This window comes from Streptomyces sp. V4I2 (assembly GCF_030817655.1).
GTDB classification, from domain to species: Bacteria; Actinomycetota; Actinomycetes; order Streptomycetales; family Streptomycetaceae; genus Streptomyces; species Streptomyces plumbiresistens.
This window is the reverse complement of the sequence record NZ_JAUSZM010000003.1, coordinates 3,946,225-4,003,895: the sequence shown is the minus strand read 5'-3', so window position 1 is coordinate 4,003,895 and position 57,671 is coordinate 3,946,225. Positions and strand designations below refer to the sequence as shown.

The window sequence follows — 57,671 nt, the reverse complement described above, 5'->3', positions numbered from 1 at the left end:
AGGGACTCGCCCGGATGCTCGCCCCGCTCAGGCTGTCCGCCGAGTCGATGGTCGACGCCCCGCTCACCGGCCCGGTCGACTTCGCCGAACTGCTCGGCATCGACGACGTCGCGGGCCTCGACCTGAACCAGATGTGGGCGCCGCGCGGCGAACGCGCCTTCCTGCGCGTGCCCATCGGCATCAGCGACTCCCACGAGCCCGTACTGCTCGACCTGAAGGAGTCCTCCGAGCTGGGCATGGGCCCGCACGGCCTGTGTGTCGGCGCCACCGGGTCGGGCAAGTCGGAGCTGCTGCGCACCCTGGTCCTCGCCCTGGTCGCCACCCACCCGCCGGAGGACCTCTCCCTGGTCCTCGTCGACTACAAGGGCGGCGCCACCTTCGCCCCCTTCGCGGACCTCCCGCACGTCGCCGGCGTCATCACCAACCTGGAGAACCAGGCCGGCCTGGTCGAACGCGTCCACGCCTCGCTCGCCGGCGAGGTCAAGCGCCGCCAGCAGGTCCTCAAGAACGCGGGCAACGTCGCCGACATCGGTCACTACGCCGCCCTGCGCGCCGAGAAGCGCCCCGACCTGGATCCGCTGCCGCACTTGTTCGTGGTGATCGACGAGTTCGGCGAACTCCTCACCGCCAAGCCGGACTTCATCGACCTGTTCCTGTCGATCGGCCGCATCGGCCGCTCCATCGGCGTCCACCTGCTGCTGTCCAGCCAGCGCATCGAGGGCGGCAAGCTCAAGGGCCTGGACACCTACCTGTCGTACCGGCTCGGCCTGCGCACCTTCTCCGCCGACGAGTCCCGTACGGTCCTGGACACCACGGACGCCTTCCACCTGCCCCCGCTGCCCGGCTTCGGCTACCTCAAGGTCGACACCAGCCACTACGAGCGGTTCAAGGCCAGCTATGTCTCCGGCGCCTACAGCGGGCCCGTGCAGCGCGACGAGGAGGACACCGGTCCGCTGGCCCTGAAGTACGAGGCGTACAACACCCTCGGCGAGGACGGAAACAGCGCGTCCGAGGAGCCGAAGATGCGGCGCCGGGAGACCGGTCCCACCCAACTCGGCGTGCTCATCGACCAGTTGGAGAACGCCGGAGCCCGCCCGGTACGCCAGATCTGGCTGCCGCCGCTGCCCGCCGCCGTCCCCCTCGACAAGGTCGCGGGGCCCGTCGAAGTGGGCGCCCGCGGCATGCAGCTCGCCAAGCGACGCGGCCCCCTCCAGGTGCCGCTCGGCATCATCGACGACCCGACCAAGCAGCAGCAGGGCCAGTGGTACCTGGACCTCACGCTGTCCGGCGGCCACGCGGCGGTCATCGGCGGCCCGCAGTCCGGCAAGACCACCCTGCTGCGCTCCCTGGCCCTCTCCCTGGCCCTGACGCACACCCCGCAGGAAGTCGGCATCTACGGCCTCGACCTCGTCGGCGGCGGCCTCCAGGCCCTGTCCGGGCTGCCGCACGTCGGCGGGGTCGCCGGCCGCGCCGACCGCGAGCGCGCCGCCCGCACCATCGACTCCGTACGCGCCATGCTCGACCAGCGCGAGGAGCTCTTCCGCATCCACAACATCGACTCGCTGGAGCAGCTGCGCACCCTGCGCGCGGCCGGCCAGGTGCCCGAGCTGGCCTCCACCGAGATCGTGCTGCTCATCGACGGCTTCGGCGCCCTGCGCGACGACTTCGAGAACCTCGACGACGCCGTCATCGACATCCTCAAGCGCGGCGGCGGCTACGGCATCCACGTCGTCGCCGGCATGCTCCGCTGGAACGACGTGCGCATCGCCACCCAGTCGCAGTTCGGCACCCGCGTCGAGCTGCGCCTGAACGACCCGAGCGAGTCCAGCATCGAGCGCAAACTCGCCCAGACCCTCTCCCCGGAGGAGAAGGGCCGCGTCCTCACCGACGGCAAGCTGTTCGCCCAGGTCGCCCTGCCCCGTACCGACGGCCTCGCCGACACCGCCGATCTCGGCGCGGTCCTGGAGCGCACCGCCCGCCAGCTCCGCGCCACCTGGACCGGCGAGGTCGCCCAGCCGGTGCGCGTGCTGCCGCACGTCCTGGAGCCGGAGCTGCTGCCCGGCCCGCAGACCGAGCCGCGCCGCGTCCCGATCGGCCTCGACCAGACGCAGCTCGCGCCCGTCCTGCTCGACCTGTTCGAGCACGACCAGCACCTGATGATCATGGGCGACAGCGAGTGCGGCAAGACCAACCTGCTCAAGGCGATCAGCCAGGGCCTGATCGAGCGCTACGGCGACGACGAACTCGTCTTCGGCGTCTTCGACCCGCGGCGCGGCCTGCGCGGAGCCATCCCCGAGGAGTACCGCGGCGGCTACGCCTACAACGCCAAGCTCGCCGCCGGCCTCGCCGCGGGCATCGCCGGCGAACTGGAGAAGCGGCTGCCCGACGAGAGCGCCGACAGCGAGGACCTGGAACCGGGCAGCTTCTCCGGCCCCCGGATCGTGATCCTCGTCGACGACTACGACGTCCTCAGCACCGCCGGCCAGCAGCCGCTCGCGCCCTTCGTGCCGTACATCCCCTCGGCCGTCGACATCGGCCTGCACTTCATCCTCACCCGACGGGTCGCGGGCGCCTCCCGCGGCCTGTACGAGCCGATGCTGCAGGGCCTGCGCGAGTCCGGTTCCTCGGCGCTGGTGATGTCGGGCGACCGCAGCGAGGGCCAGCTCTTCCCCGGCGTGTACGCCAGCGCGCAGCCGCCCGGCCGTGGGGTGCTGGTCCGCAGGGGACAGCCGAGCCGGCTGATCCAGACCGTCTACACGGGGACCAGGTGAATCCATGACGAAGGACGTCGTCACCCTGACGAAGAAGATGCCCGACCCGCTGAGCGTGATCGCCGGGCTCCTCTCCGGAGGCCCGGACCAACTGGTGGGCACCGAGGGCGAGGGCGCGGTGGTGCAGCTCTGCGACCAGCAGGGCCGCCCGCTGGTCTCCGTGGAGGCGCCGCTGCTGGTGCAGGTCAGGGGCGAGGCCGAGCGGCTGCTCGGGGCGAGTGCGCCCGAGGTGCCGTACTGGTGGACCGAGGCCCGCGCCACCACCGGCGTCAAGGAGGCCGAGCAGCTCGCCGGCACCTTCGCCGCCCGGCTCGCCACCCTGGTCGGCGGCACCGCCTGGCCGCCCGAGGTCGCCTGGTCGCTGGCCGTGGTCAACACGGAGGGGATGAGCGCGGCGCCGGTCCCGGCCGCCGCCCAGCCCGCCGTGGACGTCCTCACCGACAAGGTCGCGGTCATCATCCAGGACCGCCCGGTGGTCGCGATGACCGCCTGGCTCTCGGACGCCTTCCGCGCCGCCGCGAACGCCGAGCTCGGCCTCCAGATCGTCACCCCCGCCGGCACCCGCCTCTCCCCGGCGGTCCGCGGCAGTCTGCCGGGCTGGCCCTCGCGCTGGGTGGTGCAGGACGAGCGGGATGGCTACTACGACGGCCTGTCCGGAGCCGTCCTGGAGTGGAACAACGGCTTGTTCGCCACCGTCGTGCCCCCGGACGCGACCCGGGAGGACCCGCGCACCCCGGTCGCCGCCACCTTCAAGGAGGGCCTCGCCGCGAAGGGCGACACCGGCGAACGCCAGCTGGCCATCTCCTTCCGCACGGTCCACCCGGCCGACGACCGCCTCGTCCTCGGTGGCGCCGCGGAAGCCGTATGGCGGGAGATCACCGGTGAACCACCGGCCGGCTGGGGCACCGAGGAACCCGCCAACCTCCCGTGGTCCCTGCGGCAGTTGACCGACGTGGCGTACGAACGCTCGCCCGCGCCGACCTGGCTGGTGGTCGTCGGCACCCCGGAGCGCCCGGGTATCGCGACCGTCCGCATCAGCCGCACCAAGGGCGGTGTGGAGGAGGACGTCACCATGGCGTTCGGCTACGGCCCCGGCGAGCAGCTGCCGACGGACGCCGTACAGGCCGCGGCCGAGGCCCTCGCCACCCGGCACGACCTGCAGTCCATGCTGGTCCAGATCCGCCGCGCCCGCCGGGACCTGTCCGTCCCGCCGCACTTCGAGGGCCCCGGCGTGCCGTTCGCGTTCGTCCTGGGCGCCGAGGAGGTCCGCCAGATGCCGGGCGACCGGGCCCGCCGCACGCCCCTCGCCGAGTCCCCGCGCGAACTGGGTCCGAAGACCCGCCCGGCCCTGTACTACCCGCTGCCGGGCGACCCGTCGGACCTGTCCGGCTGGCAGGACTTCGAGCGCCTGATGAGGCACCTGAAGGGCAGCTAGAACAGCCCGGAAACGACCGGGTCCCCGCTGCTCAGCAGTCGGGGACCCGGTCGTTTGTCGTCTCAGTCTCAGTCTCAGCCGGCCGAGACCTTCTCCTTCTCCTTCTCCTTCTCCTGTACGGGGGTCTGCTCGCGCTGCTCGCGGCCGCGGGCCACCTCGGCGGCGTCCCGCTTGAAGGCCCAGTCCATCGTCGGCTCCATCGCGAACCGGAAGACGCGGCGCACCGGCGCGGTGCACAGCAGCGTGACCGCGACGCCCGCGCAGACGCTCACGAAGATCTCACCGAGCGGCCGGTGCAGCCAGGCGTGGTCGAACCAGCCCCCGTAGTCGCCGCCCTTGACCAGGAAGCCGTGCAGCAGATAGCCGAACAGCGTGCCCGCGCCGAGCGAGGTGAACCACATCGTGCGGCCCGGCACCCAGGAGAAGAAGCAGGCGGTCAGCAGCAGCGAGCAGCCGAACAGGGCGAGGACCATGACCGGTCCGGTCCACCACGGCGCGCCCAACTGCTGTGCGGAGTCACGGTGGTAGAACCACCCGGTGTTCATGCGCGGCACCGACCACCAGGCGACGACCACCGCACAGGCGAACACCGGCACCGACAGGATCCGCACCGAGCGCCGCCGCACCAGCCGGAAGTGTTCGGGCTTCATCAGCAGGCCGAGCACGAAGAACGGCAGGAACTGCAGCACCCGCTGGAGGTCCAGGTCGTTGCCGATCTCCGGGGTGACGGACGCCAGCATGGCGATGCCGAGCGCCAGCGGCAGCGGCCACCGCACCAGCTTCCAGATCGGCGTGGTCAGCCGCCAGACGAACAACGCGACCAGGAACCAGGTCAGATACCAGGGATCCAGCAGGCTGATCGCCTGGTCCGGCTCACCGCCGGCATAGCGGTTGAAGAGGGTGTAGGCGGTCTCGAAGAGGACGTACGGCACGACGACGCCGGTGACCAGCCGCTGCAGCCGGTCGGCGCGCATGTCGAAACTGCGGGAGAAGAAGCCGGAGATGATGATGAACGCCGGCATGTGGAAGGCGTACACGAACGTGTACAGGCCCTCCAGGATCCGGCTGTCGCCCTTGATCGGCTCCCAGGAGTGGCCGATCGCCACCAGCACGATCGCCAGGAACTTGGCGTTGTCGAAGAACGCGTCGCGCTGTTTGCCGGGTTTGTCGCCGGACGGGGCAGGCTGGTTGCCCGCGGCGGCTCGGGAGTTCTGCGGCGAACGCGGACTCGGCACTCCGTCCGTCGACGGGTGTGCCGGGGGGAGAGGCGCGCGGTTCTGGCCGTGCGGGCGCAGCGACCTCGCTGCGCTTGCGGGGGACGAGGCGGCGTGGAACATCTGAGGCACCCTAGCCTCGGCTGTGGGTATTCGTAAAACCCTCCACGTCATTCCTGGTTAATTGCTGCGAGTACCCCGTTTTCCGGGAGTTGACCTCGTCGTCCACGTGATGACCAACACGCCGTCCGGGGATCAACGGTGTGCGCCACATGGGCCCTTCTTGTCGTAATTCATCCTGACTAAACAGGGCATAAGACGCCTTTGAGGGCCCACCTGGCAGGGCTGTTGGAGCGCGTGTGGCGGCAATTCGAATTACCTGCGAACACGTTGTGTGGACACGGAAACGAACTCGTTGAATTCCCTGTGTGGGTGCACGGTCGAATTACTGTGCGGACAGGCCGAGTCGGTCCGCCCGCACGCCCGGCCGCGGTCGGCCGCGGGCACGGAAGTAGCCAACGTTCAGTCACGCGCCGCATATGCGGGCCTCTTTGGTGGCACGATGGTTCTGGCGGGGGTGCGCGGGGTCGCGTCCCCGGGCCGGGAGAGCGGACCGACCAAGGGTGTGATCAGTTGTGGCCATTTCTCTGTCAGCGGTGCTGCTGTTGGCGATCATCCTGGTGGTGTTGATCCGGGGAGGTTCCCTGAAGGCCGGCCCAGCCGTCGTCGCGGTGCTCTTCGGCTTCTTCCTCGCCTCGACCGGCATGGCCGACGACATCCAGCGGTTCCTGAACTCGATAGCGGAGACCATCAACTCGATCCAGTTCTAGACCGCGCCCGCCCGGTCCGCCGCCGCCCGACCGCCGCAGACCTCACACGACACCCCCGGACGCACCCCCAGACAGCGCAAAGACCTCCGGCCCGATCCTCGAAGGACCGGGCCGGAGGCCTGTTGGAGCGGGCGACGGGAATCGAACCCGCGTAGCTAGTTTGGAAGACTAGTGCTCTACCATTGAGCTACGCCCGCACAGCACGAGCCGCAGGTCAGGTGACCGCGGCACTGAAGGCATCGTAGCGGGTCGTCCCCGTTCGTCGCACACCGCGTTTCCTGCCCGCCCCGGCGTCGCGGTCCGCTCGTGAAATGCGGCGGCCCCGCTGCCTGCGGGCATGTAGCCTACGTGTCGCACCAGACGGGGTGTGGCGCAGCTTGGTAGCGCGTCCGCTTTGGGAGCGGAAGGCCGTGGGTTCAAATCCCGCCACCCCGACCATGTACCGGCCCACCCGGTCACCGCGCGGTCACCTCGCGTGACCGCCTGACCTGATCGCCTTTGGGGCGTGTCGTCGCTGCCGTTACTATGCAAGCGCACGCCCGTGTGTCTCTCTCCTCTGATGAAGTCCTCCGGGCGGCGAATCCGCCGGAGCCGGTCTGGCTCCGGCAGAAACCAAGAAGTCAGCCCCCAAGGAGACCGAACCGTGAAGAGCGCCGTGGAGACCCTGAACCCGACTCGGGTTCGGCTCAGCATTGAGGTGCCCTTCGAGGAGCTCAAGGACAGCCTCGACGCGGCGTACAAGAAGATCAACCAGCAGGTCACGGTGAAGGGCTTCCGCAAGGGCAAGATCCCGGCCCGCGTCATCGACCAGCGGTTCGGCCGCGGTGCGGTCCTGGAGGAGGCGGTCAACGACGCGCTTCCGAAGTTCTACACCGAGGCGGTCAACGAGGCGGAGATCGACGTCCTCGGCCAGCCCGAGGTCGACATCACCGAGCTGAAGGACGGCGAGACGCTGAACTTCACCGCCGAGGTCGACGTCCGCCCGGCCATCGAGATCCCGGACTTCTCCGGCATCGAGGTCGAGGTCGACGCCGTCGAGGTCACCGAAGAGGACATCGACAAGTCGGTCGAGCAGCTCCGCGAGCGCTTCGCCTCGACGTCCCCCGTCGAGCGTGCCGCCGAGGACGGCGACGTCGTCACCATCGACCTCGAGGCCAAGGTCGACGGCGAGATCCTCGAGGACGGCGTCGCCAGCGGCGTCTCCTACACCATCGGCTCCGGCGAGCTGCTGGAAGGCATCGACGACGCCGTGAAGGGCCTGGAGGCCGGTGGCGAGGCCACCTTCACCTCCGAGCTCAAGGGCGGCTCGGCGGCCGGCAAGGCGGCCGAGGTCACCGTCAAGGTCACCCAGGTCGCGGCCCGCGAACTGCCCGAGCTGGACGACGACTTCGCGCAGCTCGCCTCCGAGTTCGACACCCTCGAAGAGCTCAAGGCCGACAGCCGCAAGCGCCTCGAGAACATGAAGCAGTACGACCAGGCCACGCAGGCCCAGGAGCGCGTCCTGGAGAAGCTGCTCGAGCTGGTCGAGGTCCCGGTCCCCGAGAAGCTGCTCGAGGACGAGATCAACACCCGCAAGCACAACCTCGAGCACCACCAGCTCGGCCAGATGGGTCTCGACCTCGAGAAGTACCTCGAGATCCAGGGCAAGACGGCCGAGGAGTTCGACGCCGAGACCAAGGAAGCCGCGGTCAAGGGCATCAAGACGCAGTTCGTCCTCGACGAGCTCGTCAAGCAGGAGAAGCTCAACGTCAACCAGGAGGAGCTCACCGAGCACCTCATGCGGCGCGCGGCCTCCTCCAACATGTCCCCCGACCAGTTCGCCCAGGCGGTCGTCGAGGGCGGCCAGGTTCCGCTCCTCGTCGGCGAGGTCGCCCGCGGCAAGGCCCTGGCCGTCGTGGTCGAGAAGGCCACGGTCAAGGACACCAACGGCGAGGTCATCGACCTGGACGACGAGGAGGAGGCCGACGAGGCCACCACCGAGACGCCCGAGGCGCAGGCCGAGGCCACCACCGAGGCCGAGACCGAGAAGACCGAGGGCTGACGCCCACGGCACGCTGCTGACGCCCGCACGACAGGCCCTGGGGAGCTTCACGCCCCCAGGGCCTGTTCGCGTACGGCTGGACATCGTCCCTCAGGGGCGCGGGGCTGTATCGATATGCGGCTCCGCCGCGCGGGCGCGAGCAACCACAGCGGACCCGCACCCGCCCACCGACCAGTGGCCCCACGGCGATGACCCGCCCCACCCAGCGGAGCGACATGCGCTGACAGCGAACAGTCTCTTCTCCGGGATTCTCCGGAGGGACCAGCGCGTTAGGGTCCATGAATACGAGGGCAGGGGAGTCCCCGAATCGGCTCCCGCCCCGCAGGGAAACGTGAGACGGCCCGGCGCCGTCGTAAGACGAGCAGGTGGATACGTGACGAATCTGATGCCCTCCGCCGCCGGCGACCCCTCCATCGGTGGTGGCCTCGGTGACCAGGTCTACAACCGGCTGCTCGGCGAGCGGATCATCTTCCTCGGCCAGGCGGTCGACGACGACATCGCCAACAAGATCACCGCACAGCTCCTGCTCCTTGCCGCTGACCCCGACAAGGACATCTACCTCTACATCAACAGCCCCGGCGGCTCGATCACGGCCGGCATGGCGATCTACGACACCATGCAGTACATCAAGAACGACGTGGTGACCATCGCCATGGGCCTCGCCGCCTCCATGGGCCAGTTCCTGCTCAGCGCGGGCACGCCCGGCAAGCGCTTCGCGCTGCCGAACGCCGAGATCCTGATCCACCAGCCGTCCGCCGGCCTCGCCGGTTCGGCGTCGGACATCAAGATCCACGCGGAGCGGCTTCTGCACACCAAGAAGCGCATGGCCGAGCTGACGTCCTTCCACACCGGCCAGACCATCGAGCAGATCACCCGCGACTCCGACCGGGACCGCTGGTTCGACGCCGCCGAGGCCAGGGACTACGGCCTCATCGACGAGGTCATCACCACGGCCGCCAACATGCCGGGCGGCGGCGGCACCGGGGCCTGAGGCCCTCCTGCAAGCCCCCAGCCGACCGCCACAGCCCCTAGGAGAGAGACAGTGAACGACTTCCCCGGCAGCGGCCTGTACGACCGCGCACGCGCCGAGAGCACGGTGCCCGTGGCCGAGTCCCGGTACGTGATCCCGCGCTTCGTCGAGCGCACCTCGCAGGGCATCCGCGAGTACGACCCGTACGCGAAGCTCTTCGAAGAGCGCGTGATCTTCCTCGGTGTCCAGATCGACGACGCCTCCGCCAACGACGTCATGGCGCAGCTGCTGTGCCTGGAGTCGATGGACCCCGACCGGGACATCTCGGTCTACATCAACAGCCCCGGCGGTTCCTTCACGGCGCTGACTGCGATCTACGACACCATGCAGTTCGTGAAGCCCGACGTCCAGACGGTCTGCATGGGCCAGGCCGCCTCGGCCGCCGCCATCCTGCTGGCCGCCGGTACGCCGGGCAAGCGCATGGCGCTCCCGAACGCCCGGGTGCTGATCCACCAGCCCTACAGCGAGACCGGCCGCGGCCAGGTGTCCGACCTGGAGATCGCCGCGAACGAGATCCTCCGGATGCGTGCCCAGCTGGAAGACCTGCTGGCCAAGCACTCCACCACGCCGATCGAGAAGATCCGCGAGGACATCGAGCGCGACAAGATCCTCACGGCCGAGGACGCCCTGGCGTACGGCCTGATCGACCAGATCATCTCCACCCGGAAGATGAACAACGCGAGCGTGCGCTGACGGCGGACGCTGTATCGTCTGCCGCTCCTTGGCACGGTTCAGGACGGTGCACGACAACGTGCACGTCAAAGTGAACCGTGCCAAGGGGGGCCCGAACGAGGGGCCCGGCAAGGTACCGTCGGACATAAGGCAGCACCAGGAGCCGCTGGACCTAGGCGTCTCCCAGGCGAAGGGGAAGCACACCGTGGCACGCATCGGTGACGGCGGCGATCTGCTCAAGTGCTCGTTCTGCGGCAAGAGCCAGAAGCAGGTCAAGAAGCTCATCGCAGGTCCCGGTGTATACATCTGCGACGAGTGCATCGATCTCTGCAACGAGATCATCGAGGAGGAGCTGGCCGAGACCAGCGAGGTCCGCTGGGAGGAGCTCCCCAAACCCCGCGAGATCTACGAGTTCCTCGAGGGGTACGTCGTCGGCCAGGAACCGGCCAAGAAAGCCCTCTCGGTCGCGGTGTACAACCACTACAAGCGGGTCCAGGCCGGTGAGAACGGCGGCGCCCAAGGCCGCGACGACGCCATCGAGTTGGCGAAGTCCAACATCCTCCTGCTGGGCCCCACGGGCTCCGGCAAGACCCTCCTCGCCCAGACCCTGGCCCGCATGCTGAACGTCCCGTTCGCCATCGCCGACGCGACTGCGCTGACGGAGGCCGGCTACGTCGGCGAGGACGTCGAGAACATCCTGCTCAAGCTGATCCAGGCGGCCGACTACGACGTCAAGAAGGCCGAGACCGGGATCATCTACATCGACGAGATCGACAAGGTCGCCCGTAAGAGCGAAAACCCGTCGATCACCCGCGATGTCAGCGGCGAGGGCGTGCAGCAGGCCCTGCTGAAGATCCTGGAGGGCACCACCGCCTCGGTCCCGCCCCAGGGCGGCCGCAAGCACCCCCACCAGGAGTTCATCCAGATCGACACGACGAACGTCCTGTTCATCGTGGGCGGCGCCTTCGCGGGCCTGGAGAAGCTCATCGAGTCCCGGGCCGGCGCCAAGGGCATCGGCTTCGGCGCGACGATCCGCTCCAAGCGCGAGCTGGAGGCCAAGGACCAGTTCGAGTCCGTCATGCCCGAGGACCTGGTCAAGTTCGGCATGATCCCCGAGTTCATCGGCCGGCTCCCGGTCATCACCTCGGTCCACAACCTCGACCGCGAGGCACTGCTCCAGATCCTGGTCGAGCCGCGCAACGCGCTCGTCAAGCAGTACGAGCGCCTCTTCGAACTCGACGGTGTGGAGCTGGACTTCGAGCGCGAGGCCCTGGAGGCCATCGCCGACCAGGCCATCCTCCGCCAGACCGGCGCCCGCGGCCTGCGCGCCATCATGGAGGAAGTCCTCCAGGGCGTGATGTACGAGATCCCGTCCCGCAAGGACGTGGCGAGGGTCGTCATCACGGCCGACGTCGTCCACTCGAACGTGAACCCGACGCTGATCCCGCGGGACGCGCGCGGCCGGGGACCGGGCGAGCAGAAGACGGCGTAGCGACACAGACGCACGTACCCGAAGGGGCCCCGGTCAACAGACCGGGGCCCCTTCGTAGTTGAGTCCTTGGCTTCGCAGTCGAGCCTCGGCGTCAGGCCTTGACGCGGATCTCCCCGCGGATCTTCTTCGTCAGGTCGATCGCCACGTCCTTGGTGGTGCTCTTGGTGTTGTCACCGGGAGAGACCATGGCGATCGTGCTGTAGTCGGACCAGACGCAGAACCAGTCGGTCGACTCCTTCTTGGTGAGGCTGTTGGTGCTCTTCGCCGACTGGCACTTCATGAGCGCCCCGTCGAGGTCGGCCTCCTCGGGCTGTCCGATCAGCTCGGCACCGCTGCCGGAGGAGCTGGCGGAGCTGTCCACGATCTGCTTCGTGATGGCGGCGAAGTACGTGTCCAGGGCCTTCTCGGGGTCCGCGATCTTGCCGTAACCGCCCACGACCGTGACGCCCTTGGCGACCAGCAGCTCGGACTGGGGCGGCAACGTGCTCGGGTCGTTCGGGTCGTAGCCGCTGAAGTCGGCCGTCGAGTACTGCACGACGACGGCCTTGCCGTCCTTCATGCCGCTGGTCTCGAGGTACTTGGTGGTCTTCGAGTCGCTGCTCTCGCCGCCGTCGCCGACTCGCTTGTACTCGCTTGCCACGGTCGCCGGAGTCTCCAGCTTGTGCGCGCCGTCGTCCTCCAGGCCGCCCCCGCCGCCGCCGATGACGAAGTACGCCCCCACGCCTATGGCGGCCACGACGGCCACCGCGCCGATGATGATGCCCGTCTTCTTCTTGCCGCCCCCGGCGGCCGGCGGCTGCGGCACCCCGTACGGCGCCTGGCCGTAGGGCGGCTGCTGACCGTACGGCGCCTGCTGCTGGCCGTAGGGGGCCTGCTGGCCGTACGGCTGCTGCTGGGGCGGGACGCCCTGCGGGGGCTGCGGCGGCTGGCCGTAGCCCGGCTGGGCGGGCGGGGTCTGCTGAGGGTACCCGTAGCCGGGCTGGGCGGGCGGGGTCTGCTGAGGGTACCCGTAGCCGGGCTGGGCGGGCGGGGCCTGCGGCGGCTGGCCGTAGGGACCCGGCTGGCCGTAGGGACCCTGCTGACCGTACGGTCCAGGCTGCTGGGGCTGACCGCCGTACGGGCCCGGCTGGTTGTGGCTCATTTCTGGGTTCCCCTCCAGATGCTTATGTGTTCCTGACATCCTGGCGCAGTCACAGGCCACGCAAGGCAGCGGGGGCCCCACCGTTACACAAGAATCGCGTTTCGGGACTGCCCGGTGACACCCCTAAACTGAGTCCGTGACCGAGAACGCTCAGCAGCAGCCACCCGCGCCCGACACCGAACTGCCGACTCAGTACGCGCCGGCCGATGTAGAGGGGCCGCTGTACGAGCGCTGGGTGGAGCGGGGTTACTTCGAGGCGGACGCGAAGAGCGACAAGCCTCCGTACACCGTCGTCATCCCGCCGCCGAACGTCACGGGCTCGCTCCACCTGGGGCACGCCTTCGAGCACACGCTCATCGACACCCTGACCCGCCGCAAGCGGATGCAGGGCTACGAGACGCTGTGGCAGCCCGGCATGGACCACGCCGGTATCGCCACGCAGAACGTCGTCGAGCGCGAGCTGGGCAAGGAGGGCAAGTCCCGGCACGACCTGGGCCGGGAGGCCTTCGTCGAGCGTGTCTGGCAGTGGAAGGCCGAGTCCGGCGGGCAGATCAGCGGACAGATGCGGCGCCTGGGAGACGGCGTCGCCTGGTCGCGTGAGCGGTTCACCATGGACGAGGGCCTGTCCCAGGCCGTCCAGACCATCTTCAAGCGGCTCTACGACGAAGAGCTGATCTACCGCGCCGAGCGCATCATCAACTGGTGCCCGCGCTGTCTGACGGCCATCTCGGACATCGAGGTCGAGTACCAGGACGACGACGGCGAGCTCGTCTCCATGAAGTACGGCGACGGGGACGAGACGATCGTCGTCGCCACGACCCGTGCCGAGACGATGCTCGGCGACACGGCCGTCGCCGTCCACCCCGAGGACGAGCGGTACAAGCACCTGGTCGGCAAGCTCATCAGGCTGCCGCTGACCGACCGTTCCATCCCGGTCGTCGCCGACGAGCACGTCGACCCCGAGTTCGGCACGGGTGCCGTCAAGGTCACCCCGGCCCACGACCCGAACGACTTCGAGATCGGCCAGCGCCACGACCTGCCGGCCATCACGATCATGGACGAGCACGCGGTCATCACCGCCCACGGCCCCTTCCAGGGCCAGGACCGGCTGGAGGCCCGCTCGGCCATCGTCGCCGCGCTGCGCGCCGAGGGCCGGATCGTCGCCGAGAAGCGGCCGTACGTCCACTCGGTCGGCCACTGCTCGCGCTGCAAGACGACCATCGAGCCGCGGCTGTCCATGCAGTGGTGGGTCAAGGTCGGCCCGTTGGCGAAGGCCGCCGGGGACGCCGTCCGCGACGGGCGCGTCAAGATCCATCCGCAGGAGATGGAGAAGCGGTACTTCGACTGGGTCGACAACCTCCACGACTGGTGTATTTCACGCCAGTTGTGGTGGGGACACCGGATCCCGGTCTGGTACGGCCCGGACGGCGAAGTCGTCTGTGTCGGTCCCGACGACGAGGCCCCGACCGGCGAGGGCTGGCGTCAGGACACCGACGTCCTCGACACCTGGTTCTCCTCCGGCCTGTGGCCCTTCTCCACCCTCGGCTGGCCCGAACAGACCGAATCGCTCGCGAAGTTCTACCCGAACTCCGTCCTGGTCACCGGCTACGACATCCTCTTCTTCTGGGTCGCCCGGATGATGATGTTCGGCCTCTACGCGATGGACGGCACCCCGCCGTTCCACACCATCGCCCTGCACGGCATGGTCCGTGACCAGAACGGCAAGAAGATGTCGAAGTCCTTCGGGAACGTCGTCAACCCGCTGGACTGGATGGACAAGTACGGCAGCGACGCACTCCGGTTCACCCTCGCCCGTGGCGCCAACCCCGGTGTCGACGTCCCGATCGGCGAGGACTGGGTCCAGGGTTCCCGCAACTTCGCCAACAAGATCTGGAACGCGACGCGCTTCGCGCTGATGAACGGCGCGACGGTGGACGGCCCGCTGCCGGAGCCGTCGGCGATGTCGGCGACCGATCGGTGGATCCTGTCCCGGCTCAACTCCGTTGTCGCCGAGGTCGACGCGTTCTACGAGGACTACCAGTTCGCGAAGCTCTCCGACGCGCTGTTCCACTTCGCGTGGGACGAGGTGTTCGACTGGTACGTCGAGTTGTCCAAGACCACGTTCGCCGCCGGCGGTTCGGCCGCGGAGGTCAGCAAGCGCGTCCTCGGTGAGGTCCTGGACGTCACGCTGCGCCTCCTCCACCCGGTCGTCCCCTTCGTCACGGAGACGCTGTGGACCACGCTGACCGGTGGCGAGACCCTCGTCATCGCCGAGTGGCCCTCGGACAGCGGCTTCCGCGACCCGGGCGCGGAGAAGGAGATCGCGACCCTCCAGTCCGTCATCACCGAGGTCCGCCGCTTCCGCGCCGACCAGGGCCTGCAGCCGGGGCAGCGCGTCCCGGCCCGCCTGTCCCTCGACGGCACGGCGCTCGCCCCGCACGAGGCGGCCATCCGCCAGCTGCTGCGGCTCCAGCCGGAGGGCGACGCCTTCACCGCCACGGCGACCCTGCCGGTCGGCGGGGCCGAGGTGGCGCTCGACCTGTCCGGCACGATCGACATCGCGGCCGAGCGGAAGCGACTGGCCAAGGACCTCGCCGCCGCGGAGAAGGAGAAGGCGCAGGCGAACGCGAAGCTCGGCAACGAGGCGTTCCTGGCGAAGGCTCCGGACCCGGTCGTGGAGAAGATCCGGACACGGTTGGCGAAGGCGGACGCGGACATCGCCCGGATCGCCGCGCAGCTGGACCGGTTGCCGCAGGCGTAGGCGGTTCGCGTACGCCGGTGAAGGCCCCCGGAGCCGGCTGGCTCCGGGGGCCTTCGGTTGCCGTGGGGCGGGTCGCGCGGCCCGGCGCTGACGGGGTGCCGCCCGCGCCCACCCGTGCCGCCCAGGCGGCACGATTGCCCGCGGACTGACGGCGTCGGCTGCCCGCGGCTGCGCGCCGCCGCGCGAGTGTGACGGCAGCGGGGTCTGGGGGCGCAGCCCCCGGGGCGAGGGTCACCTCTTGTCCGACCGAGTCGGGTGGTGGGTGGGCATAGGCCGGGGGTCTGGGGGCGGAGCCCCCAGGGCAGGCCCCCCGCCGGCCCGCACCCACCCCCCGGCCTCCGTAGACTGGCCCCGTGAGTGACCAGCCGCAGCCCCCGCACGACAGCAGCGACTTCGACGAGATCATGGCGGCCGAGACCGAACGGGACCCGGATCTCGCGGTGATCGAGGCCGGCAGCCGTACCCTGCGCACGCAGGGCGGTTCGCCGCAGGCCGACGTGCCGACGCGCCCGGCGGACCCCGAGGTCGACAAGGCCCTGAGGGAGGTCGAGACGGAGCTCGCCACCCGCTGGGGCGAGACCAAGCTGGAGCCCTCCGTCAGCAGGATCGCCGCGCTGATGGACGTACTGGGCGAGCCGCAGCGGTCGTACCCCTCCATCCACATCACCGGCACCAACGGCAAGACCTCCACCGCCCGCATGATCGAGGCCCTCCTCGGCGCCTTCGACCTGCGCACCGGCCGGTACACGAGCCCCCACGTGCAGTCGATCACCGAGCGCATCAGCCTGGACGGCGCGCCGATCTCCGCCGAGCGGTTCGTGGAGACGTACGAGGACATCAAGCCGTACGTCGAGATGGTCGACGCGCAGCAGGAGTACCGGCTGTCGTTCTTCGAGGTGCTCACGGGGATGGCGTACGCCGCCTTCGCCGACGCTCCCGTCGACGTCGCCGTCGTCGAGGTCGGCATGGGCGGGTCCTGGGACGCCACCAACGTGATCGACGGGGACGTCGCCGTCGTCACCCCCATCGACCTCGACCACACCGACCGGCTCGGCGAGACCGCCGGGGCGATCGCCACCGAGAAGGCCGGCATCGTCAAGCAGGACGCGACGGTCATCCTGGCGCAGCAGCCGGTCGACGCCGCCCAGGTGATGCTGAAGAAGGCCGTCGAGGTCGACGCGACCGTGGCCCGTGAGGGGCTCGAGTTCGGGGTGGTGGCGCGACAGATCGCCGTCGGCGGGCAGTTGCTCACCCTGCGCGGGCTGGGCGGCGAGTACACCGAGGTGTACCTGCCTCTCCACGGCCCCTACCAGGCGCACAACGCGGCCGTCGCCCTCGCCGCCGTCGAGGCGTTCTTCGGCGTCGGCTCGCAGCGGCCCGAGCCGCTCGACATCGACACGGTCCGCAAGGCCTTCGCGACGGTGGCCGCGCCGGGCCGGATGGAGGTCGTCCGGCGGTCGCCGACCGTCGTCCTGGACGCGGCGCACAATCCGGCCGGCGCCCGCGCCACCGCCGAGGCGGTCGGGGAGGCCTTCGACTTCAGCCGGCTGATCGGGATCGTTGGGGCGAGCGGCGACAAGAACGTACGTGGGCTGCTGGAGGCCTTCGAGCCGATCTTCGCCGAGGTCGTCGTCACGCAGAACTCCAGCCACCGCGCGATGGACGCCGACGAACTCGCCGCGATCGCCGTCGAGGTGTTCGGCGACGAGCGGGTGCAGGTCGAGCCGCGGCTGCCGGACGCCCTGGAGGCCGCGATCACGCTGGCCGAGGAGGAGGGCGAGTTCGCGGGCGGCGGTGTGCTCGTCACCGGATCCGTCATCACCGTCGGCGAGGCCCGGCTGCTGCTGGGGAAGGGCTGATACTCCGCATGCGTACGCTCTGTGCTTCGACCCTGATCGGCGAGGTCTTCATCATCGGCTTCGCCGCGCTGGTCGCGATGAAGGATCCCGACCTGTCCATGACCACGGTGTGGACGGTCAGCGGCATCGCCATGTTCCTGTGCCTGCTGCTGTGCGGGATGGTCACCCGCCCCGGCGGCGTCGCCCTCGGCTGGGCCCTGCAGATCGCCCTGATCGCCTCCGGTGTCGTCGTGCCGACGATGTTCTTCCTGGGCGCGATCTTCGCGGCCCTGTGGTGGGCGTCCGTGCACTACGGACGGAAGATCGACGAGGCGAAGGCGAGATTCGCCGCGCAGGCGGGCTCCTCTACACCTGACGCTGCGTAACAAGGGGCCGGACACGCCCTGTAACCTCAGCATCCCGCACAATCCTTGATCCGAAGGAGCCCCGTCGTGAGCCAGCGCACCCTCGTCCTCCTCAAGCCCGACGCCGTCCGTCGTGGCCTGACCGGCGAGATCATCAGCCGTATCGAGCGCAAGGCCGGCTGGCAGATCACCGCGCTGGAACTGCGCACCCTGGACCAGGACACGCTGGAACAGCACTACGGCGAGCACAAGGGCAAGCCCTTCTACGAGCCGCTGGTGGAGTTCATGGCGTCCGGCCCGGTCGTGGCGCTGATCGTCGAGGGCGATCGGGTCATCGAAGGGGTGCGCCAGCTGGCCGGTCCGACGGACCCGATCGCCGCGGCCCCCGGCTCCATCCGCGGTGACTACGGCGTGATCGTGCGCGAGAACCTCATCCACGCCTCCGACTCCGAGGAGTCCGCCGAGCGCGAGGTGAAGATCTTTTTCCCCGGCCGCGCGTAGCGTCCGACACGGCCGAGTGAGAGTCTGGGGGCTTTTGTCCCCAGACTTTTGGCATATGCGTGGCGATCGAGGGAACGAGTGCCCCCGAACGCCCGTCTCCAGAAGCGAACCCGCACAGCATCTGCTGACAATGGCGGAGACCCTCACGCAGTGTTCGCGAAGGCGCGTCTACGATGGAAGCCTTCACGTCACCGCACCCGCTCCGCCGACCTGAAAAGCCCTCAAAAGCTATGGGGAAGGCCAGTCGAATCCTGATGGGGAACTCAATGTCGTTCATCGGCCGTGACATGGCTGTCGACCTCGGGACCGCCAACACGCTGGTGTACGTCAGGGGTCGCGGGATCGTACTCAACGAGCCGTCCGTCGTCGCGATCAACACCAACACCGGTGGCATCCTCGCGGTCGGCGCCGAAGCGAAGAAGATGATCGGGCGCACGCCCGGCAACATCGTTGCCGTGCGTCCGCTGAAGGACGGCGTGATCGCCGACTTCGAGATCACCGAGCGGATGCTGCGCTACTTCATCCTGAAGATCCACAAGCGGCGCTATCTGGCTCGTCCGCGGGTCGTCGTCTGTGTGCCCTCGGGTATCACGGGCGTCGAGCGCCGCGCCGTCATCGAGGCGTCGTCCCAGGCCGGCGCCCGTCAAGTGCACATCATCGAGGAGCCCATGGCGGCCGCCATCGGTTCCGGCCTGCCGGTCCACGAGGCCACGGGCAACATGGTGGTGGACATCGGCGGCGGCACCACGGAGGTCGCGGTCATCTCCCTCGGCGGCATCGTCACCGCCCAGTCCATCCGGGTCGCGGGCGACGAACTGGACAACGCGATCATCCAGCACATCAAGAAGGAGTACTCGCTCCTGCTGGGTGAGCGGACGGCCGAGCAGATCAAGATCACGATCGGTTCGGCGTACGACCTCGACGCTGACGAGCACACCGAAATCCGCGGCCGGGATCTCGTCTCCGGGCTGCCCAAGACCGTCGTCATCTCGGCTGCCGAAGTACGCAAGGCGATCGAGGAGCCCGTCAACGCCATTGTGGACGCCGTGAAGACGACCCTCGACAAGTGCCCGCCGGAGCTGTCCGGCGACATCATGGACCGCGGAATCGTTCTGACCGGTGGCGGTGCGCTGCTGCGCGGCCTGGACGAGCGGCTGCGGCGCGAGACCGGCATGCCGATCCACATCGCCGAGGACCCGCTGGACAGCGTGGCGCTCGGTTCCGGAAAGTGCGTCGAGGAGTTCGAGGCGTTGCAGCAGGTGCTGGACGCCCAGCCGCGCAGATGAATCAACTCTTCGATTCCGCCGTACGAGATGATCTCCTCTCGTACGGCGGATCGTTGATATCGAGGCATAGGCTCGCCCATAAGCGCCGCACACAAATGCGCCCATATACGTAAACACTGCACACGAATTCCTATGAGGAAGGGCACGGCCGCCGCACGTGAGGGACACACGAGAGAGCCGGCTGCTCCTGGTGCTGCTGGTCGCCGTCGCGTTCGCGCTGATCACGGTGGACATCCGCGGCGGGGAGGACTCACCGGTCGACGGTGCCCGCCAGGCCGCGGCCACGGTCTTCGGCCCGATCGAGAACGGTGTGTCGGCCGCGGTCGACCCGGTCGGCAACGCCGTATCGGCCATCCGTGACTCCGGCGAACGGCACGACCGGCTCGCCGAGTTGGAGAAGGAGAACGCGGCCCTCGAGGCGAAGCTCGGCAGCGACGACCGCAACCGCAGCCGCCTCGGCCAGCTCGACAAGATGCTGAAGCTCTCCGGCGCCGGCCAGTACGGCATCAAGGGTGCCCAGGTCATCGCGATAGGAGCGGCCCAGGGCTTCTCCTGGACCATCACCATCGACGTCGGCGCCAACGACGGCATCACGCGCGACATGACCGTCCTGAACGGGGACGGGCTGGTGGGGCGCGTGACGACCGTCGGCCCCAACACCGCCACCGTGCTGCTCGCCAACGACCCCGACTTCACCGTCGGCACCCGCATGGAGGCCGGCGACGAACTCGGCTTCGCCTCCGGGCAGGGCGACCGCCCGCTGCGCGTCGAACTCCTCAACGGCAAGGCCGAGGTCAAGACCGGCGACCGACTGGTCACCTTCGGCTCGCAGGCCGACAAGCCCTTCGTACCCGGTGTACCGGTCGGCGTGGTCGCCCGCGTCGACCCCTCCGCCGGCGACCTCACCCGCACCCTCTACGTCACGCCGTACGTCAGCTTCACCAAGCTCGACATCGTCGGCGTCGTCGTCGAGGCCCCCAAGAAGGACCCGCGCGACACGGTGCTGCCCGCCAAGCCCAAGCCGACCCCCACGCCGACCGTGACGGTGACCGTCACCCCGTCCGCGAACGCGCCGGTCGACGGCCAGATCCAAGAAGAGCAGTAGGAGCTGTAGCCCATGCGCGTCAACCGGATCCTGCTGTCCACCTCCCTGGTCGTCGTCGCCCTGGTCCTCCAGGTGAGCGTCCTCGCCCGCCTCCACCTCCCGGGCGCCGTCCCCGACCTGCTGCTCCTCACCGTCCTGGGCCTCGCCATGGTGTACGGCCATGTCGGCGGCGCCCTCGTCGGCTTCGGCGCCGGCCTGCTCGCCGACCTCGCCCCGCCCGCCGACCACGCGGCCGGCCGCTACGCCCTCGTGCTGTGCGTCATCGGCTACCTCGCGGGCCTGGCGAAACCGGAGAACGGCCGGCTGAAATCGGCCACCGGCCCCATGGCCGTCGTGGTCGCCGCCGCCGTCGGCACCACCCTGCTGTACGCCGGTGTCGGCGCCCTCGTCGGTGACACCGCCGCCCGCCATGTCGGCCTCGGCAGCCTGCTGTTCACGGCCGCGCTGTACGACCTGCTGCTCGCCCCGTTCGTCGTCCCCGGCATCATGGCGCTGGCCCGGCGCGCGGAGCACGACCCCCTCGCGGACACCAACTCCGCCGCCAAGGCCGCCGACATCTCCTCCGGCTGGCTCTCCTCGGGCACCGGCCTGCGGATCGGCGGCCAGCGCAACGGCTTCGGTGGGCTGAAGGTGAAGGCCGCCCGGGCGCGCACGGCGCGGGCCGGCCGCATCAAGGGGGTCAAGCGGCTGTGAACCCGTACGAGTTCACCCGAACGGGGTCGTTCCGGCGGAACGTGGCCTCACAGGCCCGTCGTTCATCATTCGTACGCGCACACACGTCCGCACACACGTCCGCACACTGAGAGGGGGAGGCAGCCGCAGTGACCAACATCCCCGAGACCGGCCGGACCCCACGGGTCCAGATCCGGCTCGTCGTCATCCAGATCCTCGTCCTCTCCCTGCTCGGCACCCTCGGCGGTCGCCTGTGGTACCTCCAGATCCGCGAGGGCGACGAATACGCCAAGGAGGCGTCCGGCAACCACGTCCAGCAGGTCGTCGAGCCCGCCGTACGCGGCTCGATCCTGGACGCGCGCGGAGTACCCCTCGCGGACAACGAGACCCGGCTGGTGGTCTCCGCCTCCCGCACCGACCTGCTGAAGATGAAGGACGACGGCAAGGCCGTCCTCACCAAGCTGGCCGCCGTGCTGGGCATGACGCCCCAGGAGGTCATGGAGAAGGTCCGGCTGTGCGACTCCAAGACGCCGCAGCCCTGCTGGAACGGCTCGCCGTACCAGCCGATCCCCATCACCGACGAGGCCACCGCCAAGCAGGCCCTGCAGATCCGCGAGCGCGCCGAGGACTTCCCCGGCATCACCGCCGAGCCCGAGGCCGTGCGCCGCTACGCCGCCCCTGGCAAGGCCAACACCGCCCAGGTCCTCGGCTACCTCTCGCCCGTCACCGACGACGAGATCACCAAGGCGCAGGACAGCGACTCGCCCTACCTGCGCTCCGACCAGGTCGGCCGCAGCGGCCTGGAGCGCGAGTACGACAAGGAACTGCGCGGCAAGGCCGGCGTCACCCGCTACGAGGTCGACAACCTCGGCCGCGTCATCGGCGAGGCCGAGGCCGACCCCGCCCAGCCCGGCTCCAACCTCGTCACCAGCATCGACGCCCGCGTCCAGCGGGTCGCCGAATACGAGCTGAACCAGGCCATGAAGGAAGCCCGCAAGACGTACGACAAGAACACCGGCGAGAACTACAAGGCGGACTCCGGTGCGGTCGTGGTGATGGAGGCCAAGACCGGCCGTGTGGTCTCCATGGCGTCCAACCCGTCGTACGACCCGAACGCCTGGGTCGGCGGCATCTCCGCCAAGGACTACGCCAAGCTCACCGGCAAGAACTCCAACTACCCGCTGCTGAACCGCGCGATCCAGGGCCAGTCGGCGCCCGGCTCCATCTTCAAGGTGGTCCCGACGGCCGCCGCGATCAACGCCGGCTACTCCTTCAACGGCCCCTACCAGTGCTCCAGCTCGTACTCGATCGGCGGCCAGGTCTTCAAGAACTTCGAGTCCAAGGGGTACGGCCCGATCAGCCTCGGCCGCGCCCTGGAGGTCTCCTGCGACACCGTCTTCTACCGCCTCTCCCACCAGGAGTGGCAGAAGGACGGCGGGAACAAGCCCAAGAAGAACCCCGGCGACTGGTTCTACAAGACCGCCCACCAGTTCGGCCTCGGCAAGGAGACCGGCATCGACCTCCCGAACGAGGTCACCGGCCGCATCCCCGACCGCCAGTGGAAGCAGAGCTACTGGAAGGCCAACAAGGACGCCTGGTGTAAGTACGGCAAGAAGGGCGGCACGTACGCCGAGCAGATCGCGTACGAGAACTGCCTCGAAGGCAACAAGATGCGCGCCGGTGACTCCGTCAACTACTCCATCGGCCAGGGCGACACCCTCGTCACGCCGATACAGATGGCGGCGATCTACGGTGCGATCGCCAACGGCGGCACTCTCTACGAGCCGACCGTCGGCAAGGCGATCGTCGGCGCCGACGGCAAGAGCGTCCAGGAGATCGAGCCGACGGCGCACGGCAAGCTGCCGATGTCGGAGAAGACCCGCGTCGAGATAGACGATGCCCTCGCGGGTGTCGCGACCCGCGGTACGGCCGCCTGGCGGTTCGGCGGCTGGCCGCAGGACGAGATCCCGATGCACGCCAAGACGGGTACGGCCGAGGTCTACGGCAAGCAGACCACCTCCTGGTTCGCCACGTACACCAAGGACTACACGGTCATCATGACCATCTCCCAGGGTGGTACGGGCTCCGGCGCCTCGGGCCCCGCCGTGCGCAAGATCTACAACGCGCTGTACGGCGTCTCGGAGGACGGCACGATCAACCCCAAGAACGCGCTGCTGCCCACCCCGCAGAAGAGCCTCCCGAAGATCAAGGCGGACGGTTCGATCACCTCCCCGAAGGTCTCCAAGGACCCGGCCAAGGACCAGCAGATCAGCCAGAAGGGCACGGAGGAGCCGGACGTACAGCAGCTGGCGGCCACGGTGGCGACGGCCACCACGGGCAACCGGAACGCACGTCGGCGACGGCGGGCCAGAGGAAGCCGGAGGACGCTCGCATGACCGGAGTGAACAGCTTCCAGGTCTCCGGCTACGGGCCCGAACGCGCGGGCTGGACCCGCCTGCTCGCCCGCGACTCGCTGGCCCGCCGGCTGGACTGGCCGATACTGCTGGCGGCACTGGCCCTCTCGGGCATCGGTGCGATCCTCGTCTTCTCGGCGACCCGCAACCGCACCGAGATCAACCAGGGCGACCCGTACTACTTCCTGCTCCGGCACATCCTGAACACCGGCATCGGGTTCGCCCTGATGATCGGCACGGTCTGGCTCGGCCACCGCACCCTGCGCACGGCCGTGCCGCTCCTGTACGGCCTCTCGGTGTTCCTGATCCTGATGGTGCTCACCCCGCTCGGCTCGACGGTCAACGGCGCGCACTCCTGGATCGTGCTCGGCGGCGGCTTCTCGCTCCAGCCCTCGGAGTTCGTGAAGATCACGATCATCCTGGGCATGGCGATGCTGCTGGCGGCCCGCGTGGACGCGGGCGACAAGGCGTACCCCGACCATCGGACCGTGCTCCAGGCCCTCGGCCTGGCCGCCGTACCGATGCTCGTCGTGATGCTGATGCCCGACCTCGGGTCGGTCATGGTCATGGTCATCATCGTGCTGGGGGTGCTGCTCGCCTCCGGCGCGTCGAACCGGTGGGTGTTCGGGCTGCTGGGCGCGGGAGCGGCCGGCGCGATCGCCGGCTGGCAGCTGCACATCCTGGACGAATACCAGATCGCCCGCTTCGCCGCCTTCGCCAACCCCAGCCTCGACCCGGCCGGCGTCGGCTACAACACCAACCAGGCCCGCATCGCGATCGGTTCGGGCGGTCTGACCGGCTCGGGCCTCTTCCACGGCTCGCAGACCACGGGCCAGTTCGTGCCGGAGCAGCAGACCGACTTCGTGTTCACGGTCGCGGGGGAGGAGTTGGGCTTCCTCGGCGGTGGCCTGATCATCGTCCTGCTGGGTGTGGTGCTGTGGCGCGCCTGCCGCATCGCCCGCGAGACGACCGAGCTGTACGGCACGATCGTCGCCGCCGGCATCGTGGCCTGGTTCGCCTTCCAGGCCTTCGAGAACATCGGCATGACCCTCGGCATCATGCCGGTCACGGGCCTGCCGCTGCCGTTCGTGTCGTACGGCGGATCGTCGATGTTCTCGGTGTGGGTGGCGGTGGGGCTGCTGCAGTCGATCCGGGTGCAACGGCCCATGTCGGCATAGACGGCAGGTGGCCCCTGGGTGGACGGCAGGTGCCCTCTGTCGTACCCGCTGCACTGCGACTAGATTCAGGTCATGGCGGAGACGAAACGCGAGATCGAGCGCAAGTACGAATCCGATGACAGCGGGCTGCCCGATCTGACCGGCGTCGCCGGGGTCGAGACCGTCCTCGACAAGGGCGTCGCGGAACTGGACGCCACCTACTACGACACCGCCGACGAACGCCTCGCCGCCTCCTCGATCACTCTGCGCCGCCGCACCGGCGGCTCCGACGCGGGCTGGCACCTGAAGGTGCCCGTCGCCCCGGGCGTGCGTGACGAGATCCGGGCCCCGCTCTCCGACACCCTCCCCGACGAGCTCGCCGGGCTGGTCCGCTCCCGGGTCCGCGACACCGAGCTGCTGCCCGTGGTCCGGCTGCGCTCGGCCCGGGACGTCCGCGAACTCCTCGACACCGAGGGGCGGCTGCTCGCCGAGGTCAGCGTGGACGCCGTCCACGCCGAGCGGCTGACCGGGGGCGCCGGCGTCGCCCAGTGGACCGAGATCGAGGTGGAGCTCGCCGACGGCGGCGACCCGGACTTCCTCGACAAGGTGGAGAAGCGGCTGCGCAAGGCGGGCGTACGGCCGTCCGGCTCCTCCTCGAAGCTGGCTCGGGCCCTCGCCGAGACGGCCTCCGGGAAGAAGCGCCGGGCCGGGTCTCCCAAGGACCCCGTGACCGCCGGTGACCATGTCCTGGCGTACGTCCGCGCCCAGCGGGACGCGATCGTCGAGCTCGACCCGGCCGTACGCCAGGACGTCGAGGACTCGGTGCACAGCATGCGGGTCGCCACCCGCCGGATGCGCAGCACCTTCAAGTCGTACGCCAGGGTCCTCGACCGGACCGTCACCGACCCGATCGGCGAGGAACTGAAGTGGCTGGCCGGTGAGCTGGGGGTGGACCGCGACCACGAGGTGCTCACCGAACGGCTGACGGCGGCCCTCGACGACGTGCCCGGCACGCTGGTCTCGGGCCCGGTCGCCGAGCGGCTGGGCCGGTGGGCGAGCGTCGAGCAGGGAGGGGCGCGCGGCCGGCTGATCGGCGTCCTGGACTCCGCCCGGTACCTCGTCCTGCTCGACACCCTGGACGCGCTGATCGCCGCCCCGCCGCTGCTGAAGGCGGCCGGGAAACAGCCGGGCAAGGTGATCGCCAAGGCCGTGAAGAAGGACTTCGGCAAGGTCACCGGGCTCGTCGAACAGGCGCTGGAGCTGTCGCCCGGACCCGACCGGGACCTCGCCGTGCACGAGGCCCGCAAGAAGACCAAGCGCACCCGCTACTCGGCGGAGGCGGCCAAGCCCGCCCTCGGCGAGCCGGCCAAGGCCCTGGTCAGGTCCATGAAGTCTCTGCAGGGCCTGCTCGGCGACCACCAGGACAGCGTGATGGCCCGGCAGACCCTGCGTGAGCTGTCCGCCGTCGCGCACGCGGCCGGCGAGAGCGCCTTCACGTACGGGCTGCTCTACGGGCGCGAGGAGCGGCGGGCGGCGGCCGTGGAGGCCGGGCTGCCCGGGTTCTGGGCGGGGATCAAGGACGGGGTGGCGGAGCTCTGAGTTTCCGGGCGTACGAGGGGTGGTCGCGATCGCGTTAGGCTAGATGGTCACCCCTGTCAGTTCAGCCCAGCTCACGAAGGTTCGCGACATGCCTGCCGAATTCGCTGCGTCGGTCTTCCCGCAGCTCGAAGCTCTGCTCCCGCATGTGCAGAAGCCGATCCAGTACGTCGGCGGGGAGCTCAACTCCACTGTCAAGCCGTGGGAGTCGACGGACGTCCGCTGGGCGCTGATGTACCCGGACGCGTACGAGGTCGGTCTGCCCAACCAGGGCGTCATGATCCTCTACGAGGTGCTGAACGAGCAGGAGGGCGTCCTCGCCGAGCGCACCTACAGCGTGTGGCCGGACCTCGAGGCGCTGATGCGGGAGCACGACGTCCCGCAGTTCACGGTGGACAGCCACCGCCCGGTCCGCGCCTTCGACGTGTTCGGGCTGAGCTTCTCCACGGAGCTGGGCTACACGAACATGCTGACGGCGCTGGATCTGGCCGGGATCCCCCTGGAATCCAGGGACCGCACGATCGACGACCCGATCGTGTTGGCCGGCGGCCACGCCGCCTTCAACCCCGAGCCGATCGCCGACTTCGTCGACGCGGTGATCATCGGCGACGGCGAGCAGGCCGTGCTGGACATGACCCGGATCATCCGGGAGTGGAAGGCGCAGGGGCAGCCGGGCGGCCGCGAGGAGGTCCTCTTCCGCCTCGCGAAGACGGGCTCGGTGTACATCCCGGCCTTCTACGACGTCGAGTACCTCGCGGACGGCCGTATCGCCCGGGTCGTACCGAACAAGTCCGGTGTCCCGTGGCGCGTCTCCAAGCACACGGTGATGGACCTGGACGAGTGGCCGTACCCCAAGCAGCCCCTGGTCCCGCTCGCCGAGACGGTCCACGAGCGCATGTCGGTGGAGATCTTCCGCGGCTGCACGCGCGGCTGCCGTTTCTGCCAGGCGGGCATGATCACGCGGCCGGTGCGTGAGCGGTCGATCACCGGCATCGGCGACATGGTCGAGAAGGGCCTGAAGGCGACCGGCTTCGAGGAGGTCGGCCTGCTGTCCCTGTCCTCGGCGGACCACTCGGAGATCGGCGACATCGCGAAGGGCCTCGCGGACCGCTACGAGGAGGACAAGATCGGCCTGTCCCTCCCGTCGACCCGCGTGGACGCGTTCAACGTCGACCTGGCGAACGAGCTGACGCGCAACGGCCGCCGGTCCGGCCTCACCTTCGCCCCCGAGGGCGGCTCCGAGCGCATGCGCAAGGTCATCAACAAGATGGTCTCGGAAGAGGACCTGATCCGCACGGTCGCCACCGCCTACGGCAACGGCTGGCGCCAGGTGAAGCTGTACTTCATGTGCGGCCTGCCGACGGAGACCGACGAGGACGTCCTCCAGATCGCCGACATGGCGATGAGCGTGATCCAGAAGGGCCGCGAGGTCTCCGGCCAGAACGACATCCGCTGCACGGTGTCGATCGGCGGCTTCGTCCCCAAGCCCCACACCCCGTTCCAATGGGCCCCGCAGCTGTCCGCGGAGGAGACGGACGCCCGTCTCGGAAAGCTCCGCGACAAGATCCGCGCCGACAAGAAGTACGGCCGCTCGATCGGCTTCCGCTACCACGACGGCAAGCCCGGCATCGTGGAAGGCCTCCTCTCGAGGGGCGACCGCCGCATCGGCGCGGTCATCCGCGCGGTCTACGAGGACGGCGGCCGCTTCGACGGCTGGCGCGAGCACTTCTCCTACGACCGCTGGATGCGGTGCGCGGAGAAGGCTCTCGTCCCCTTCGGCGTGGACGTCGACTGGTACACCACCCGCGAGCGCACCTACGAGGAGGTCCTCCCCTGGGACCACCTCGACTCCGGCCTCGACAAGGACTGGCTCTGGGAGGACTGGCAGGACTCGCTCGACGAGACCGAGGTCGAGGACTGCCGGTGGACGCCGTGCTTCGACTGCGGGGTGTGTCCGCAGATGGACACGCAGATTCAGATCGGCCCGACCGGCAAGAAGCTGCTGCCCCTGACGGTCAAGAACGGTGCGCCGGCGCCCACCGGGCACTCGCACTGACGGCGAGCGAAGTTCAGCCGCCGCCCGAGCCCGAGCCCGGGCCGTAGAGCGCGGCGATGTCCTTCGACGTCGTCCACCGGCTGTAGGTGGGCGACTGGGGCCAGCCCTCGGGGGAGTCCTGCCATTCCTCCTGGCGGCCGTACGGCAGGAGGTCGATCAGCGGGAAGGTGTGGCTGAGCTGCTCGGTACCCCGGCCGTTCGTGTGCCAGGTGCGGTAGACGGTGTCGCCGTCGCGCAGGAACACGTTGACCGCGAATCCTCCGTCGGGCGGTGCGCCGACGTCGGTCCCGAACGAGCTGTTCGCGGTCGAGTACCACGTCATCCGGTTGCCGACCCGTTCCTTGTAGGTGAGTGCCTCGTCGATCGGGCCCTGGGTGACGATGACGAATCGCGCGTCGTAGTTGTCCAGGAACTCCAGGCGGGTGTAGTGCGAGGTGAATCCCGTGCAGCCTGGGCACTGCCATTCCTTGTCGGCGAACCACATGTGGTTGTAGACGATCAGCTGCCTCTTGCCTTCGAAGACGTCCGCCAGCCGAACGGGGCCGTCTTCGCCCTCCAGGGTGTAGTCGGGCATCTCGACCATCGGCAGACGACGACGCTCGGCGGCGATGGCGTCGAGCTCCCGCGTCGCGGCCTTCTCCCGGGCACGGAGGGCTTCGAGCCGGCGCTCCCAGGTTGCGGTGTCGACGACGGGTGGTAGTGCGTGGGTGGTCATGGTCCCTCACAGACTCGTGCGCAGCTTTCGCTTGTGCAGGGACAGACCCCACCCGGCTCCGGAACTCATCGGTCGGCAGCCGGCGGTTGCCGCCGGTGTCGTGCACCGGCGGCGGCCGACGATCGGGTGTTGACGATCGGGTGCTACTGGTTGGCGGCGAAGCGCATCAGGGCGAGTTGGTCGCCCTGTTTGATCTTTCCCGTGGTGTTGATCACCTGGAGCTTCCAGGTGGTGCCGGAGCGTACGGCCTTGGCGACGGCGCAGCCGTTGTCCTGGGTGAGCATGCTGGGCCAGATGTCGGCGACCTGCTGGGTGCTGCCGCCGGTGGCGTCGTAGACCTTGAAGCTGATGTTGCGTGCCTTCTGGAAGGAGCTGCCCTTCTTGTAGGCGGCGGCGACGAAGACGATCGAGGTGATGTGGGGCGGGAGCTTCGCGAACTCGACCGTGACGGTCTCGTCGTCGCCGTCTCCGTGGCCGGTCTGGTTGTCGCCGCTGTGCAGCAGGGAGCCGTTGCCGATGGGGTCGAGGGAGTCGATGCCCGCCAGGCGGACCGGGTCCCCGTCGTGCATGGCGATGGCGATGAGGTCGAGGTCGGTGCCGGTCTTCCGGCGGAGTTTGCCCAGCACTCCGCCGCTGGCGCCGGCGGTGGGGTCCCAGGACACCCCGATGGACAGATGGGTCACCCCGTCGAGATCCGCGGGGCCGTCTTCCTTCGTGAGCGTAATCATGCGCTCATACTGCCTGGGCTTTCGCCGAGGTCCCAGAACAGGCCCGCCATGACGGCCAGAGACTCTCGGGCCACCGAGCCCAGCAGGTGTTCGTCCGGGGCGTGCTGGGCGCAGGACGGGTGGGAGTGGGGGACCCAGACGGTGGGGAGGCCCAGGATGTCGGCGAAGGCGTCGTTGGGGAGGGTGCCGCCGAGGTTGGGGAGGACGGCCGGGGTCTTGCCGGTGGTGCGGTGGAGGGAGGCCGTGGCCCAGTGGACCCAGGGGGAGTCGGGGCTGAGGCGGGTGGCGGGGACCGCCTGGAGGAGTTCGACCTCGACGAAGGGGAGGGCATGGGCGTCGAGGTGGGTGCGGACCGTCTCCGCCAGCTTCTGCCAGTCCGTGCCCACGACGAAACGGAGCTGGACGTCCGCGTGGGCCGTGCCCGGAATCGCGCCGACCGGCTTGGCGGGGTCTCCCGCGGACAGGGCGAGGACTTCGAGGGTGTTCCAGGCGAAGACACGCTCGGCCGGGGTGAGGCCCGGCTCGCCCCAGTCCGCGTCGACCGCGGGGTCGTCCTCGCCGCCGCCGACCGTGAGGTCCGCGAGGGCCGCCTTGACCGGCTCGGGGATCGCGGGCGGTCGTAGGCCTTCGACGAGGATGCGGCCCCGGGCGTCGACCATGGTGGCCAGGGCGGCGGCCAGCACGGTGGCCGGGTTGCGCAGGGCGCCGCCCCAGTTGCCCGAGTGGTGGGCGCCGGCGCGCAGCGGCACGCTCAGGCGGAGGTTGGCGGCGCCGCGGGAGCCGAGGAACAGGGTCGGGCGGTCGGCGGCGAGGCGGGGGCCGTCGGAGGCGATCAGGACGTCGGCGGCGAGGTCGTCCTTGAAGCGGCGGCAGAACTCGTGCAGGCCGGGGGAGCCGGACTCCTCGCCCGTCTCCAGCAGCAGCTTGAGGTTGAAGCCCAGGGTGCCGCCTCGCGCGGCCATGACCTGTTCCAGCGCGGCCAGGTTGACGGTGTGCTGGCCCTTGTTGTCGGCGGTGCCGCGGCCGTAGAGGCGGTCGCCCTCGACGACGAGGTGCCAGGGGGACAGGCCCGTACGCCAGTGGTCGTCCTGGCCGGGGACGACGTCGGCGTGGCCGTAGACCAGGACGGTCGGCAGCTCGTCGGACTCGTGGCGGTGGGCGAGGAGGAAGGGGCCGGCGGTCGGTACCGGGTTGTCGATGATGCGGGTGGTCGCGCCCAGGCGGCGTGCGGCCGGGGCGAGTTCGTCGGTGAGGTACGCGCGCAGCTTCGTGGTGTCGGCGGGCGGCCGGCTCTCCGTCGGGTACGCGACTCTGCGGCTGAGGTCGGCGAGGAAGGCCCCGGAGTCGAAGTAGGCGGTCGCCCGGTCGATGGCGGTGTCCCGTGTCGTCATGCTGCTCCGTTCTCGGGCTTGTCGTGTGCGGCCAGGCGGCCGTCCTCGCGGTCCAGCCAGTGCCGCCGCAGGGCGTCCAGTACGACGGAGACGTCGAAGGAGGTCACCCCGGGCAGGTCGGCCAGGTCCCGGGTGAGGAACTCGGTGAGGCCGTCCTCGTCGCGGAAGACGCCGTGGTGGACGACGCAGGAGGTGCCCGCGGTGGTGGACACGTACCGGGCCGAGGGGTGCCGGGCGAGTGCGAGGGCCACATCCCGCATCGCGCTCGGCGCCACTGTCAGGGGGATCACGACCTCCAGGGCGTAGCCGAGCAGCCCCGGTTCGATCTCCACCCGGGGGCGGACCAGGCCGCGCTGGAGCAGGGACTGGGTGGTGCGGTAGGCGGTGGACTGTCCGATGCCGAGCTCTCTGGACACCTGGGCGGCGGTCATCCGGCCGTCGGCGGCGAGCAGGCGCAGCGTGCGCAGTTCGTCGTAGGTGAGGGTGCCGTGGCGGCCCGGGCTGCTCACGGCCTCGTCCTGTGCCGCGTGTTCGGTGAGCCGTCGTAGCTGGTCCGGGTCCAGGCGGGGCAGGCGCCAGGAGTCGGACTTGGTGGCGGAGGAGAGGACCAGTTCGGAGCGGACCGCGCGCACGCCGGGGGTGGCCGGGATGGTCCGGGTCAGCAGGTCGCGGGTGCGGTCGCGGCGGGACGGCTGGACGGTGCAGTAGACGTCCGCCTGTCCCGCGGTGACCGCGACGTGGCTCGCCTCGGGCAGGTCGGCGAGCCGGCGGGCGACCTCCGCGGCCCGCCCGGGCTCGGCCGTCACCCACACGTGCCAGGGATTGCCCTCGCCCGAGACCGACCAGGCCTGCTGGCCGATCACCCGCAGCAGCCGGTCGGACTCCAGCCGGGTCAGCCGGCGTCCCGCGGTGCTCGCCGAGACGCCCAGCACCTCCGCCAGCAGGCTCAGCGGGGCCCGCGGGGCGTACTGGAGCGCGGCGACCAGGTCGAGATCGTCGTCGTCCAGAGTGTCCATGTCGTCCATCCATCCATAGAACGAATCCGTCAACCAGCGGCTTCACGAGAACGATACGAGCGCAACAAGCTTTTTACTTGCACGATCTCACCGAACGGGTCGTCAATGGGGAGGTGACCGCCACTTCCTCCCCGCCGTCCCCCGCCCCTTCGAAGCAGCTGACCCGACTGCTCTCCGTGCTCATGCGCATCGAGCGCATGGGCAACAAACTGCCCCACCCCTTCTGGCTGTTCGGGGTGCTCAGCGTCGTCCTCGCGCTGGCCAGCTGGGCGCTGTCCGCGGCCGGGGCCTCCGCGCTGAACCCCGCCACCGACAAGACCGTGGCCGTGCAGAGCCTCGTCTCGGGCGCCGGCCTGCAGATGATGATCAACGACGCGGTCACCAACTACGCCACGTTCCCGCCGCTCGGCACGATCCTCGTGGTCATGCTGGGCGTGGCCGTCGCCGACCGCTCCGGGCTGCTCTCCGCGATGCTCAGAGCCGCGGTCGCCCGGGTCCCGGCCCGCTGGCTGACGTTCACGCTGTCGTTCACCGCGATGGTGGCGCACGTCGCGTCCGATGCCGCGTACGTCGTCCTGGTCCCGCTCGGCGCGATGGCGTTCCGGGCCGTGGGGCGCAGCCCGATGCTGGGCGCCGTGGTGGCGTTCGTGTCGGTGTCCGCCGGGTACGACGCGAGCCCGCTGGTCACCCCGACGGACGCGATTCTCGCCGGGCTCACCACCGCGGCCGCGCAGACCGTCGACCCGGGCTATGTGGTCACCCCGCTGTCCAACTACTTCTTCTCCATCGGGTCCTCGGTGGTCCTGGCCCTCGTCGTCACCGTCGTCACCGAGAAGGTCATCGCCCGTCGGGTGGCGGCGATGCCGGAGGAGGACGAGCCGGAGCCCGAGTCGGGACCGGCCGGCGAGGCGGACACGCTGACCCTGCGCGACGAGGAGCGGCGCGGACTGCGCCACGCGGGCCTCGTGCTCCTGGTCTACGCGGCGCTGATCGTGGCGGCGATGATCCCCTCCGGATCGCCGCTCAGGGGCGAGGGCGGCAGCATCGTGCAGTCGCCGGTGCTCACCGGCATCGCGGTCGTCCTGGCGGTGGCGTTCCTGATCGTCGGCGCCGTGTACGGGCGGGCCGTGGGTACCGTGCGCACCGGCCGGGACATCCCCGACCACATGGCCAAGGGGCTGCGCGAGATGGCGCCGATCCTGGTGCTGTTCTTCGCGATCTCCCAGTTCCTCGCCTACTTCAAGTGGACCGGAGTCGGCGAGGTCCTGGCGATCAACGGCGCCGACCTGCTCAAGACGGCCGGAATCACCGGACCCTTGGCCTTCCTGGGCATCCTGCTCGTGTGCACGGTGATCAACCTGCTGGTCACCAGCGGCTCCGCCCAATGGGCCCTGGTCGGCCCGGTGTTCGTGCCGATGTTCATGCTCCTCGACATCCCGCCGGAGGTGACCCAGGCGGTCTACCGGATCGCCGACTCGTGCACCAACGCGGCCACCCCCATGAGCGCCTACTTCGTGATGACCCTGGGCATCGTCCAGCGCTACCGCCGCTCGGCCGGCATCGGCACGCTGCTGTCCCTGACCCTGCCGCTGTGCCTGACCATGCTGGCGACCTGGACGCTGCTGTTCTACGCCTGGTGGGCGCTGGGAATCCCGCTCGGGCCGGGGGTGCCCGTCCGCTGACCGCCGCCGCCGCCGCCGACGACGACGAACGACGACGTACGTACGTAGGAGGAGAACTGCCTGTGTCCCCCCACCGCATCGAGTCCCTCGCCCGCACCGCCCTGCCCGAGATGACCGACGACCTGCGGATGCTGGTCGAACACGAAACACCCAGCGACGACAAGGAGTTGCTGAACGCCGGTCTCACGGCCGTGGAGGGGTGGGCGTACGAACGGCTCGGGCCGCCCGACGAGGCGCGGCGCCACGACGGCGGCCCGCACGGCGACATGCTGGAACTGCTGTACCGCGGCACCTCGCCCGCGACGGTGCTGGTGCTGTGCCACTACGACACGGTGTGGCCGGCCGGCACCCTCGCAAAGTGGCCGTTCCACGTCGCCGAGGACGGCCGGGCGAGCGGGCCGGGCGTCTTCGACATGAAGTGCGGCCTGATGCAGGCGGTGTGGGCGTTGCGCCTGCTGCGCGAACTGGACCTGCCGCGCCCCGCGGTACGGCTGTTCCTCAACGGCGACGAGGAGATCGGCAGCCCCGCCTCCCGCCCGCACGTCGAGCGGCTGAGCGAGGACACGGTGGCCACGCTGGTGTGCGAGGCGGCGGCCGGGCCCGAGGGGGCGCTGAAGACGGCCCGCAAGGGCGGCGGCATCTTCGAGCTGACGGTGGACGGGGTGGAGTCGCACGCCGGCCTCGACCCGGAACGGGGCGCGAGCGCCGTGCACGCCCTCGCCGAACTCGTCCCCCGGATCGTCGCGCTGGGCTCGCCGGAGCTGGGCACCACGGTCAACGTCGGGGTGATCAGCGGGGGTACGGCACGCAACGTCGTGGCCGGGCAGGCCCACTGCGGCATCGACGTACGGATCGCCGTGCCCGCCGAGGCGGACCGGGTCGACACCGCGCTGGCCGCCCTGCGGCCCACCGACACGCGGGTCAGGGCCACCCTCACCGGCGGCTGGAACCGCCCGCCGATGGTGCCGGGCCCGGCCTCCGAGCTCCTCTTCAAGCAGGCGCAGACGATCGCCGCCGACCTGGGCTGGACGGCCCGGGAGACCTCCGTCGGCGGAGCGAGCGACGGCAACTTCGTCGCGGCCCTCGGCCGCCCCGTCCTCGACGGCCTCGGCGGCGTGGGGGACGGCGCGCACGCCCGCCACGAGCACGTCCTGCTCGCCCACATCCCTGCGCGTACGGCACTGATCGCGGGGCTGCTGACGGCCTGCGCGACGAGGTGACCGAGGCCGACGGTGGAGAGTCCGAGGACAGGAGAGGTGGAAAGTCGCAGGTAGTGCATCCGGACGGGCAGCTGATGCGTCTCCTTCGGTATGGATCTGGAGAAGCCGTCACCGCAGCCGCAGCCGCAGCCGCAGCCGCAGCCGCAGCACCCCGAGGGGTGTCTCGCTGTCGCGATCCGCATTCCGGTGCGGATCGTCGTGCTCGTGCTGGTCGTGCCCGTGCGGATGCTGTGGGACGCGCTGGTCGTCGTGGGGCGGTTCCTGAACGACGTGGTGCTGCGGCCGCTCGGGCGGGCGCTGCTCTGGATCGGGCGGGCTGTTTTCGTCTGGCCGTTCGTGGGTCTGTGGCGGTACCTGCTCGTGCCGTTCGCCAAAGGGCTCGGATGGCTCGGGCACGTGCTCGTCGTCCTGCCGCTCGTCTGGCTGTACCGGTACCTGCTGACGCCTCTCGGGCATGCCCTCGCCCGGGGCGCGCGGGGGATCGGGGCCGCACTGGCGTGGGTGTACGCGCGCGTGCTCACGCCGATCGGGCATGGCGTGACGTGGGTGCTCAGGGGAGTGGGAGCTGGGTTCGCCGCCCTCGGGGCCGGCATCTACGCGGTCGTCGCCTGGCTGGTGCGGTACCTCCTCGTCGTGCCCGCCGTGTGGGTGTACGAGTGGCTCCTCGCGCCTGTCGGGCGGGCGATCGCCTGGTGCGCGAAGGGACTCGTGTGGTGCGTGAGCATGCTCGTCACCGGGGTGGGTATCGCCCTCTACTGGATCACCCGGGTGCTCTTCGTCCTGCCCGCGCTCGCCGTCTGGCGCTGGATCCTGGCGCCTGTCGGGCGGGCGATCGCCTGGTGTGCCAGGGGGCTCGTGTGGTGCGTGAGCATGCTTGTCACCGGGGTGGGCGTTGCCCTCTACTGGATCACCCGAGTGCTCTTCGTCCTGCCCGCGCTCGCCGTCTGGCGCTGGATCCTGGCGCCCGTCGGACGGGCGCTCGCCGTTGTCGCGCGGGAGATCGGGGAGGCCCTCGGGCATGCCTGGCGGATCGCGGGACACATCTCGCTCGCCGTCGGAAGGTTCCTCGGCACCCTCTTCCGGTGGATCTTCGTGGAGCCCGTGCGGTGGGTGTACGGGACCGTCCTGACGCCGGTCGGGCATGTCGTCCGGGACGCCGTACTGCGGCCCGTCGCCGAGGCCGCGCGCAGTGTGGGGCACGCCACCCGGCAGGCCCTCGCCGCCGCCCGCGAGTCCGCGCGGCAGGCGCGCGCCGACTTCCGGCGGATGCTCTTCGGGGAGCCGCGGCAGCCGCAGGTGGTGGAACGGCGGGAACCTGAGGCCCGCGAGACACGTACTCTTGGTAGTAGTACGACCGCTCTCACGAAGGACTGAACGACACTGGGCAAGCGACAGCCCGAAGGCCCGCCGCCCGCACCCGCGGTGCAGCGCATCCGACTGCGCTACACCAAGCGCGGCCGCCTCCGGTTCACCAGCCACCGTGACTTCCAGCGCGCCTTCGAGCGTGCGTTGCGCCGTGCCGAGGTGCCGATGGCGTACTCGGCGGGGTTCACACCGCACCCGAAGGTGTCGTACGCCAATGCCGCACCCACCGGCACGGGCAGTGAGGCGGAATACCTGGAGATCGCCCTCACCGAGACGCGTGACCCGGGCAAGCTCAGACTGCTGCTCGACGAGTCGCTGCCCGCCGGGCTCGACGTCATCGACGCGGTCGAGGCCCGGACCTCCGGCCTCGCCGACCGGCTCACCGCTTCCGTCTGGGAGCTGCGGCTGGACGGCGTGGACCCGGCGGACGCCGAACGCGCGATCGCGGCCTTCAACACCGCCGAGTCCGTCGAGGTCCGGCGCAAGACCAAGAACGGCGTACGGACCTTCGACGCCCGCCCGGCGGTCGCGCACCTTGAAACGCACGCTCCGCAGGCTGATAGGCCGACCGACCAGCCCTGTGCGATACTGCGGCTGGTTGTTCGGCACGTGACGCCTGCCGTTCGACCCGACGACGTCCTGTCCGGTCTCCACGCCGTGGCCGACCTGGCGCCGCCGGTCCCCGCTGCGGTGACCAGGCTGGCGCAGGGGCTGTTCGATGAGGAAACCGGCACGGTGACCGACCCGCTCGCGCCCGACCGCGAGGCAGCGGCGGCCCTCTCGACGGCCGCTTTGGCTGCCGCCGCGACGGCACCGATGCCGGAAGGTTCCGCGTAGGGACGTACGTCGTAAGCGCCGCCCTGGTACTCGGGAGCCACCTGGGTCGGGCAGCGCACCTACCAGAAGACTTTCGCCAGGCCGTACGCATTCGGCGTACGGAACCGGTGAGACAGGACACAGAGAGCTCCCGTGCGGCGCCCGCGCCCCGGACGGCGGCACCGCGCAACGCGCGAGCCGCGGACGTCACCGGCACATCGCCGGACCAGGCGCGGCGCCCGGGAGCCTGACGGGAGAAATGCCCGCATGCTCGAACCGACCGAACCCACTGAGGGTTCCGAACCCAACACTCCGAGCGACACCCTGCCGCCGCGTCGTCGGCGCCGTGCCGCTTCCCGCCCGGCGGGTCCGCCGGTCGCCTCGTCCGAGGCTCCGGAGGAGACCGTCGCGCCGGCCATACCGGCCGCGGATGCCGAGGATCTCGTCACTGACGAGGAAGAACTCGCCGAGGGTGCCGAAAGCACCCAGCCGGTGGAGGCCGAGGCTGTCGAGAGCCCCGCGGCCGAAGAGGCCGCGCCCGCTCCTCGTGCGCGTCGGCGTGCCACCCGCCGGGTGTCCGCGCCCGCCGGGGCTTCCGCCACTGTCGAGGCCGCGGAGACCGTCGTACCCGTGAGCGCTGCCGGTGACGCCGGTGCTCAGGAGGCGCAGGAGGCCGAGGCTGTCGAGAGCCCCGCGGCCGAAGAGGCCGCGCCCGCTCCTCGTACGCGTCGGCGTGCCACCCGCCGGGTGTCCGCACCCGCCGGGACGCCGGATTCCGCCGAGGCCGCCGAGGCTGCCGAGGTCGTCGTGCCCGCCGCTGCCGGGGCCGTCGCCGAGAGCGCCGTCGTCGAGGACGTCGAGGCTCCGGCCGAGGCGCCCGCCGGTCGCACCACGCGTCGCCGCTCCACGCGCCGGGCCTCCGCGCCCGCCGGGGCGCCGAAGGCGGAGGACGCCGCCGAGAGCCTGGCGGCCGCGCAGGCCGTCGAGACGGCCGAGGCCGCCGGCGAAGCCGTGGACCTCCCCACCGAGACCGACACCAAGACCGACACCGAGACGGCCGCCGAGGACGCCGCTCCGCGTCGGACGCGTCGGCGTGCCACGCGCCGGGTGACCGCGCCCGCCGGTAGCGACTCCGAGTCGGCCGAGGAGGCCGTGGTGGCTAGCACCCCCGAGCCCGAGGCTCCCGCCGCCGAGAGCGAGCGCGTCGAAAGCACGCCCGTCGAGAGCGAGCGCGCCGAAGCATCGCAGGAGCCCGCCGAGGACGCCTCCCCGCGTCGGCGTCGTCGGGTCGCCCGCAAGGCCGCCACCGGCTTTGCCGCGCCCGCGCAGCCGGCCGCCGGTCAGGACGAGGAGGCTCCGCGCCGCCCGGCGCGGCCCGCCGTCGCCGTGTTCCAGGCGCCCGTCTTCACCGAGCCGCAGTTCCAGACCCCGCAGCGGGCCGCTGCCGCCGCGGCCGCCGAGGCCGAGACGGAGCCCGAGCCCGAGGTCGAGCCCGCGGCGGTCGAGGAGCCCGAGCAGACCGAGGAGACCTCCGAGGAGCAGGGCGGCCGGCGTCGGCGCCGCCGCCGTGGCTCCGCCCCCGCGCAGGAGCCCGAGGCCCAGGCCGTGCAGGCCGCCGCCCCCGAGACCGCCGTGGAGGAGGAGCCGGACGAGGCCGAGGAGGCGGAGGACTCCGCCGAGGGCGACGAGTCCGAGGACACCGGTTCGCGCCGTCGCCGCCGCCGCGGCGGCCGCCGCCGTCGCCGGGGCGACTCCGCCGACTCCGAGTCGGGCGAGGGCCAGGACTCCGACGGCGACGAGTTCGCCGACGAGCAGGCCGCGCAGGACGCCGAGGACACCGCCGAACAGGCCGAGGAGGACGCGGACGACGCCGCGGACGCGGAGGACCGCGAGGGCGGCTCCGGGTCCAGCAGCAGTCGTCGCCGCCGGCGTCGGCGTCGTCGTGCCGGCGACAGCTCCACCGAGGCCGAGGCCGAGCCCGGTGACGGCGACCCGGAGCGCACCGTCGTCAAGGTCCGCGAGCCGCGTCCCCAGCGGGAAAGGGGGGCCGAGCCGTCCGACGAGGTGCAGTCCATCAAGGGCTCGACCCGTCTGGAGGCCAAGAAGCAGCGCCGCCGGGAAGGCCGTGAGCAGGGCCGCCGACGCGTTCCGATCATCACCGAGGCGGAGTTCCTGGCCCGCCGCGAGGCCGTCGAACGCGTGATGGTCGTCCGCCAGTACGGCGACCGTACGCAGATCGGCGTCCTGGAGGACGGCGTGCTCGTCGAGCACTACGTCAACAAGGAGCAGTCGACCTCGTACGTCGGCAACGTCTACCTCGGCAAGGTGCAGAACGTGCTGCCGTCGATGGAGGCCGCCTTCATCGACATCGGCAAGGGCCGCAACGCCGTGCTGTACGCCGGTGAGGTCAACTTCGAGGCGCTGGGCATGGGCAACGGCCCGCGGCGCATCGAGAGCGCGCTGAAGTCCGGCCAGCCGGTGCTCGTGCAGGTGACGAAGGACCCGATCGGTCACAAGGGCGCGCGGCTGACCAGCCAGGTCTCGCTGCCCGGCCGCTACCTCGTGTACGTGCCCGAGGGCTCCATGACCGGCATCAGCCGCAAGCTGCCCGACACCGAGCGGGCCCGGCTGAAGACCATCCTCAAGAAGATCGTCCCCGAGGACGCGGGCGTCATCGTGCGCACCGCCGCCGAGGGCGCGAGCGAGGACGAGCTGCGCCGGGACGTCGAGCGGCTGCAGGGCCAGTGGGAGGACATCCAGAAGAAGTCGAAGAACGGCGGCAGCTCGAACGCGCCGACGCTGCTGTACGGCGAGCCGGACATGACCGTCCGGGTCGTCCGCGACATCTTCAACGAGGACTTCACCAAGGTCATCGTGAGCGGCGACGACGCGTGGGAGACCATCCACGGGTACGTCTCGCACGTCGCGCCCGACCTGGCCGAGCGGCTGCAGAGGTGGACCTCCGAGGTCGACGTCTTCGCCACGTACCGGATCGACGAGCAGCTCGCCAAGGCGCTGGACCGCAAGGTCTGGCTGCCGAGCGGTGGTTCGCTGGTGATCGACCGGACCGAGGCGATGGTCGTGGTCGACGTCAACACCGGCAAGTTCACCGGTCAGGGCGGCAACCTCGAGGAAACGGTCACCAGGAACAACCTGGAGGCGGCCGAGGAGATCGTGCGCCAGCTCAGGCTGCGCGACCTCGGCGGCATCATCGTCATCGACTTCATCGACATGGTGCTGGAGTCCAACCGGGACCTGGTGCTGCGGCGCCTGCTGGAGTGCCTGGGCCGCGACCGTACGAAGCACCAGGTCGCCGAGGTGACCTCGCTGGGCCTGGTCCAGATGACCCGCAAGCGGGTCGGCCAGGGCCTGCTGGAGTCGTTCTCCGAGACCTGCGTCCACTGCAACGGCCGTGGCGTCATCGTCCACATGGAGCAGCCGACCTCCGCCGGAGGCGGCGGCAAGCGCCGCAAGCGCGGGCGCGGCGGTGACGGGCACACGCACGAGCACGAGGCGGCCGTGGAGACCGTCGAGGCTCCCGAGGAGATCGAGGCCGAGGTGGCCGTCGAGGTCGCTGAGCCCTTCGTCCTGACCGAGCCCGAGTTCGAGCCGGACGAGGAGCTGTACAGCAGCGTCGCCGAGGCGGAGGCCGCGGCCGGTCGGGGCCGTTCGCGGCGCCGGACGAGCCGGCGGGCGTCGGCTCCGGCGGGCGCGCCGAAGCGGGACGACAGGCGCGGTGAGAGGCGGGACGAGGCCAGGGCCGAGGCTCCGGCCGCGGTGCGGGCCGAGGTTCCCACGGCTCAGGACGTGACGGCCGAGGAAGAGGTCGAGCGTCCGGTGCAGCCGGCGGAGGCCGTCGTCGCGCAGACGGCGCCCGTCGCCGCCGAGGACCCGGTCGTCGAGGCGCCGGCCGCGGAGCCGGTCGCCGAGGACGCCGCGCCCAAGGGCCGTGTCCGTCGCCGGGCGACCCGCAAGGTGTCCGCGCCGGCCGGTTCGCCCGCGGGCGCCGAGGCTGCCGTGGTGAAGGTCGCCGAGACCGCGCCGACGGCGGAGCGGCCGGCCGAGGAGGCTCCGGCCGCACCGGCCGAGGCCGCTGCCGAGGCGCCCGCCGAGAGCGCCGCCCCGGCCCGTCCGAGGCGCCGTGCGGTGCGCAAGGCCACCGCGCCCACCGCGTCCGAGGAGGCGGCCGTCGTGGTCGTCCCGGCGGCCGCGGAGGAGCCGGTGGAGGCGCCGGCCGTGACCGAGTCCGTGACCGAGGCCGAGGCCGAGGCCGAGGAAGCGGCCCCGGCCAAGAAGACGGCCCGTAAGACGGCCAAGAAGGCCACGGCGAAGAAGGCCGCCACCAAGAAGACGGCGGCCAAGAAGACGGCTGCGAAGAAGACCGCCGCCAAGAAGACGACCGCCAAGAAGGCGGCGTCGAAGAAGACGGCGGCGGCCGAGCAGCAGTCGCTCCGGTCCGTCTCGGCCCCTGCCGACGAGGCCTGACGCTCCGTCGTACGAAGAGAACGAGATCCGCCCCCGGTCCGACCGACCGGGGGCGGAGCTCGTTTTTCGGCCCCGAGGAGGCACTTAGTGGTCGACTATGTGAACGAGGAGTGAATCGGTGTCTCGGTGACGCGGTTATGATGTGAGCCAAGATTGATGTTAAAAATTCAGACAAACTGGGATTTTGATTCCCGTATGTGCACAGTATTGGGGCGCAATACGTGAAGGCTCTCGTGCTTTCCGGGGGAGCGGGTACCCGACTCCGCCCGATCACTCACACCTCGGCCAAGCAACTGGTACCGGTCGCCAACAAGCCTGTGCTCTTCTACGGCTTGGAAGCGATCGCCGAAGCCGGTATCAGCGAGGTCGGCATCGTCGTCGGCGACACGGCGGACGAGATCCGCGAGGCGGTGGGCGACGGGTCCCGCTTCGGGATCCAGGTCACCTACATCCCGCAGGAAGCGCCGCTGGGCCTCGCCCATGCCGTGCTCATCGCCCAGGACTTCCTCGGTGACGACGACTTCGTCATGTACCTCGGCGACAACTTCATCGTCGGTGGCATCACCGGTCTGGTGGAGGGGTTCCGGGCCGAGCGGCCCGACGCGCAGATCCTGCTGACCAAGGTGCCCAACCCCACCTCCTTCGGTGTCGCGGAACTCGACGGTGACGGCCGGGTGGTGGGCCTGGAGGAGAAGCCGAAGCAGCCGAAGAGCGATCTGGCGCTCGTCGGGGTCTATCTGTTCACCCCGGCCATTCACGAGGCCGTCCGCTCCATCGAGCCTTCCTGGCGCGGCGAGTTGGAGATCACGCACGCCATCCAGTGGCTGATCGACGAGAAGCGTGACGTCCGCTCCACCACGATCTCCGGCTACTGGAAGGACACCGGCAACGTCACCGACATGCTGGAGGTCAACCGGTCCGTCCTGGAGACCGTGGAGCCGGTGAACGCGGGCACGGTGGACGAGGGCAGCGAGATCATCGGCCGGGTGCGCATCGAGGCGGGTGCCCGGGTCAGTGGCAGCCGGATCGTCGGACCTGCCATCATCGGAGCCGGCACGGTCGTCAACGACGCGTACATCGGCCCGTTCACCTCCGTGTCCGAGGACTGCCGGATCGAGGACAGCGAAATCGAGTACTCCATCGTGCTGCGCGGCTCGTCCGTGACGGGCGTGCGCCGAGTGGAGGCCTCGCTGATCGGGCGCGATGTCGAGGTCACGCCGGCTCCCCGTAACCCTTCGGCCCACCGGCTCGTGCTCGGTGATCACAGCAAGGTGCAGATCTCTTCATGACGGTCCCCTCTTCTCCCGCCCACCTCACCCGCATTCTGGTGACCGGCGGTGCCGGTTTCATCGGCTCGCACTACGTCCGTACGCTGCTCGGTCCCGAGGGCCCCGGTGACGTCGCGATCACCGTCCTGGACAAGCTGACCTACGCGGGCAACCCGGCCAACCTGGACGAGGTGCGCGCCCACCCCGGATTCGCCTTCGTGCAGGGCGACATCTGCGACCCCGAACTGGTCGGCAAGCTGATGGCCGAGCACGACCAGGTCGTGCACTTCGCGGCCGAGTCGCACGTCGACCGTTCCATCGACGGCGGCGCGGAGTTCGTCCGTACGAACGTGGTCGGCACGCACACGCTCATCGACGCGGCGCACCGGGCCGGCATCAAGACCTTCGTGCACATCTCCACCGACGAGGTCTACGGCTCGATCGACGAGGGTTCCTGGCCCGAGACCCACCCGCTGGAGCCCAACTCGCCCTACTCCTCGGCGAAGGCGTCCAGCGACCTGATCGCGCTGTCCTACCACCGCACCCACGGCCTGGACGTCCGCGTCACCCGCTGCTCCAACAACTACGGGCACCACCACTTCCCCGAAAAGGTCATCCCGCTCTTCGTGACCAACCTCCTCGACGGCAAGAAGGTCCCGCTGTACGGCGACGGCGGCAACGTCCGCGACTGGCTGCACATCGACGACCACGTCCAGGGCATCGAGCTGGTCCGCACCAAGGGCCGCCCGGGCGAGGTCTACAACATCGGCGGCGGCACCGAGCTCTCCAACAAGGAGCTCACCGGACTGCTTCTCAAGGCGTGCGGCGCCGACTGGGAGACCAGCGTCGAGTACGTCGAGGACCGCAAGGGCCACGACCGCCGCTACTCCGTGGACTGCACGAAGATCCGCGAGGAGCTCGGCTACGAGCCCCGCAAGAGCTTCGAGCAGGGCCTGGCGGAGACGGTCGAGTGGTACCGCGAGAACCGCGCCTGGTGGGAGCCGCTGAAGGAGCGGGCGGCGCTGTGACCGACAACCGGACCTGGCTCATCACCGGTGCGGGCGGGATGCTCGCGCAGGACGTCCTCGCGCGGCTCGCCGCCGCCGGGATCCCGGCCGTCGCGGCCACCCGCGCCGAGCTGGACATCACCGATCCGGCCTCGGTACGGGAGGCGTTGGCCGCCCACCACCCGGCCGTCGTCGTCAACTGCGCCGCCTGGACGGCCGTGGACGACGCCGAGTCCCGCGAGGACGAGGCCCTGCGGATCAACGGGGACGGCCCGCGCCACCTGGCCGAGGCCTGCCATGAGCTGGACGCCGTGCTTCTGCATGTCTCCACGGACTACGTCTTTCCGGGGGATGCCGACAAGCCGTACGCGGAGGACGCCCCGACCGGCCCGCGCAGTGCGTACGGCCGCACCAAGCTGGCCGGCGAGCAGGCGGTCCTCTCGACGCTGCCCGACAGCGGTTTCGTGGTCCGCACGGCATGGCTGTACGGGGCGGGCGGCGGCAATTTCGTCCGTACGATGATCAAGCTGGAAGCCGTCAAGGACACCCTCGACGTGGTCGACGACCAGCGCGGGCAGCCCACCTGGACGGTGGATCTGGCCGACCGGCTGGTCCTGCTGGGCCAGGCTGCGCTGGCCGGCACTGCTCCGGCCGGTGTGTATCACGGCACCAGTAGCGGCGAGACCACCTGGTTCGGCTTCGCCCGGGAGATCTTCCGGCTGCTCGGCGCCGATGTGGCGCGGGTCCGGCCCACCACCAGCGCGGCGTTCGCCCGCCCCGCGCCCCGGCCCGCGTACAGCGTGCTGGGTCACGACCGTTGGCAGCAGGCCGGCATCGACCCGATCCGTGACTGGTCCGAGGGACTCAGCTCCGCGATGCCCGTGCTGAGAGCCGAGTCTCAGGAGGGGAATCCATGACCGTGAAGGTCAGCATCATCATCCCGGTCTACAACGCCGGGATTTACATCGACCGCCCGGTCAACTCGATCCTGAAGCAGACACTGCCGCAGGACGAGTTCGAGGTGATCTTCGTCGACGACGGATCGACCGACGATTCCGCCGAGAGGCTCCAGACGCTGGCCGAGAAGACCGAGAACTTCCGGGTGCTCTCCATGCCGAACTCGGGCTGGCCCGGACGTCCCCGTAACGTCGGTGTCGCCAATGCGCGCGGCGAGTACATACACTTCCTCGACCAGGATGACAGCCTGGGGCCGAAGGCGCTCCAAGTCATGTACGACCGGGCGGTGCAGAACCGTTCCGACATCGTCGTCGGTAAGGTGAAGGGCAATATGCGTGGCCCTATTCGCCTTTTCCGGGAGTCGATCGCACGTACCGGACCGGAGCTCGCCGAGCTGTACGAAACGCTGACCCCGCACAAGATGTTCCGCCGTGAATTTCTGATCGAGAACGACATAACCTTCCAGGAAGGGCGCTGTCGTCTCGAGGACCAGATGTTCCTGGCGAAGGCCTATCCGCTCGCCAAGAACATCACGATAGTCGGTGATGTGGTCTGTTACGACTGGAGCAAGCGCGACGACGGCAGCAACAACAGCAAGACCCGGACCGAGCCTTCGGACTACTATCCGTGGCTTGCCAAGACCGCGCAGATAGTCAAGGCCAATACGACGCCGGGACCGGCGCGCGATGCCTTCTTGACGCGTAACTACCGCGTCGAAGTTCTGCGGAACACCTCCACGGGTGGTTTCCTGAACGGCGATCCCTTCAGCATGGGGCACTACGAGGCCGCCCGTAAGGTGGCGGTCGAGGAGTACTCGGATTCCGTCCGTGAGGGGCTGCCGCCGCTCTGGCGGTACCGTGCCGAACTGCTCGAGGCCGACCGGGTCGAGGATCTGCGCACAGTGGCCCGGCGCTACCGTGACGCCGTCAGCGAAGTCGAGTTCAGCGGACCGGTGCGTTGGCGACGGGGTGTGCTGGTGGCGCCGTTCCGGGCCCGGCTGCGGTACAAGGACGGCGCCACGGTAAAGGTCAGGAAGCTGGGCGGTGGCTACGGCCTCGATCTTGCCCTGGTCCGTGGGATCGACGGCGGGCCCGACTGGTCCTTCAAGGACATCGAGAACCGTGCGACCGTGGATTTCCAGCTGCGTCAGCGCAACAAGGAGCAGGCTTGGTTCCCTGAAGTCGAATCCAGATTGACTGTCGCCGCCGACGGGACTGTGGAGATCAAGGGAACTGTCCGAATCGACCCTGACACCGCCGCATGCGGCGGTCGACTCCCCAAGGGGCTTTACGACGTTCACGTCAACGTCCAGTTGCTCGGGATCGACCGAATGGCCCGAATAGAGGGCGGCCCGGTGAGTGAAGTGCTGCCCTGTGGTGGTGCGAGGTCGGAGCGCCGGAATATCCAGGCCGTCCCCTACTGGACCCGGGACGGGCGGTTGGCTCTTGACATAGGTGGAAACATGCACCCGGTGCCGGAGAAGCCGACTGGATCCCAGGCCACTTGGCGGAAGCTCGCCAAGAAGGTCAAACAAGTTCTCGCATCCTGACCCGGAGGTCCCGCAACATCATGAAACCCCTCTCTATCGAAGGCGCTTGGGTCTACGAGCCCAACGTGTTTCCGGACGAGCGCGGTAGCTTCCACGAGTGGTTCGGCGGATCGGATTTCCGAGCGGTTACCGGGCATGACCTGTCCCTGGCCCAGGCCAACTGCTCGGTCTCCCGCCGCGGCACGCTGCGCGGTATCCACTTCGCCGACGTGCCGCCGAGCCAGGCCAAGTACGTGAAGTGCGTACGCGGCGCTGTGCTCGACGCCATCATCGACATCCGGGTCGGCTCCCCCACCTACGGGCAGTGGGAGCTGGTCCGGCTCGACGACGAAACACACGCCTCGGTCTACCTGTCCGAAGGCCTCGGGCACGCCTTCCTGGCGCTGACCGACGACGCGACGGTCGTCTACCTCTGTTCCGAGGGCTACGCACCCCAGCGGGAGCACGGCATCCATCCCCTCGATCCCGAGCTGGGCATCGACTGGCCCTTGGACACGGAGCTGTTGCTGTCGGACAAGGATGCCGCTGCGCCGACGCTGGCGGACGCGGCGACCCAGGGACTGCTCCCCAGGTACGAAGATTGCATCGCCTATCGCGCGGAGCTTCACAAGCGGTGAAGTTACCGGCAGGTAGGTGTTTACTCCCCGGTCAACTCCCGGCTAGCTTCCGTTGGATCGGTATCTCGTCAACTGCCAGTGAAGGGCGCATTTTACGTGGATCGGCACGGATTTCTTCGTCAGCTGCACTCGGTCTACCGACCCCGTAATTATCTTGAGATCGGAGTAAATGACGGCCGCAGTCTGACGCTGTCCCGAGTTCCCACGGTCGCCATCGATCCGGCATTCAAGGTGACGTCAGAGATCAGCTGCGATGCGCACCTGGTCAAGGCCACGAGCGACGACTTCTTCGCTCGCAAGGACCCGCTGATCCACCTGCGGAACGGGCGCAACCCGTTCCGCGCACTCGCCCGCCGCGATCCCCTGAACCTCCTGGGCGGTGACCCGCGGCTCGAGCTGTCGTTCATCGACGGCATGCACCTCTTCGAGTTCGCACTGCGGGACTTCATGAACGTCGAGCGGCACTCGCGCTGGTCGAGCGTGATCGTGCTGGACGACATGCTGCCGCGCGACGTCGACGAGGCGGCCCGCGACCGGCACACCGGCATGTGGACCGGCGACGTGTTCAGGGTGGTGCAGGTGCTGCGGCGCTACCGCCCCGATCTGGTGGTCGTGGAACTCGACACGGTGCCGACCGGTGTCGTCGCGGTCTTCGGGGCGGATCCGACCAACACCGTGCTGCAGGACAACTACGACAAGATCGTGGATGAGTTCCGGGCCGACGACCCGCAGGACGTCCCGGAGGAAGTCCTGCTCCGCAAGAACGCCATCCAGGGCGAGACCCTGCTCAAGGCGGACTTCTGGCCGGCCCTGACCAAGGCCCGCAATCTGCGTCGCCCCCGCTCGGCCTTCGAGCCCATCCGCCGCCGTATCGAAGCGGTCGTCGGTTGATACCGGTCTACTGACACACACCGGTCACGGCCCGGTCAGGGCCCGGTTTGACCCCCTGACCGGCGCCCCGTAACCTGGATCGTCGGCGTGTCCACTGACGTGCCACATCCCCGTAAACCTCTTCCTTCGGAACACGGCGTGTTCCGAAGAGGCCGTTCGCCTGCCGGGCGGCTGGACTGCGGGGGTGCCGTTCCCGAGTGAGAGAGAGATCCGTGTACGCCATCGTGCGCAGCGGTGGTCGGCAGCACAAGGTTGCTGTCGGCGACATCGTTGAGGTTGACAAGATTCCCACCGCCAAGGTTGGCGACACCGTAGAGCTCTCTACGCTGCTCGTTGTCGACGGCGAAGCTGTGACCAGCGACCCGTGGGTGCTGGCCGGCATCAAGGTCCAGGCCGAGATCGTGGACCACCACAAGGGTGTGAAGATCGACATCCTTCGCTACAAGAACAAGACCGGCTACCGCCGTCGTCAGGGCCACCGCCAGCAGTACACGGCGATCAAGGTCACTGAGATCCCCGCGGCTGCGAAGTAAGGGACTGAGGAGAGATGGCACACAAGAAGGGCGCATCGTCCACCCGGAACGGGCGCGACTCCAATGCCCAGCGGCTCGGCGTGAAGCGCTTCGGCGGTCAGGTCGTCAACGCGGGTGAGATCCTGGTCCGCCAGCGCGGCACCCACTTCCACCCCGGCGCGGGCGTCGGCCGTGGCGGCGACGACACGCTGTTCGCGCTGCAGCCCGGTGCGGTGGAGTTCGGTACGCACCGTGGCCGCAAGGTCGTGAACATCGTTCCGGTCGCCTGATCGGAAGCTTTCGCGAGGCGGACCTCACTTCCCTCACGGGAAGCGGGTCCGCCTTTCGCTTGTTACGCAAGTGACATATCTGTACGTTTTTCCAAAGTGCTGGAGGCACCCCCAATGACCACCTTCGTGGACCGCGTCGAGCTGCACGTCGCCGCGGGTAGCGGAGGTCACGGCTGTGCCTCCGTACACCGGGAGAAGTTCAAGCCGCTCGGCGGCCCGGACGGCGGCAACGGCGGGCGCGGCGGCGACGTCATCCTGACCGTCGACCAGTCCGTGACCACGCTGCTCGACTACCACCACTCCCCGCACCGCAAGGCCACCAGCGGCAAGCCCGGCGAGGGCGGCAACCGTTCCGGCAAGGACGGCCAGGACCTGGTCCTGCCGGTGCCGGACGGCACCGTCGTCCTCGACAGGGCGGGCAACGTGCTCGCCGACCTGGTCGGGCACGGCACCTCGTACGTGGCCGCGCAGGGCGGCCGCGGCGGCCTCGGCAACGCGGCGCTGGCGTCCGCGCGGCGCAAGGCGCCCGGTTTCGCGCTCCTCGGCGAGCCCGGGGACATGCAGGACATCGTCCTGGAGCTGAAGACCGTCGCGGACGTGGCGCTGGTCGGCTACCCGAGCGCCGGGAAGTCCTCGCTGATCTCCGTGATGTCGGCCGCCAAGCCGAAGATCGCGGACTACCCGTTCACCACCCTGGTGCCGAACCTGGGCGTGGTCACCGCCGGCTCGACCGTCTACACCGTCGCCGACGTGCCGGGCCTCATCCCGGGCGCCAGCCAGGGCAAGGGCCTGGGCCTGGAGTTCCTGCGGCACGTGGAGCGGTGCAGCGTGCTCGTGCATGTGCTGGACACGGCGACGCTGGAGTCCGACCGCGACCCGATCTCCGACCTCGACATCATCGAGGCGGAGCTGCGGGAGTACGGCGGGCTCGACAACCGGCCGCGGATCGTCGTCCTGAACAAGATCGACGTACCGGACGGCAAGGACCTCGCCGAGATGGTGCGGCCGGACCTGGAGGCTCGGGGCTACCGGGTCTTCGCGGTGTCGGCGGTGGCGCACATGGGGCTGAAGGAGCTGTCGTTCGCGCTGGCGGAGATGGTCGGCGCGCACCGGGCCGCGAAGCCGAAGGAAGAGGCCACGCGGATCGTCATCCGGCCGAAGGCCGTCGACGACGCCGGCTTCACCGTGACGCTCGAGGAGGACGGCCTGTTCCGGGTGCGGGGCGAGAAGCCCGAGCGCTGGGTGCGGCAGACCGACTTCAGCAACGACGAGGCCGTGGGCTATCTCGCGGACCGGCTCAACCGCCTCGGTGTGGAGGACCAGCTGATGAAGGCCGGGGCCCGTTCCGGCGACGGCGTCGCCATCGGACCCGAGGACAACGCGGTGGTCTTCGACTGGGAGCCGACGTCGATGGCCGGTGCGGAGATGCTCGGCCGACGTGGTGAGGACCACCGCTTCGAGGCCCCGCGGCCCGCGGCGCAGCGGCGCCGGGACCGGCAGGCGGAGCGGGACGAGGCGACGCAGGAGTTCGAGGACTTCGAGCCGTTCTAGACCCGCTGGGCGCCCGGCCGGCGCACAGCACGGGTGACTCCGGGGAAAGTTCTGGCGAACGGCAGGGCAGGGCGGGGCAACCAACGGCCGCTCCGGCGAGCCGTATCGGGTAGTCAACTACCCGTTCGATTCCCGGAGTCGCCGTGCCCCAGCCCGTGCCGCGCAGCCTGCGTCGTACCGTTGTCGTCGCGCTCACGCTGCTCGCCGCGACCGGCACCGCACTCCCGACGCCCAGGCGGCCGAGCCCGCCGCCACCGAGTCGCGGGACGACTTCAACGGCGACGGCTAACCGGACCTCGCGGTGGCCGCGCCCGAGGCAAGCGTCGGCGGGAAGACGAAGGCCGGTTACGTGGCCGTGCTGTACGGCTCGGCGAAGGGCCTGACCGCCTCGTCCAGGACGGGTACGGTCGTCTGGGGCGGCGCCCAGGGTCTGACGGGGGGCTCCTCGCTGGTCACGAGCAGCGATGCCGCGTACGGCGGGCTCGGCAGCCGGGGGAGGCTGCCGGTCGGCGATGTCGACGGCGACGGGGCGTCCGATGTGGTGGCCGTGGCGAACGACTGGAGACTCCGGGCCGTCAAGGGCCCCTTCGGGCGGGACGGCGCCTCGCACGGCGGGGAGCAGTTCGTCCGGATCGACGACTCCGACCCCCGCGTCCTGGACCTGGCCGCCGGTGACGTGAACGCGACGGCGTCGACGACATCGTGGGGGCCACGAACCAGGGCGACGAGTACGACGTCCGCCGCATCACCTACTGGCAGGGCACCCCGAACGGGCTCGCGCCGCCGTCCCTGGTCCTCGACGGCAACGGCCACTGGCTGCAGGGCGGCGGGTCCGTCGACCTCGGCGACGTGAACGGCGACGGGTACGAGGACATCGTCGTGGGCCGCCTCGACGGCTACGACAGCGAGCCTCCACCCCGCTCGCCAAGGGCGGCCGGGTCGCCGTCGTCCCCGGCGCCGCCTCCGGCCCCGACGTCTCGGTCGCCGACGTCGCGGCGGGCGTGCCGGGCGCGGCGGAGAACTCCGACGCCTTCGGCCGTACGACCCGTCTCGTGGACGCGAACCACGACGGCCGGGCCGAACTCGCCGTCGACGCACCGGGCGAGAACGCGAACGCCGGATCGGTGTGGGGGTTCCGGTCGACGTCCTCCGGTATCACGCCGACCGGTTCGTTCACCTTCGGCGCCGGCACGCTCGGCACGGTGGCGGCGAACGCGCGGCTCGGGTCCGGGTTCGCGTACTGACCGACCGTCATCGCCAGGGCAGGCATGACCCGTTGCGATCGGACCGCGTTCATCGTGTTGTCTGCGTGTCGTAACGGGTCTCCTGTTGTCTCCCCACCTGTCATGCACGCGAAGAGCTCTGTTCAGCGGGCGGACCGACCGAAGGCGTGAGCTTCCAGTGTCCAAGAGGCCAGCGAGGCAGGGGAGTTCGCCCGATGACCGGAGCAGTATCGCCCGACCGACGCCGCTTTCTGACCGCCGGGGCCGCCGTGCTCGGCGCTGCGGCCTCCGCCCAGCTGTGGCTGCCGAACACCGCCCGAGCAGCCGAAACGCCCCTGCCCGACGGTGTGTTCAGCCTCGGTGTGGCATCCGGCGACCCGCTTCCGGACGGCATCGTGCTGTGGACGCGGCTCGCCCCGGACCCGCTGAACGGCGGCGGCATGCCGGACCGTGCGGTGCCGGTGGAGTGGCAGCTCGCCGAGGACGCCCGGTTCAGAAAGGTCGTACGCCGGGGGACCGCCCAGGCCCGGCCCGAGTACGGGCACAGCGTTCACGTGGATGTGCGAGGTCTGCGTCCGGGCCGGGCGTACTGGTACCGCTTCCGCGCCGGTGCGCAGCTCTCGCCCACCGGCCGCACCCGCACCGCGCCCCACCCGCTCACCTCCCGCGGCCCCCTGCGCATCGCGCTCGCCTCCTGCCAGAACTGGCAGCACGGCTACTTCACGCCGTACGCCGACATGCTGGCCCAGGACCCCGACGTGGTCCTCTTCGTCGGCGACTACATCTACGAGTCGACGCCGTCGGCGACGGCCGTACGACGTCACGAGGGCACCGGCGAGCCGTACAGCCTCACCCAGTACCGCAACCGGTACGCCCAGTACCGCACCGACCCCGACCTCGCCGAGATGCACGCGAACGCGCCCTTCGTGGTCACCTTCGACGACCACGAGGTCGACAACGACTTCGCCGGCGAGATCCCGCAGGACCCGGCCAAGCAGCCGCACGACGCGTTCGTGGCCCGGCTGACCGCGGCCTACCAGGCGTACTACGAGCACATGCCGGTGCGCGCGAGCGCCGTACCGAACGGGCCGCACATCCGGATGCACCGCCGCCTGGAGTTCGGGCGGCTGGCGCGGCTCAACGTGCTGGACACCCGGCAGTTCCGCAGCGACCAGGCCACCAGCCAGGCCGGCGCCCAGGACCCGTCGCTGACGATGCTCGGCGCCGACCAGAAGCAGTGGCTGCTCGACGGGCTGCGCGACTCGCCGGCCCGCTGGAACCTGATCGCCTCGCAGATCATGATGGCCGAGACCGACCTCCAGGTCGGCGAGGGCAAGCTCTGGTTCTATGACGCCTGGGACGGTTACCAGGCCGAACGCAACGCGTTCCTGAAGGAGTTCAAGAGCGTCAGCAACCCGGTCGTGCTCACCGGCGACCGGCACCTGACGATGATCAGCGACCTCAAGGAGGACTTCGCGAACCCTGACTCCGCGGTCGTCGGCGCCGAGTTCGTCGGCACCTCCATCTCCAGCAACGGCGACCAGGACCAGACCGCCTTCCGCAAGGAGTGGGACCCGCGGATGGCGGACAACCCGCACTGGAAGCTGCTCGACGCCCACCGCGGCTACCACCTGCTCGACATCCGCCGCGACGGTATCGACGCGCAGGTGAGAATCGTCGACACGGTGGTGAAGCCGCAGGCCATTCCGAGCACGCTGGCCAAGCTGCGGGTCGAGGCGGGCAGGCCCGGCGTCCGGCTGGTGTGACCTGTATGTGGACCACGACCCGAAGGTGACGGGAGCCTGGGGCGCGGGGGACTCATCCGGGTCCCAGGTCTCTCTCAGCGCAGTTTCAGGAATCCCTCTTACCGTCCTCTGACTATGGAGACGGACTGTACGAGACACGACGTTCCGGTGAACGCCGGAGTCCCCCCGCTGCCCACCGGCACCCGGCTGCTGCACATAGGCCCGCACAAGACCGGCACGACCTCGATCCAGGGCGCGCTGTTCGCCGCCAAGGACGCGATGCGCGAGCACGGCGTCGTCTTCCCGGCCGACAGCAGGCACCCGATGGAAGCGGTCCTGGCCGCGTGCGCCCGCCCCGGGATGATGGGCAACACCCGGCCCACCGAGCGGCACTGGCAGCGCCTGGTGGACCAGGTGAAGGCCACCGGCAGACGCACCTCGGTGATCAGCAGCGAGTTCTTCGCCGACGCCTCCGACGACGAGACGATCGCCCGGGTTGTCGAGGAACTCGGCGGGATGGGGGTCCCCCCGCTCGAGCGAAGCCGAGAGTGGGGGAGGGTACACGTCCTGATCACCCTGCGCCCGCTGGCGAGGATCATGCCCTCGCAGTGGCAGCAGTACGTCCAGAACGGCCTGCGCATGGGCTACGAGGACTGGCTCGAGCACATGCTCAAGAAGGCCCCGTACGAGAAGCCCAACCCCAGCTTCTGGCGTCGGCACCGGCACGACCGGCTGGTGGAACGCTGGGCCCGGGTGGTCGGTCCCGAGCGGCTCACGGTCGTCGTGGTCGACGACCGCGACCGGGGCCATCTGCTGCGCGCCTTCGAGCAGCTCCTCGGACTTCCCGACAATCTCCTGCAGCCCGTGCCGGACGCGGCGAACCGTTCTCTTACTCTCGCCGAGACCGAAATGCTGCGGAAACTTAATATGGAATTCCGCGGCAATGGCCTCCCGGACGAGCTCTATTCGCAGCTCGTCCGATACGGCGCCGTGATGCATATGAAGAACGCGTGCGCTCCCGGTCCCCAGGACGTGAAGATCAGCACTCCGCAGTGGGCGGTGGAGGCCGCCGCCGAGATCGGCGCCGAGATGGCGGGGCGGATCGGCGGAATGGGCGTACGCATCCTGGGTGATCCTGCGCTGTTGTCCGTCGTGCCGCAGCCCACCGAGGTGCTGCCCGGGGAACCGTTGATCGCGCCCGAGGTGGCGGCACAGGCCCTGTACGGCGCGCTCGCGGCCGCCGCGGCGCCGGTCAGGCACACCGCGTCCGCCAAGGCGCGTACGGTTCACCAGACGTCGTCGAAGGAACTCGTGCGGGTACTCGGGCATCGTTGTCTGAAGCGGCTACGACGCCGCTGAGTCCCTGTGGAGTTACTCACAGCAATTTCGAGGGCTCCGCGGAAGGGGTGTCACTCAAACACCGGGAGGACAAGGTGAATGACAGGTTGCGCGCACATATGCGGTGGACGGCGCTCACCTTGCACTGCGGTAACCACAAGTGGGACCATTTCGAAGTTCCCTGTCGCCCCAAGGTAGGTCACCTGTGTCACAGCGCATAGCCAAGCCCCGTACCACCGCAGTGATCCTGGCCGGTGGCACCGGCCAGCGCGTGGGTCTTTCGATCCCCAAGCAGCTGCTGAAGATCGCCGGCAAGGCAGTCATCGAGCACACCCTGACCACCTTCGAGAAGGCGGACTCGATCGACGACATCATCGTGCTGATGGCGCCGGGCTACGTGCCCGACATCGAGAAGATCGTCGCGAAGGCCGGATTCCAGAAGGTCACGAAGATCATCGAGGGTGGCTCCACACGGAACGAGACGACCGAACGCGCCATCGCCGCCCTGGGCGAGGGGCTGGCCGACGGCGAGGACGTGAACGTCCTGTTCCACGACGCCGTACGCCCCCTGCTGTCGCGGCGCGTGATCGACGACTGCGTCACGGCCCTGGAGCGCTTCCAGGCCGTCGACGTCGCCATCCCGTCCGCGGACACCATCATCGTGACCCGCACCCACGGCGAGGACGGCGAGTTCATCACGGAGATCCCGGACCGCTCCCGACTGCGCCGCGGCCAGACCCCGCAGGCCTTCAAGCTGTCCACGATCCGCCGGGCCTACGAGGTCGCCGCCGGCGACCCCAACTTCCAGGCCACGGACGACTGCTCGGTCGTGCTCAAGTACCTGCCCGACGTGCCGATCCACGTCGTCGCGGGCGACGAGTACAACATGAAGGTCACTCAGCCCGTCGACGTCTTCATCGCCGACAAGCTGTTCCAGCTGGCCTCCACCGCCACACCCGAGCAGATGAGTGAAGAGCTCTACCGCGAACTCCTCACCGGCAAGACCGTCGTCGTCTTCGGCGGTTCGTACGGCATCGGCAAGGACATCGCCGAACTCGCCGAGTCCTACGGCTCCAAGGTGTACGCGCTGGGCCGCTCCACCACCGGCACCCACGTCGAGAACCCCGAGGAGGTCGACGACGCGCTGTCCAAGGCGTACGCCGAGACCGGGCGCATCGACTACGTCGTCAACACCGCGGGCGTGCTGCGCATCGGCAAGCTGGCGGAGACCGACAACGCGACCATCGAGGAAGCGCTGAAGGTCAACTACCTGGCCCCGGTGCAGATCGCCCGCTCGTCGTACAAGTACCTCGCCGAGACCAAGGGCCAGCTGCTGCTCTACACCTCCAGCAGCTACACCCGCGGCCGCGCCGAGTACAGCCTCTACTCCTCGACCAAGGCCGCCATGGTGAACCTCACCCAGGCCCTGTCCGACGAGTGGGCCGGCGAGGGCATCCGCGTCAACTGCGTCAACCCGGAGCGCACCGCCACGCCGATGCGCACCAAGGCCTTCGGCCAGGAGCCCGCGGGCAGCCTGCTCTCCTCGGAGGCCGTGGCCCGCACCTCGCTCGACGTGCTGCTGTCCGAACTGACCGGGCATGTCATCGACGTCCGCCAGCAGGACCCGACGGCGTCCGCCGGGCAGGCTTCCGGATTCGAGCAGGCGCTGGCCAGTGTCCTGGATCGTCAGGACGGCGTGGCATAATCACCGACAATTAGTCGTCTGTCATTCAGGCCTCTGTGGCTGCCCGTTCGCGGAGCATTCGCAGGGGCCTGAATCCGTAAAATTACCGGACCGTGCACAAGCTTTTTTCCGGATTTTTTCGACTTTCACAAACCGGCACCCCTCCAAGAGCAGGTTTCTCCGTGATAAGCACCGCTATTCGCGTCGCCCGGGTGGGTAGCGCGGCAGAGCTGGCCGCGGCGGCCCTCATGATTCTGGGCTACCCCGCCCTCATGCTGGCCGCACTCGTCCCGAGCGTCCCCGCCTTCGCGGCCGCGACCGCCGTGACGTACCTGGCGGACCACTTTCTGCACCGCAAGGGCAGCTATCTGATCAACCGCCTCAGCAAGGTGCGGGCCGGTCTGTCGATCCGCTTCCTGATCAGACAGCTTCTGCTGATCCTGCTGCTGGCCCGCCTGTCCCTCTCGGACGACCTGGTCTTCTACGGGGCGACCGCCTGCTTCATCGCGTTCTACGGCCTCCAGGCCCCGCACGGCGCGCTGGCCACCCTGATCCGCAACCGCCGCCGGATGCCGGTCGCCACCCGCAACGTCGACCTGGCCTCGCGCATCCGCATCCCGGACGCCCCGCCGCAGGTCCTGCTGAACCGCTCCGCCGAGAAGATGCTCCACCTCGACCTCGCGGCCGTGGTCGGCATACTCGTCTCCGCCGCCCTGGACTCCGCCCTCGCCGGCTTCATCGGCATCGGCGTCACTCTGGTCCTGGGCTCCGTGTACGTGGCTGCGCTGCTGCCGTACGTCCGCGGCCGGAAGATCCCGCCCACCCCCGAGAAGGTGCTGGACGCGGTCGACGACTGGCTGCGCGAGTACCGGCCGGAGACGGTGCTGTACTTCTCCGGCTCCAAGGACTCGGCGTACCAGGTCAACATGTGGCTGGAGACCATGGAGCAGCTGGACTCCAAGCCGCTGATCATCCTGCGCGAGCGCGTCATACTGCAGAACCTGGCACCCAGTACGGTCCCCGTCATCTGCGTACCCGGAGGGGTGCACCTGATGAACATGGACCTGTCCACCGTGCGGGTCGCGCTGTACGCGGCGAACGTCGGCAAGAACATCCACCTGCTGCGCGTCCCGACCATGAAGCACGTCTTCATCGGCCACGGCGACAGCGACAAGCTGGCCAGCGTCAACCCGTTCAGCAAGGTGTACGACGAGGTGTGGACCGCGGGGCGCGCGGGCCGGGAC

44 protein-coding genes and 2 tRNA genes (2 of these 46 only partly in view) are annotated in these 57,671 nt (G+C 69.7%); 39 read left to right on the top strand and 7 right to left on the bottom strand.

Annotated features, from left to right (window positions below):
- Positions 1–2,771 carry the 3' portion of a type VII secretion protein EccCa gene (gene eccCa / locus QFZ76_RS18980; protein ID WP_307674851.1) on the top strand. Its footprint begins 1,204 nt before the window's first position, so only the last 2,771 of its 3,975 coding nucleotides appear in the window; its start codon lies beyond the left edge, outside the window; it ends in the stop codon at positions 2,769–2,771.
- Between the two features lie 4 nt (positions 2,772–2,775).
- The gene (locus QFZ76_RS18975) at positions 2,776–4,206 is read left to right on the top strand and encodes a DUF6177 family protein (protein ID WP_307674850.1); all 1,431 of its coding nucleotides are present in this window, start codon (positions 2,776–2,778) and stop codon (positions 4,204–4,206) included.
- A gap of 74 nt (positions 4,207–4,280) precedes the next feature.
- Here the strand turns inward: QFZ76_RS18975 and QFZ76_RS18970 are convergent, their stop codons facing one another.
- On the bottom strand, positions 4,281–5,441 hold the full coding sequence (locus QFZ76_RS18970; protein ID WP_373464320.1) for an acyltransferase family protein: 1,161 nt from the start codon (positions 5,439–5,441) through the stop codon (positions 4,281–4,283).
- A gap of 614 nt (positions 5,442–6,055) precedes the next feature.
- Between QFZ76_RS18970 and QFZ76_RS18965 the strand changes: the two genes are divergently transcribed.
- On the top strand, positions 6,056–6,250 hold the full coding sequence (locus tag QFZ76_RS18965; protein ID WP_307674848.1) for a hypothetical protein: 195 nt from the start codon (positions 6,056–6,058) through the stop codon (positions 6,248–6,250).
- 123 nt (positions 6,251–6,373) lie between these two features.
- Here QFZ76_RS18965 and QFZ76_RS18960 read toward each other — a convergent pair.
- Positions 6,374–6,447: transfer RNA gene (locus QFZ76_RS18960), tRNA-Gly, on the bottom strand.
- A 164-nt stretch (positions 6,448–6,611) separates the two neighbouring features.
- Here QFZ76_RS18960 and QFZ76_RS18955 point away from each other — a divergent pair.
- The 5 genes from QFZ76_RS18955 to clpX all read left to right on the top strand — a co-directional run bounded on the left by QFZ76_RS18955 (position 6,612) and on the right by clpX (position 11,485).
- Positions 6,612–6,688: transfer RNA gene (locus QFZ76_RS18955), tRNA-Pro, on the top strand.
- Between the two features lie 205 nt (positions 6,689–6,893).
- Positions 6,894–8,291: a trigger factor gene (tig, locus tag QFZ76_RS18950; protein WP_307674847.1), complete on the top strand. Its 1,398-nt coding sequence runs from the start codon at positions 6,894–6,896 to the stop codon at positions 8,289–8,291.
- A 385-nt stretch (positions 8,292–8,676) separates the two neighbouring features.
- Positions 8,677–9,282, top strand: coding sequence for an ATP-dependent Clp protease proteolytic subunit (locus QFZ76_RS18945; protein WP_307680063.1), 606 nt, complete (start codon positions 8,677–8,679; stop codon positions 9,280–9,282).
- 51 nt (positions 9,283–9,333) lie between these two features.
- Positions 9,334–10,014 (top strand): ATP-dependent Clp protease proteolytic subunit, encoded by a 681-nt coding sequence (locus QFZ76_RS18940; protein ID WP_307674846.1) that lies wholly within the window; start codon positions 9,334–9,336, stop codon positions 10,012–10,014.
- 184 nt (positions 10,015–10,198) lie between these two features.
- Positions 10,199–11,485, top strand: coding sequence for an ATP-dependent Clp protease ATP-binding subunit ClpX (clpX, locus tag QFZ76_RS18935; protein ID WP_217239967.1), 1,287 nt, complete (start codon positions 10,199–10,201; stop codon positions 11,483–11,485).
- Positions 11,486–11,576: 91 nt separating this feature from the next.
- On the opposite strand, the gene QFZ76_RS18930 is transcribed toward clpX, so the two are convergent.
- Positions 11,577–12,626 (bottom strand): hypothetical protein, encoded by a 1,050-nt coding sequence (locus QFZ76_RS18930; protein ID WP_307674845.1) that lies wholly within the window; start codon positions 12,624–12,626, stop codon positions 11,577–11,579.
- A 136-nt stretch (positions 12,627–12,762) separates the two neighbouring features.
- On the opposite strand from QFZ76_RS18930, the gene QFZ76_RS18925 reads away from it, so the two are divergent.
- From QFZ76_RS18925 to QFZ76_RS18875, 11 genes are all read left to right on the top strand, one after another.
- Entirely contained in the window at positions 12,763–15,387 is a 2,625-nt protein-coding gene (locus tag QFZ76_RS18925) for a valine--tRNA ligase (protein WP_307674844.1), read from the top strand.
- A gap of 404 nt (positions 15,388–15,791) precedes the next feature.
- Positions 15,792–17,246, top strand: coding sequence for a folylpolyglutamate synthase/dihydrofolate synthase family protein (locus tag QFZ76_RS18920; RefSeq protein WP_307680062.1), 1,455 nt, complete (start codon positions 15,792–15,794; stop codon positions 17,244–17,246).
- A gap of 8 nt (positions 17,247–17,254) precedes the next feature.
- Positions 17,255–17,611 (top strand): DUF4233 domain-containing protein, encoded by a 357-nt coding sequence (locus QFZ76_RS18915; protein ID WP_307674843.1) that lies wholly within the window; start codon positions 17,255–17,257, stop codon positions 17,609–17,611.
- 66 nt (positions 17,612–17,677) lie between these two features.
- The gene (ndk, locus tag QFZ76_RS18910; RefSeq protein WP_266439546.1) at positions 17,678–18,091 is read left to right on the top strand and encodes a nucleoside-diphosphate kinase; all 414 of its coding nucleotides are present in this window, start codon (positions 17,678–17,680) and stop codon (positions 18,089–18,091) included.
- Between the two features lie 266 nt (positions 18,092–18,357).
- Positions 18,358–19,377, top strand: a complete 1,020-nt coding sequence (locus QFZ76_RS18905; protein WP_004931372.1) for a rod shape-determining protein — start codon at positions 18,358–18,360, stop codon at positions 19,375–19,377.
- A 157-nt stretch (positions 19,378–19,534) separates the two neighbouring features.
- Complete coding sequence (mreC, locus tag QFZ76_RS18900; RefSeq protein ID WP_307674842.1) at positions 19,535–20,482, top strand: rod shape-determining protein MreC; 948 nt, start codon at positions 19,535–19,537, stop codon at positions 20,480–20,482.
- Positions 20,483–20,494: 12 nt separating this feature from the next.
- Positions 20,495–21,175, top strand: coding sequence for a rod shape-determining protein MreD (mreD, locus tag QFZ76_RS18895; RefSeq protein WP_307674841.1), 681 nt, complete (start codon positions 20,495–20,497; stop codon positions 21,173–21,175).
- 128 nt (positions 21,176–21,303) lie between these two features.
- Positions 21,304–23,550 (top strand): penicillin-binding protein 2, encoded by a 2,247-nt coding sequence (gene mrdA / locus QFZ76_RS18890; RefSeq protein WP_307674840.1) that lies wholly within the window; start codon positions 21,304–21,306, stop codon positions 23,548–23,550.
- Positions 23,547–24,746 (top strand): rod shape-determining protein RodA, encoded by a 1,200-nt coding sequence (gene rodA / locus QFZ76_RS18885; RefSeq protein WP_307674839.1) that lies wholly within the window; start codon positions 23,547–23,549, stop codon positions 24,744–24,746. Before mrdA ends, rodA begins: the two co-directional genes overlap by 4 nt.
- Positions 24,747–24,818: 72 nt before the next feature.
- Positions 24,819–26,324, top strand: coding sequence for a CYTH and CHAD domain-containing protein (locus QFZ76_RS18880; RefSeq protein WP_307674838.1), 1,506 nt, complete (start codon positions 24,819–24,821; stop codon positions 26,322–26,324).
- 88 nt (positions 26,325–26,412) lie between these two features.
- Positions 26,413–28,377: a TIGR03960 family B12-binding radical SAM protein gene (locus QFZ76_RS18875; RefSeq protein WP_307674837.1), complete on the top strand. Its 1,965-nt coding sequence runs from the start codon at positions 26,413–26,415 to the stop codon at positions 28,375–28,377.
- Between the two features lie 13 nt (positions 28,378–28,390).
- Here the strand turns inward: QFZ76_RS18875 and QFZ76_RS18870 are convergent, their stop codons facing one another.
- From QFZ76_RS18870 to QFZ76_RS18855, 4 genes are all read right to left on the bottom strand, one after another.
- On the bottom strand, positions 28,391–29,092 hold the full coding sequence (locus QFZ76_RS18870; protein ID WP_307674836.1) for a DUF899 family protein: 702 nt from the start codon (positions 29,090–29,092) through the stop codon (positions 28,391–28,393).
- A gap of 143 nt (positions 29,093–29,235) precedes the next feature.
- Positions 29,236–29,820, bottom strand: coding sequence for a TerD family protein (locus QFZ76_RS18865; protein ID WP_266439559.1), 585 nt, complete (start codon positions 29,818–29,820; stop codon positions 29,236–29,238).
- Positions 29,817–31,211, bottom strand: a complete 1,395-nt coding sequence (locus QFZ76_RS18860) for a M20 family metallopeptidase (protein ID WP_307674835.1) — start codon at positions 31,209–31,211, stop codon at positions 29,817–29,819. Before QFZ76_RS18860 ends, QFZ76_RS18865 begins: the two co-directional genes overlap by 4 nt.
- Complete coding sequence (locus QFZ76_RS18855) at positions 31,208–32,227, bottom strand: Lrp/AsnC family transcriptional regulator (protein WP_307674834.1); 1,020 nt, start codon at positions 32,225–32,227, stop codon at positions 31,208–31,210. Before QFZ76_RS18855 ends, QFZ76_RS18860 begins: the two co-directional genes overlap by 4 nt.
- Before the next feature lie 113 nt (positions 32,228–32,340).
- Between QFZ76_RS18855 and QFZ76_RS18850 the strand changes: the two genes are divergently transcribed.
- The 20 genes from QFZ76_RS18850 to QFZ76_RS18755 all read left to right on the top strand — a co-directional run.
- Entirely contained in the window at positions 32,341–33,909 is a 1,569-nt protein-coding gene (locus QFZ76_RS18850; protein ID WP_373464523.1) for an AbgT family transporter, read from the top strand.
- A 62-nt stretch (positions 33,910–33,971) separates the two neighbouring features.
- Positions 33,972–35,129, top strand: coding sequence for a M20 family metallopeptidase (locus tag QFZ76_RS18845; RefSeq protein ID WP_307674832.1), 1,158 nt, complete (start codon positions 33,972–33,974; stop codon positions 35,127–35,129).
- Between the two features lie 90 nt (positions 35,130–35,219).
- A complete protein-coding gene (locus QFZ76_RS18840; RefSeq protein WP_307674831.1) occupies positions 35,220–36,503 on the top strand; it encodes a hypothetical protein in 1,284 nt (427 codons plus the stop codon).
- Positions 36,504–36,551: 48 nt separating this feature from the next.
- Positions 36,552–37,331: a TIGR03936 family radical SAM-associated protein gene (locus QFZ76_RS18835; RefSeq protein WP_307674830.1), complete on the top strand. Its 780-nt coding sequence runs from the start codon at positions 36,552–36,554 to the stop codon at positions 37,329–37,331.
- Between the two features lie 246 nt (positions 37,332–37,577).
- A complete protein-coding gene (locus QFZ76_RS18830; protein WP_307674829.1) occupies positions 37,578–41,795 on the top strand; it encodes an Rne/Rng family ribonuclease in 4,218 nt (1,405 codons plus the stop codon).
- Between the two features lie 221 nt (positions 41,796–42,016).
- A complete protein-coding gene (locus QFZ76_RS18825; protein WP_307674828.1) occupies positions 42,017–43,084 on the top strand; it encodes a glucose-1-phosphate thymidylyltransferase in 1,068 nt (355 codons plus the stop codon).
- Positions 43,081–44,091, top strand: coding sequence for a dTDP-glucose 4,6-dehydratase (rfbB, locus tag QFZ76_RS18820; RefSeq protein WP_307674827.1), 1,011 nt, complete (start codon positions 43,081–43,083; stop codon positions 44,089–44,091). Before QFZ76_RS18825 ends, rfbB begins: the two co-directional genes overlap by 4 nt.
- Positions 44,088–44,987 (top strand): dTDP-4-dehydrorhamnose reductase, encoded by a 900-nt coding sequence (rfbD, locus tag QFZ76_RS18815; RefSeq protein WP_307674826.1) that lies wholly within the window; start codon positions 44,088–44,090, stop codon positions 44,985–44,987. The genes rfbB and rfbD overlap by 4 nt, the downstream gene beginning before the upstream one ends.
- Entirely contained in the window at positions 44,984–46,576 is a 1,593-nt protein-coding gene (locus QFZ76_RS18810; RefSeq protein ID WP_307674825.1) for a glycosyltransferase family 2 protein, read from the top strand. The genes rfbD and QFZ76_RS18810 overlap by 4 nt, the downstream gene beginning before the upstream one ends.
- A gap of 20 nt (positions 46,577–46,596) precedes the next feature.
- Positions 46,597–47,193 carry a dTDP-4-dehydrorhamnose 3,5-epimerase gene (gene rfbC, locus QFZ76_RS18805; protein WP_307674824.1) on the top strand — a complete coding sequence of 199 codons (597 nt, stop codon included), beginning with the start codon at positions 46,597–46,599 and terminating at the stop codon, positions 47,191–47,193.
- Between the two features lie 96 nt (positions 47,194–47,289).
- Positions 47,290–48,084 carry a class I SAM-dependent methyltransferase gene (locus tag QFZ76_RS18800; RefSeq protein ID WP_307674823.1) on the top strand — a complete coding sequence of 265 codons (795 nt, stop codon included), beginning with the start codon at positions 47,290–47,292 and terminating at the stop codon, positions 48,082–48,084.
- Positions 48,085–48,296: 212 nt separating this feature from the next.
- A complete protein-coding gene (gene rplU / locus QFZ76_RS18795; RefSeq protein ID WP_164320786.1) occupies positions 48,297–48,617 on the top strand; it encodes a 50S ribosomal protein L21 in 321 nt (106 codons plus the stop codon).
- A gap of 14 nt (positions 48,618–48,631) precedes the next feature.
- Positions 48,632–48,886, top strand: coding sequence for a 50S ribosomal protein L27 (gene rpmA / locus QFZ76_RS18790; protein WP_020940020.1), 255 nt, complete (start codon positions 48,632–48,634; stop codon positions 48,884–48,886).
- Positions 48,887–49,000: 114 nt separating this feature from the next.
- Positions 49,001–50,437: a GTPase ObgE gene (gene obgE, locus QFZ76_RS18785; RefSeq protein ID WP_307674822.1), complete on the top strand. Its 1,437-nt coding sequence runs from the start codon at positions 49,001–49,003 to the stop codon at positions 50,435–50,437.
- Positions 50,438–50,738: 301 nt separating this feature from the next.
- Positions 50,739–51,290 carry a hypothetical protein gene (locus QFZ76_RS18780; protein WP_307674821.1) on the top strand — a complete coding sequence of 184 codons (552 nt, stop codon included), beginning with the start codon at positions 50,739–50,741 and terminating at the stop codon, positions 51,288–51,290.
- Positions 51,291–51,438: 148 nt separating this feature from the next.
- Positions 51,439–51,681: an FG-GAP repeat protein gene (locus tag QFZ76_RS18775; RefSeq protein WP_307674820.1), complete on the top strand. Its 243-nt coding sequence runs from the start codon at positions 51,439–51,441 to the stop codon at positions 51,679–51,681.
- 194 nt (positions 51,682–51,875) lie between these two features.
- The gene (locus QFZ76_RS18770) at positions 51,876–53,426 is read left to right on the top strand and encodes an alkaline phosphatase (protein ID WP_307674819.1); all 1,551 of its coding nucleotides are present in this window, start codon (positions 51,876–51,878) and stop codon (positions 53,424–53,426) included.
- A 114-nt stretch (positions 53,427–53,540) separates the two neighbouring features.
- Entirely contained in the window at positions 53,541–54,764 is a 1,224-nt protein-coding gene (locus QFZ76_RS18765; protein WP_307674818.1) for a hypothetical protein, read from the top strand.
- 184 nt (positions 54,765–54,948) lie between these two features.
- The gene (locus tag QFZ76_RS18760; RefSeq protein WP_307674817.1) at positions 54,949–56,448 is read left to right on the top strand and encodes a bifunctional cytidylyltransferase/SDR family oxidoreductase; all 1,500 of its coding nucleotides are present in this window, start codon (positions 54,949–54,951) and stop codon (positions 56,446–56,448) included.
- Positions 56,449–56,639: 191 nt separating this feature from the next.
- A protein-coding gene (locus tag QFZ76_RS18755; RefSeq protein ID WP_307674816.1) for a hypothetical protein crosses the window boundary here: on the top strand, positions 56,640–57,671 show its beginning. Its footprint extends 1,083 nt past the window's final position; only the first 1,032 of its 2,115 coding nucleotides appear in the window; its start codon is at positions 56,640–56,642; the stop codon falls past the right edge of the window.

What these genes read in the sequence shown, in the direction of transcription:
- QFZ76_RS18975 (WP_307674850.1), top strand. Translation starts at nt 2,776, where the DNA reads ATGACGAAGGACGTCGTCACCCTGACGAAGAAGATGCCCGACCCGCTG.
- QFZ76_RS18945 (WP_307680063.1), top strand. Translation starts at nt 8,677, where the DNA reads ATGCCCTCCGCCGCCGGCGACCCCTCCATCGGTGGTGGCCTCGGTGAC.
- QFZ76_RS18930 (WP_307674845.1), bottom strand. Translation starts at nt 12,626, where the DNA reads ATGAGCCACAACCAGCCGGGCCCGTACGGCGGTCAGCCCCAGCAGCCT.
- QFZ76_RS18920 (WP_307680062.1), top strand. Translation starts at nt 15,792, where the DNA reads ATGGCGGCCGAGACCGAACGGGACCCGGATCTCGCGGTGATCGAGGCC.
- QFZ76_RS18915 (WP_307674843.1), top strand. Translation starts at nt 17,255, where the DNA reads ATGCGTACGCTCTGTGCTTCGACCCTGATCGGCGAGGTCTTCATCATC.
- QFZ76_RS18905 (WP_004931372.1), top strand. Translation starts at nt 18,358, where the DNA reads ATGTCGTTCATCGGCCGTGACATGGCTGTCGACCTCGGGACCGCCAAC.
- mreD (WP_307674841.1), top strand. Translation starts at nt 20,495, where the DNA reads ATGCGCGTCAACCGGATCCTGCTGTCCACCTCCCTGGTCGTCGTCGCC.
- rodA (WP_307674839.1), top strand. Translation starts at nt 23,547, where the DNA reads ATGACCGGAGTGAACAGCTTCCAGGTCTCCGGCTACGGGCCCGAACGC.
- QFZ76_RS18880 (WP_307674838.1), top strand. Translation starts at nt 24,819, where the DNA reads ATGGCGGAGACGAAACGCGAGATCGAGCGCAAGTACGAATCCGATGAC.
- QFZ76_RS18875 (WP_307674837.1), top strand. Translation starts at nt 26,413, where the DNA reads ATGCCTGCCGAATTCGCTGCGTCGGTCTTCCCGCAGCTCGAAGCTCTG.
- QFZ76_RS18870 (WP_307674836.1), bottom strand. Translation starts at nt 29,092, where the DNA reads ATGACCACCCACGCACTACCACCCGTCGTCGACACCGCAACCTGGGAG.
- QFZ76_RS18865 (WP_266439559.1), bottom strand. Translation starts at nt 29,820, where the DNA reads ATGATTACGCTCACGAAGGAAGACGGCCCCGCGGATCTCGACGGGGTG.
- QFZ76_RS18860 (WP_307674835.1), bottom strand. Translation starts at nt 31,211, where the DNA reads ATGACGACACGGGACACCGCCATCGACCGGGCGACCGCCTACTTCGAC.
- QFZ76_RS18855 (WP_307674834.1), bottom strand. Translation starts at nt 32,227, where the DNA reads ATGGACACTCTGGACGACGACGATCTCGACCTGGTCGCCGCGCTCCAG.
- QFZ76_RS18840 (WP_307674831.1), top strand. Translation starts at nt 35,220, where the DNA reads ATGGATCTGGAGAAGCCGTCACCGCAGCCGCAGCCGCAGCCGCAGCCG.
- QFZ76_RS18830 (WP_307674829.1), top strand. Translation starts at nt 37,578, where the DNA reads ATGCTCGAACCGACCGAACCCACTGAGGGTTCCGAACCCAACACTCCG.
- rfbB (WP_307674827.1), top strand. Translation starts at nt 43,081, where the DNA reads ATGACGGTCCCCTCTTCTCCCGCCCACCTCACCCGCATTCTGGTGACC.
- QFZ76_RS18810 (WP_307674825.1), top strand. Translation starts at nt 44,984, where the DNA reads ATGACCGTGAAGGTCAGCATCATCATCCCGGTCTACAACGCCGGGATT.
- rfbC (WP_307674824.1), top strand. Translation starts at nt 46,597, where the DNA reads ATGAAACCCCTCTCTATCGAAGGCGCTTGGGTCTACGAGCCCAACGTG.
- rpmA (WP_020940020.1), top strand. Translation starts at nt 48,632, where the DNA reads ATGGCACACAAGAAGGGCGCATCGTCCACCCGGAACGGGCGCGACTCC.
- obgE (WP_307674822.1), top strand. Translation starts at nt 49,001, where the DNA reads ATGACCACCTTCGTGGACCGCGTCGAGCTGCACGTCGCCGCGGGTAGC.
- QFZ76_RS18770 (WP_307674819.1), top strand. Translation starts at nt 51,876, where the DNA reads ATGACCGGAGCAGTATCGCCCGACCGACGCCGCTTTCTGACCGCCGGG.
- QFZ76_RS18765 (WP_307674818.1), top strand. Translation starts at nt 53,541, where the DNA reads ATGGAGACGGACTGTACGAGACACGACGTTCCGGTGAACGCCGGAGTC.